This is a genomic window from Ammonifex thiophilus, from assembly GCF_003368535.1.
In the GTDB taxonomy this organism is placed as follows: domain Bacteria; phylum Bacillota; class Desulfotomaculia; order Desulfotomaculales; family Ammonificaceae; genus Ammonifex; species Ammonifex thiophilus.
This window is the reverse complement of sequence record NZ_QSLN01000001.1, coordinates 277,116-333,713: the sequence shown is the minus strand read 5'-3', so window position 1 is coordinate 333,713 and position 56,598 is coordinate 277,116. Positions and strand designations below refer to the sequence as shown.

The window sequence follows — 56,598 nt, the reverse complement described above, 5'->3', positions numbered from 1 at the left end:
GCTCCTTCTCCACGTCGATAAGGCCTTCCAGAGGCAGGTAGATCTCTATCCCGGCCGCTACAGCGTGGGCAGCGTTGACCGGCTTCTCCAGTAAAATCTCCTTCAGCACCAACTCCCCTGCCACCAGGGACTCCACTATCTTCCGGTGTTCCTCCAAAAGCCTCATCTTGTCGACCTCACGGGTCACCAGGATGACCGTAGCCCGCTTTCCCGGCGGTACCCGCATCTCCGCCCGCAAGTGCCGCACCGCCCGCACCACTTCCTGCAGCATCCCCACCGCAGCCTCAGCTGCCGCGTCCTTCCTCTTCTCCTCCACCGCCGGCCAAGACTGAACTATCAAAGGGGCGCTTCCGGGTTCCAGCCGGTGCCAAATCTCCTCAGTGACGAAGGGAATGAAGGGGTGCAGAAGCTTGAGGCAGGTGCCGAGCACCGACTTCAACACCACTTGAGCCGTCCGCCGGGCCTCCGGGTCGGCACCGTAGAGGCGCAGCTTGGCCATCTCGATGTACCAGTCGCAGAACTCGTCCCACATGAACTCGTAAAGGAGGCGGGCCGCCTCGCCCAGCTCGTACTCCTCCAGGTAAGCGGTCACCCGCTCCACTACGTCTTGTAGGCGGCTTATTATCCAGCGATCGACGAGTTCCAGGCGCACCTCGTCAAGCTGGGGAAGCGCTTCCTCCTCGTCCAGGTTCATGAGCACGAAGCGGGAAGCGTTCCATAGCTTGTTTATAAAGTTGCGCGCCCCGTCCAGCCGCTCGAAGTGGAAGCGCAGGTCGTTACCCGGGGTGCTGCCCGTGACCAGCATGAAACGCAAACTGTCCGCCCCGTGGCTCTCGATAACCTCCAGGGGGTCAACACCGTTGCCCAGGGACTTGGACATCTTCCGGCCAAGCGCATCCAGCACCAGCCCGTGAATAAAGACCTCCCGGAAAGGAACGTCCCCCATGAACTTGAGCCCCATGAAGATCATGCGAGCCACCCAGAAGAAGATGATATCGCGGCCGGTGACCAGCACCGAGGTGGGATAGAAGAACTTAAGTTCGGGGGTTACTTCGGGCCAACCCAGAGTGGAGAAAGGCCAAAGGGCGGAGGAAAACCAGGTGTCAAGCACGTCCGGATCCTGTTCCACCCGACTGGAGCCGCAGTGCGGACACCTGTCCAGACCGTTGCGGGCGGCAGTGCTCCGGCCGCAGTCGGCACAATGCCACACCGGTATGCGGTGGCCCCACCAGAGCTGCCGCGAGATGCACCAGTCTTTTATGTTTTTCACCCAGTTCAAGTAAATTTTAGTAAAGCGCTCCGGTATAAAGCGGATGCGCCCTTCCTCCACCGCTGCGACGGCCGGCTCAGCTAGGGGTTTCATGCGCACAAACCACTGCTTGGAGATCATGGGCTCCACTACCTCGCCGCAGCGGTAACAGTGCCCCACCGCGTGGACGATATCCTCCTCCTTCTCTAGCAGCCCCTGAGCCCTCAGGTCCTCCACCACCCGCCGACGAGCCTCCCACCGGTCCAAGCCCCGGTAGCGTTCCCCGGCCTCCTCCGTCATCCGGGCGTCGAACCCTATGACCTGCACCGCAGGCAGGTGGTGGCGCTGTCCGATCTCGAAGTCGTGAGGGTCGTGCGCCGGCGTCACCTTGAGCGCCCCGGTACCAAACTCCATGTCCACGTACTCGTCGGCGATGATGGGGAGCTCCCGCCCCACTAGAGGAAGGATGGCTTTCTTGCCAATAAGCTCCCGGTAGCGGGGATCTTCGGGGTTGACCGCCACCGCCGTGTCCCCCAGCATGGTCTCCGGGCGGGTGGTAGCGATAGTGATGAAGCCCCCTTCCGCCAGGGGATAGCGGATGTAGTAAAGCTTGCCGGGCGTCTCCTTGTGCTCCACCTCGATATCGGAGATCACCGTCTGGCAGCGGGGGCACCAGTTGACGATGTAGTCTCCCCGGTAGATCAGCCCCTCCTCGTAGAGGCGAATGAAGACCTCTTTGACCGCCCTGGAGCAGCCCTCATCCATGGTGAAGCGCTCCCGGTCCCAGTCGCAGGAGGCCCCTAAGCGCCTGAGCTGCATGGTGATGGTGTTGCCGTACTTCTCCTTCCACTGCCAGACCCGCTCCAGGAACTTCTCCCGCCCCAGGTCGTGGCGGGTGAGCCCTTCCTTGGCCAGCTCCGCCTCCACCCGAGCCTGAGTGGCAATGCCTGCGTGGTCGGTGCCGGGCACCCAAAGGGTGGCGTAACCCTGCATGCGCCGCCAACGGATGAGCACGTCTTGCAGGGTGTTATCCAGGGCGTGCCCCATGTGCAGTTCTCCCGTCACGTTGGGCGGGGGCATGACTATACAAAAGGGGCGCCGGGAAGGATCGACCTCTCCCCGGAAAAATTTCCCTTCCTCCCAGAAGCGATACCATTTAGCTTCCACTTCTTTCGGCTCGTAAACCGGTGGCAAAATCCTTTTGCTCAAGACGAATCTCGACCTCCAGCCTCCGTTTGCAAAAATCTTATGACACCTGCAAAACGCCTGTCAACGGCCCCGCCACGGACGCGAAGGACAGTGACGCGCCCAAAAGTAAAGGAGGGGGCTTTGGAAGATACCCCCTCCTTTGGAGTATACCCGCTGTTTTAGCCTACGACGGTGTAGCTAGTATGCGCCTCCGACGGCTTGCCTGCCGGTACGTGCTCCTCCGCTGGCAAGATGGCGAAGTTCTCTACCAGGAAGCAGTAAGCTAGTACTGCGAGGGCGATGAGTCCCGCCGTGACCATGAACTCCGTCCACTTGGGGAAGTAATGGCCTCCCATGGCCGCCGCCATCCCGGTGAAGACCACGTTCATGCGGTTGAGGATTACTCCACCCACGGTGAGGACGGAAGCGGTGATGAGTCCCCCAGCAGAGTTGCGCACGCTCGGGATAGCGAACATGATCATGGGAACAATGACCCCGCCCACTATCTCCAGCAGGAACAGGTTGCTTTCCAGGGAGCCGTCGAAGAGGTGACCGAACTGGTTGCGGTAGCCGAGATCGATGAGCTTAAGCACCAGGTAAATGAACATCACCCAGGCACCCACTTTAACCAGCCGGGAAAGGACCGGGATCTCCATCTGCCGGCCGTAGGCCTTGGCCGCCAGAGAACCTTCCAGGGTTACCATGGCCGGGCCCACGAAGAAAGAGGACAGCAGGAAGAAGATAGGGAGGGCAATGGACCACCACAGGGGATCGAGCCGATCAACGGTCACCACGTAGAGCGAGCCCAGCGAAGACTGGTGCAGCGTGGGTAGAACCACGCCTAGGATGAAGAGAGGGGGAAGCATGGCGTCGAAAACGCGCTTGAGCCAGTCCGACTTGACCCGCTCGAAGACGATGCTCCCAAACTCCAGAACCTGCACCATGGTGTAAAGGGAGATGCACCAGAACACTTCGAAGAGCACCGAGTGCCAGCTTCCCGGGTAGACCAGGAAGGGCCGCCAGAAGTTATACCAGCGTCCGATATCCATGAAGAGGCCGATCAGCACCAGGATATAGCCCAGCATAGAGGTGAGTAGCGCCGCCCGCGCCACTGGCGCAAACTGCTTCCGGTGCAGGATATGAACCAGAAAAGCCGTGGAGTATCCACCGCCGGCCAAAGCCACGCCGATCAGAACGTCGACCGCGATCCACCAACCCCAGGGCCACTGGTCGTTGAGGTGGGTGGCCGCACCCAGCCCGTAGACCAGACGGTAGATCATCACGCCGACCGCCACCAGGAAGACCAGGATGAAGAACTTGCGCCAACCCGTCATGCGGAAGCGCCAGCCTTCCGGAAATTCATAAGCCATCCATTTCACCCGCCCCGTGAAGGTTTATAGCTTCCCTTACACTTAGTGGCTCTTTTCCGCCCCACCGGAACCTTTGGTGGCCAAGTAGAGGGCCGTCAGCACGGCCGCCCAGCCCCCGGCCACCGGCAGCGTCCACTTGGTCACCCGCTCGCTCACATGAGGGATGGACTCGGTGGACACATGGGTGCGGAAGCCCAGCTGCTCAAAGGGCACATCGCTCAGGTAGAGCCAGCAAGTACCGCCGTACTCCTTCTCGCCGTACACGTGGTTGACATAGCGCCCGGGGTTTTGAGCTATACGCTCCTTGGCCTCTTTCAAAAGCGCGTCCCGATCGCCGAACTTCAAGGCCCCGGCAGGGCACACGCTCACGCAGGCCGGCATCTCGCCGTCCTTCACCCGGTAAAAGCACATCTGACATTTCTGCACCCGGGGGAAGCGAGCCTGCCACTCGTACTTGGGTATGCTAAAGGGACAGGCGATCATGCAGTAGCGGCAGCCCACGCAGACCCGCTCGTTGTAGATGACCGGCCCCTCCGGCGTCTTGCGGAAGGCCGCGGCAAAGCAGGCGGAAGCACAGGCCGGCTCCAGGCAGTGAAAGCACTGCTCTTTGACGAACCGCCAGACCGACTCCTTGCCTTTGGAGACATCGAATTCCTTTACTACCGTCCAGTTGTCGGCCGTCAAAACCGCGTCCTTCCCCAAGTGCGGCGCGTTGGACCACGGGAGGTTATTGTAAAGCTTGCAGGCCACCACGCAGCTGCCGCAGCCCACGCAACGAGTTATATCCACCAGAACACCCTTCATGGTCTCGCCTCCATCCGCTTAAATCTCGGGCGTCAACCGGGCCGGGTAGTACTGCTCCCACGGCTTCTCCTTCTCAGAAGGCTGTATGGCCTTGAGCTTGTCGGCGCGCGAGGTGTAGTGCGTGTGCAAAAGCTCTTCCGCCAGCTCGCTCATGGGGTGGCCGTAGAAGTCCTGGTACACTTTCAGGATATCCGGATTCTCGTGGCTCTCGCGCCAGACCCAGCGAGCATCAGCGGCGTACAGGCTGGCAGTGCGCTTGGCCCGCACCTCGTTGGCCTGGGGCACCGAGCTGCGCGGCTGGCCGCCACCACTCTCGCAGCCGCCAGGACAGGCCATGAACTCCACAAAATGCCAGGGAGCTTTGCCCGCCCGCACGATGTCCAAGACCTGCCGGCTGGCCGCCATTCCCTGGCAGACCGCCACCCGGATGGTTCCTGCTCCGGGGATGTCCACCGCCGCCTCTTTAACGCTGGCCAAGCCCCGAATGGGCTTCAAATCCAGCAGCTGTGGCGGCGGCTCCTTGCCGGTGATGAAGAAGTAGGCCGTGCGGATGGCCGCCTCCATCACGCCGCCCGAAGCACCAAAGATGATCGCCCCGCCCGTGCACTTACCCATGAGGGGATCGAAATCCTCGTCCGGCAGGCGCGGGAAGTCGATCTTGGCCTGCTTTATAAGCTTGGCCAGCTCGCGGGTGGTGAGCACGATGTCCACGTCGCGGGTGACATCCTTGGCGAAGTCAGGTCCCTTCTTCTTCTCCCAGTACTTCCGGGCCGAAATCATCTCCGGCCGCTGGGCCTCAAACTTCTTGGCCGTACAGGGCATGATGGAAACCGAGACTATCTTGCGCGGATCGATACCCCGCTTCTCGGCATAGTAGGTCTTCACCGTAGCTCCGAACATCTGCTGGGGCGACTTGCAGCTGGATACATGAGGCAACAGGTCGGGATAGAAATACTCGCAGAACTTAACCCAACCCGGGCTGCAGGAAGTAAACTGGGGCAGCGGCCGTCCCGGTAGCTCCCCTTTGATGCGCTTGATGAGCTCGGTGGCCTCCTCCATAATGGTGAGGTCGGCGGCAAAGTTGGTGTCCAGCACCGCGTGGAAGCCCAGGCGCCGCAAAGCGGCCACCATCTTGCCCGTCACCCAGGTGCCCGGAGGCATGCCGAACTCCTCGCCCAGCGCCACCCGAATAGAGGGAGCGGTCTGGACCACTACAAACTTGTTGGGGTCCTTTAGGGCTTTGAGCACTTTCTCCGTGTCGTCCCGCTCCTGAATGGCACCGGTAGGACAGGCCAGGGAGCACTGACCGCAGTTGATGCACACGATGTCGTCACGGATGGGTAGCTCGTAGTAGCCGTAAACCGATTGCACCCGGTGGCAGATCTCCAGACACTGGCCGCAAAGGATGCACTTGCGGTCGTCGCGCATGATGGAGGGGTTGCTGGGATCGATAGGTACCCTCCCGCGCACGTGGGCCGGCCAGGTTCCGGCCACATCGTACTGGTAGGGTAGCCAACCCTCTCCACCGGCAGCAACCTCGTGCTGCCTGAGACAGCCACCCACCGAACCGGCCAAGCCCGCCAAGCCCAGCCCCGCCATCATCTTGAGGAAGGTCCGGCGGGTTACTTCCTTCTGCTTGAGCGCCTCTTCCAGCAGTTTTTCTACCTCCATCGTTCCTCCCTCCTCAGCTAGCTGCTCCCTAATTGACTAACCTTTTAGCCCAGACCGATCTATCTTGCCTTGTCACCTCCCTTGCTCAAATCCTATGGCCGAATCTCCCGAAACAATAACTCCGCAAGGGAACCACCACCGAGGACTTCGGCGGCAGAAATCCCCGCTCTTCCAGGTCTCTGTGGATCAAGCGCAAAAGCCGACGGAGAGCTCTTTGTACGGGGAGAGAAAGCCCCATACCGGGAGAGAGATCTTTCGGCTCCACTCCCACCAGAGAAACCCTTCCCCTCACGATTCCCAGCCGGTACATGGTGCGCAGGTAGGCGAGGGTGTCCTGGAAAAGCGAGAAAGGGGAAAAGCAGAAAGAGGCGAACCTTATCTCTTTTCCTGCAAGCAGGCGCGCCACCCCTTCGGGTCCGAGCCTGCATATTCTACCGGGAGAATTTCCTTTTGGCCACGCCTGAACCAGCAGCAGGTATTTGTGTCGGTGAAGATAGGTGTCCAGATTGCCTATTCCGGTGCCCAGATCGACGAGCTCCACGTGGGCCGACAGTTCCTCCTGACTTAAAAAGTCTACCGCCCACGAGCCCAGACCAGCATCGCGTCGGAAAAGGTCACCGATACCTATCACGGCGGCCTCTTTGGCCAAACCCCTCGCCCCCTACAGAAAAGAAAGGCCACAGCTCCGGCCTTTCGCTACCGGTCCTGTGGCCTTCCATTTTCTGCCCTTTCCGCCTTATGCTCGCTTTTCAGCTAGAAGCAGCTGTTTCGCGTTGCAGGCTTCGGCCTACGTCCCATTTGTGCTTTTCTTAACTTTCCGTTTTCAACTATACTACACGTCTTTTTCTATGTCAAGAGGAACAGGGCTTTGCGCGAAGACCCCGGAAAAACCAGACAATTATTTTAGGCCCCTTATCCGGGCGAGGTCGCCGAGGCTTCTTGCAAAAGCCGAGAAAGAGGATAATTTAATTTTTTAGTAGAAAAAATGGGGGAGCGCGAGGGGAAAGTCCACCCCCTCAATTTATGAGGGGATACACGGACCCCCTCGCGGTATAATGGCATAAAGGCCCAGGGGAAGGAGGCGAACCGCGAGTGCTCCTCGTCACCGTCAAAGCCCAGGTGCACGCCGACCCCAAGACCCTGGCCGTCCTCAAAGACGCCATGTTTTGCGCCACCAAGGTCTACAACGGCCTCCTCTGGCACCTCCGGAAGGAGTACGAAGAGACCGGAAAAGCAAATGTTTCCCGCAAGAACCTCAACCGCATCTTAAAAGAACTCCCCCGGGCGAAGGGCTACTACTCGATGTCCGTACAGCTCACCCGGGACGAAGTGAGGGAAGCATACAGGTCCTTCTTCGCCCTCAAGGAAAAAGGGCTCATGCGGCACAGCGCCCCCGGATTTCGTAAGGTCAAAGCTACCTCTCCCCGCTCAAGTACGTTCAGAGCGGCTTCAAGGTGGAAGGAGATAAGGTCACGGTTTCTCTGGGCACCGGACGGGAAGACGGGGTGAGGGAAGTCTCCTTCCGCGTCTCCCACCGTCCCGGCGTGGAGTACGAGCGGGTGCGGGAGCTCTCCATCACCTACGACAAGGTGTCCGGGCGGATAGAGGCCCGTCTGGTGGTGGAGGTGAAGGCGAACCCGCGCCCCGGGACGAAGAAAGTCGCCCTGGACCCGGGGGAGACCGTCCTCATGGCGGCCGCCTTCGAGGACGGGACCGTGCTGCTCTACTCCGGCAGGTTCATTAAGTCAGTGAGACGGTACTGGCAGAAGGTGCGGGCGAGTCTCAGGCCAAACTCCCGCAGGTGGAGGGAGGTGGCCCATCGGGAAAAGCTTCAAGTGGAGCACCTGCTCCACGTTGCCACGTCCCACTTCATAGAGGAGTGCGTGAGGCGGGGTGTGGGGGAGGTAGCCATCGGAGACCTCTGCAGCATCCGCGAGGGCATCGACTACGGAGACAAACTCAACCAGAGGCTGCACGCCTGGCCGTAGCGGAAGCTTATTAACATGCTCAAGTACAAGGGCCAGCTTGCCGGGATCGCGGTCCGGGACGATGTGGATGAGAGGAACACTTCTGTGCGCTGTCACGCCTGCGGGCGCGTCTTGCCCTCCAACCGAAAGAACAGGGGTTTATACACGTGTTCCTGCGGCTGGAGGGCGCAGGCGGACGTGAACGGCGCCTTAAACATCTTCGAGAGGGCGTACCAGGTATCTCCCGTCAAGGGGAGTAGTGGCCGGGTGGCGCGGCCTGTGGTCCTGTCACTCCGCCTGGGGTGGCACGGAGTCCACGAACCGAAGCGCAGGAACAAAAGCCTGCGTGCATCCTGAAAGGGATGCCCCTCAATTCATTGAGGGGAGGACGTCACGTCTGTCCAGCATCATCCAAAGACGGCATTCTACGCTGGGGAAAGCCAAAGGAGAGCAAGGCCTCATGGAAGAACGGCGACCCTTAGAAGGAAAAGTGGCTCTGGTAACCGGGGCCAGCCGAGGGATCGGGGCGGCGGTGGCCCTGGCTTTGGCTCAAAGCGGGGCGGCGGTGGCCGTGAACTTTTGCCGCTCGGCCGCCCAGGCGGAAGAGGTGGCCCGCCGCTGCCGCGAGTGGGGAGTAAAGGCGCAAGCTTTCCGCGCCGACGTCACCGACCCGGAGGAGGTGCGCCGCCTGTTCGCTGCCGTGTCCGCAGAGCTGGGGCCGGTGTCCATCCTGGTGAACAACGCCGGCATGGGGCTGCGTCGCCTCTTAATGGATACCTCCGATGAAGAATGGGAAAAGCTCCTCCGGGTTAACCTCTCCGGGCCCTTTTACTGCTGCCGGGAAGCCCTCCCCTCCATGATAAGGCAGCGCTGGGGAAGGATCATAAACATAGCCTCCGTCTGGGGCATCACCGGGGCTTCTTGCGAGGCCGCCTACGCCGCCACCAAAGGGGGGCTCATCGCCCTTACTAAGTCCTTGGCCCGCGAGGTGGGAAGTGCGGGAATAACGGTGAACGCCCTGGCGCCCGGTCCTATCGAGACCGACCTTCTGCGGGAGGAACTCACCCCGGAAGAGCTGGCCGCCCTGGCCGAAGCCGTACCCCCCGGGCGCCTAGGCAGGCCGGAAGAAGTGGCGGCGGCCTGCGTCTTCCTGGCCTCACCGGCCGCCGCCTTTATCAACGGTCAGGTTCTGGGGCTGGACGGGGGTTGGATTCTCTTCTAGCTCATCGCGTCTGAGGAGAACCAGTGAAGTGCATATGGCAAGAAGCACAGGGGGTCACGCTCACCGAGTAGGTGTGACAACCAGCGCAAGGCGTTCCCTTGAGGTTCACCGGCTGCTGAGAAACGGCAACGGTCTGGTGGCAGCTAAAACAGTCGTGCATGGTGGGGCGGGAATAGGGAAGCGTGGCCACAGTCCTCACCAGCTCCGGACGCCATTGACTCGGGTTGCTGAAGTCCGGGAGCCTAAAAACGTCGCGCTGGACAATCTTGAAGTGCGTCACCCCGTAGTGGCAGGCTGTGCATCCGATCCCCGCCTTGAAGTGTATCGGGTGCGGGTCTCTCAGGTCTCCCGGCATGGAGGGTGCCCGCTGGCCGCTGTGGCATCCCAGGCAGACTCCCCGATCCATAGGAGCCTTAAGCGCTATGGGCTGCCGGTAGCTCCCTGCAGCGTGGGCCTTCTCCATGGCCGCCAGGTCGATATTGGCGTGGCAGCGTTCACAGCTAACCTTATTGTGGGCGGAAAGCATCCAGGTGGAAATGTAGGGCCACATCTCGTGACACTCGGCGCACTTGAAGCTGGCAAGCCGGTATTCCCCTGCCGCAGCTTCTCTGGCCTGAACCTTGGCTCCCTCCCGGTAGGCGCTTATTACCGCGTTTAGACCCATACCAAGTATAAAAAGGAGCGCCACTATGATGTAGGGCGCCGCGTTTTTAAAATTGGACTCCCCCATTCTTTTCTTACCTCCTCTCGCGAAGCCCTCTTTCGAAGGTGAAAGCGGGGAAAAGGCTTAAGGCGGCAGGGGAAAAGCCCTCGCGCCAGGCGGTCAGGTCCAGCGGCAGGGTTTCCCCTTCCACCTTTACCGGATCAAAGGGATGGTCAACCGCCCCCGTCTCCACCACCGCCTTGAGGTAACTCCCGCAGCAAGAATACAAATAAACGCGGTAGGGAGTTCCCTCCCAGGCCAGCAGCTCTTCTCCTTCGGGAGAGGAGTGTCCGCAGAAAGGGCAGCCCAGGCGGGGGTAGGGCCAGGCTGCCTCGCAAAGGCTGCAGTATAAAAGCCTCCCTTTCTTTAATCGGGCTAGATGCGGGTAACGTCCGCAGACCGGGCAGCTCCCATGCTGCCAGTACTCGAAGTCCTGGGGGCGGAAAGAAGAGGCGCAGCCGCGCAGGCAGAGTTTTAAAGCGTGGTGGAAGATAAATCCGGCCACTTCCTTGTCCAGCCGGTGGCGGCCGAGGAAGTTTAAAAAGCGCAGGTAAGCCTTTTCCTCCTGCCGCAGGAGAGCAGGGAGGAATTCTTCCCAGGAAAGGCGTGAGCGCTCAATATGAAGCTTTACCCGCTCCGCTTCCTCCCGCCACTCGGGGCAGTACTCCTTCACCGCCGCCACCACCAGGCTCACCCTCTCTAGCCACTCCGATCGCGTCCAGGGCAGCGGATAAAGATAGAGAAGGGGTATCCCCGGTTCCCCACCAGAGGGTACCCCTTCCCGCTTAAGGATAGGGAGGGAAGCCAGGGTTCGGTAGAGTTCCTTCATCCGCCCCCAGTCCAAAACTTAAGCCTCCTTCGCCGCCAGCCAGAGGCCGGCCGCCAGCGGCGTCCAGGTGAGCAGCGACAGCATCGCCGGCCGGGCCGCGCTGGGGAAGCCGAGTTCCTCGAAGGGCACGTCGCTTAGGTAGAGCCAGGAAGTGCCGCCGAACTCGCTCTCGCCGTAGACCTGGTTCACGTACCGGCCGGGGTTTTGCGCTATGCGCTCCTTGGCTTCCTTGATGAGTGCCTCCCGCTCGCCGAACTTCAGGGCGCCACCCGGACAGGCCCTGACGCAGGCCGGCGCCTGCCCCTGCCCCACACGGTCGTAGATGCCGCCGGGGTCAAAACAGAAGCGGCACTTCTGCATGATCACCGGACCCTCACCGCCCGTGCGGTAGCGCGGCACCTGGAAGGGGCAAGCGTTGAAGCAGTAAAGGCAGGCGATGCAACGGCTGGGGTCCTGGATGACCGGCCCCTCCGGGGTTTTGCGGAGAGCTCCGGCAAAACAGGCCTTCACACAGGCGGGATCCACGCAGTGCATGCACTGCCGCTTGACAAAGCGCCACACGACCCGGCCGCCCTTGTCCTCGATGTAGTACTTGACCACCGTCCAAGTCTCCGCCGTGGTGTCGCGCGGCGTGGCCCAGTCGTTGACAAAGCCCTGCCTTTCGGCCGGCAGGTCGTTCCACTGCTTGCAGGCCACCATGCAGCTCCGGCAGCCGATGCATTTGGTGAGATCCACCAGAACAGCCTTGGGCATAGGCGTTCAAGCCCCCTTTCTTAAGCCTTCCGGACGTCGCACAGGAGCGCCTTATACTCCGGTATGAAGGTGTTGGGATCGCCGAAGAGGGCTGTGACTACGTTGGCCGAGTCGCCCGGCGCCATCCCCTGGTAGCCCCAGTGCCAGGGCAGGGCCACCACCTCCACCTCTTTGCCGTCCACTTTTAAGGGCTGCAGGGTGGGGAGTACCGAGGCGCGCCCGTAAACCTTCCCGCGGGCCGTGAGCACCACCACCCGGTCCCCGGGCTTAATGCCCAGCTTGGCCGCCAGCCGGGGAGAGATCCCCACGAACATCTCCGGCATGAGTTCGGTAAGCCAAGGAGAGTTGCGCGTCACCGCGCCGCTTTGGTAGTGCTCCACCAGCCGGTGGGTGGTGAGGATATAGGGGTACTTTTCCGGCTTGCCCCGCGCCGCGCCTTCCCCCTGGTAAATCTTGGCCAAGGGGTTGTTCTGCTGCTTGGACATGAGGTTGCGCACCGGGCTCTCGATGGGCTCGTAGTGTTCGGGCAGGGGACCGTCCTTGAGCGCCGCCGCCCGGGGGCCGTACTGAGCGCCGAAGAGCCGCCCTACCCCTTCGGGCACCATGATGAAGGGGTTCTGGGCCGACTTCTCCGGTGGGATTTCTGCTCCGGTGGCCAGATCCTTGGCCCCGAAGTCGGGCACGTCGAAAGTCACCCACTTGCTGCCGTCCCAGTACACCAGCGCCCGCGCGGGGTCCCATGGACGCCCGGAAGGATCGCAGGAGCAGCGGTTGTACACGATGCGGCGGTTGGCCGGCCAGGCGAAGCTCCACTTGGGATAAAGCCCTAATCCGGTTTTATCGGTACGGTCGCGCCGCTTGGCCGCCACCACCCCGAGGTCCGGATCGGGGTACCAGTAGCCGGCGTAGATCCAGCAGCCGCAGGCGGTGGAACCGGTGTTGGTGAGCTTGGCGAAACCGGGCAGGGGCTTGCCCGTGTCCACCTCGTATCCGTTAATCTCCAGGGCCACCTTGTTGATGTCCGGCTCTTCGGAACCGGGAGCATCGTAGTCCCACACCATGTTCAGGATGGGCTCGGGGAACCTGCCTCCCTTGCGGTACTCCTCCCTCACCGCCTTGAAGAGCCGGTCGACTATCCAAAGGTCGGACTTGGCGTCTCCTGGTGGGTCCACCGCCTTCCAGCGGTACTGGATCCAGCGACCGCTGTTGGACACCGTACCCTCCTTCTCGTAGGAAAAAGCTGCCGGCAGGAAGAAGACCTCGGTCTTGATCTTGCGCGGATCGGCTCCCGGGCGCCTCCAGAAGGCCGCCGTCTCGGTCTCAAAGAGGTCGACCACTACCAGCCAGTCGAGCTTCTCCATGGCCTTCCGTGTGGGTTCGGCCGCCGGTCCTCCCACCGCCGGGTTCTGGCCCCAGGCGAAGAACCCCTTTATCTTTCCCTCCGCCATGCTCTGGAAAATGGCCATATGCGAGTGCTCCTTGCCGTCGAGCTTGGGCAACCACTGGTAGCAGAACTCGTTCTCCGGCGTGGCCTTGGCCCCGAACCAGGCTTTGAGCTGGCTTATCAGGAACTTTGGCGTATTGGACCAGAAGCTGGTCTTCGGGGTCTCCTTTTCCAGATAGTCCTTTAGGGTAGGATGCCTGGTGGCATCGGGGCAGCTGAGGTAGCCCGGCAGAAGGTGGTAGAGCATGGCCATGTCGGTCGAGCCCTGGACGTTGGACTCACCCCGCTGGGCGTTGATCCCGCCCCCGGCTATACCTATGTTCCCCAGGAGAAGCTGGAGGATAGCCACCGCCCGCACGTTCTGACTGCCGTAGGTGTGCTGGGTGATGCCCATGGCGTAGACGATGTTGCCCGCTTTATCCGGCCTGCCGGTGGAGCAGTAGAGCTCGCAGACCTGCCGGTAAACGTCCTCCGGCGTGCCGGTTACGCGGCAGACCGTCTTGATGTCGTAGCGGGAAACGAAGCGCTTCAAAACCTGGAAGACGCAGTTGGGGTCCTGCAAGGTGGGATCACGCTTTATCTTGCCGTCCTTGTCCTTCTGGTACTGCCAGGTGGTGGGGTCATAGACGAACTGGCCGTCTTTAGTGGTAGCTCCGGAGAAAAGGCCGTCCTCGAACTTGAAGTTGGGATCCACCAGGAAGGAAGCGTTGGTGTAGTTGACCACGTAGTCGTGGAAGTAAAGGTTGTGCTCCAGGGCGTAGTTGATTATCCCCAGAAGGAAGGCGATGTCCGTGCCCGGGCGGATGGGAGCGTAAATGTCCGCGTGCGCTGCCGTCTTGGTGAAACGGGGATCCACCACAATGAGCTTGGTGCCCCGCTCCGCCTTCCCCCGCAAGATCCACTTCATCGCCTGCGGATGGTTCTCCGCTGGGTTGGCCCCTATTACCATCACCACATCGGAGTTCTTGTAGTCGATGAAGTGGTTGGTCATGACACCCCTGCCGAACGTATTGGCCAGACCGGCCACGGTGGTGGAGTGTCAGAGGCGGGCGTGGTGGTCTATATTGATTACTCCCAGGCTGCGCAAAAACTTGTGAATGAGGTAGTTCTCCTCGTTATCAAGCGAGGCACTCCCCAGGTGGGCTATGGCCTGGGTGCGGTTGACCGTTACCCCTTTCTCGTCCTTTTCTTCGAAGGTGGCATCGCGCGTGGCCTTTATCCTCTTGGCTATTTCCTTTAAAGCCCAGTCCCAGTCCTTCTCTTCCCAGCAAGTGGAACCGGGCGCGCGGTAGAGTACCTTGGTTATCCGACGCGGGTTGAGCTGCCGCCGATGCTGCCAGTTGACTATGGTGTTGGCGTCCGAGAGGGCAATGCCCTTGGGACACATAGAGCCTTCATTTATGGGGTGGTCCGGATCCCCCTCCACGTAGACGACCCGGTTATCCTCACTGTAGACGATCAGCCCACAACCGCAACCGCAGTAAGCACAGATAGAGCGCGTTTCCTTAGCCCGCCTGAGCTTGGGCAAGGCACCAACCGTCCCCTGGGAAAAGACCGGGCCTCCCCTTCCCACGCTTCCCAGGAGGCTCAGAGCGGCCACTCCCAGGCCGGCGTACTTGATGAACTCGCGGCGGCTGATCTTGCGCATGCGCTTCCCCCCTCGCCGCGCTCACTTTTTGTAAAAGTTTCGACACAAAAGACCCTTTTCCTCCCCGTGGCAGAAAAATTTCAAGCGGAGGCGAAGAGGTTTTCTAGCATCTGCAAAAGCGCGGTCAGACCCGCCGCCCGCCTTCCCGAGGGGAACCCCTCCGAGCGCAAGGAAAAGAGAGGTTTTCCGGCGTCAGCCGCCCATTTCAGCAGAGTGCGGTTCCCCTCGGTCGCCGGTACCAAAGGGAAACCGGTATCCACAACCGCCTGAGCTTCTTTCAGGTAAGGCCGGGCCAGCTCTAAAGCCTCTTTCCCCACCGGGGCAAAGGCGGGAACGGTTATGAGCTCCGCCCCCACACCCCGGGCTACAAAGACGTCCACGTCGTTCTCCGGCAGCACCCCGCAGGCCAGCCGGTACCCCCGCTTAGCCAAGGCCCGGATTACTTTAGCCCCCTTGCCCCCTCCAGCCACCACAAAGACAAGGGGGCCTTCGGCCGGGAGCCGGAGCTCCACCGCGCCGGTCACCGGGTCGAACTCCCCGACACCGGAACCATAGAGCCGGGAAACGGCCTCCGCCGTCAAGAGCTCCTCCGGCAGCCCCATCCCCAGCACCCTTCCCTCGTGCACCAGTACCACATAGGCCGTGCCCTTAAGGGCCAGGTCCACCTCGTGCAGGCTGAGGAAAACCGTAATCCCCTTCTCCCGGCAAAGGCGGAGGAGCAGGGACATGATCCCGGCCCGGTGCTGCAAATCGAGGTGCACCGTGGGCTCGTCTAGGATCATGATCTCCGGCTCCTGGGCCAGGGCCCGAGCGATGAGCACCTTCTGCTTTTCCCCGTCACTCAGGTCGCCGTAGAAGCGGGAGGCCAGTTCCTCCGCCCCCACCAGCCGCAGGCTCTCCCAGACCACCCGCTCGTCCCGCCGAGAGAGCTTCCCCAGCAGACCGGTGTGGGGGTGGCGCCCCAGGGCCACCGCCTCGAAAACGGTCAAAAGCCCCGGCAGGCACCGGTCGGTGAGCACCACCGCTAAGGCGCTGGCCCTTTCTTTAAGCGAAACCTTCTCCAGCCTCTCCCCCTTGAGGTAGACTGCTCCCCCCAGAGGGGCCAAAAGTCCGGCCACCGTCTTGAGCAAGGTGGACTTGCCGGCCCCGTTAGGCCCCAGGAAGCAGATGAGCTCCCCCTTATGGGCCTTCAATTCCTCCACCAGCACCACCGTGCGGTGGCCGTAGCCCGCCGCCAACTCCCAACACTCCAAAATTTCCAAAACTCTCACCTTCAGCTAGAAAAGAAAGATTAGCGGGTTATTTCCCCGGTCCCGGCTACATCCTCACCTTCCCCTTCAGAAGAAACCCTATGACCAAAGGGGCTCCGAAGAGGGAAGTGACAGCGGTGATGGGGAGCTCCACCGGGCAGAAAAGCTGCCGGGCCAGAAGGTCGCAGAGTCCCGTAACCGCCGCCCCCAGGAGGATCACTGCCGGTATGAGCACCCGGTTGTCGGCCGTGCGCAAAACGAGCCGGGCCAGGTGGGGTACGGCCAGGCCGATAAAAGCCACCGGGCCGGCAAAGGCGGTCACCAGCCCGGCTAGGGCGCTAGAAAGCACCACCACCGCCACCCTAAAGCGCCGCACGTCAAGTCCCACGCTCAGAGCGTACTCCTCTCCCCCCTGGTAGGCGTTGAGCGCCTTGCCCAAAAGAAAGGAAGAGAACAGAAGGGGAAGGCCGGCTGCCGCCAGCACCGTCACCTTGCCCCAGTCCATAGGAGCGAAGCTGCCGAAGGTCCAGAGGTAAAAGCCGTGCACCCGCTCCTTCTCGGCGAAGGCCAGGAGGATACTGGTACAGGCTGAGGCCAGGTAGCCAAACATGAGACCGATAACCAGCAGGGTCACCACCGAGCGAGTGCGGGGAGCTAGCGCCGCCACCGCCGCCGTGACCACAAAGGCTCCGGCAAAGGCCGCCAGCGCTAGAAGGGAGGGAGTCAGGGAAAGGCCGGCGGTGAGGGCGCTTAACGCCAGGATGCCCACCGCCAGAGAAGCCCCCGAAGAAATCCCCAGGACGTAAGGGCTGACGATGGGGTTGCGGAAGAAGACCTGCAGCAAAAGCCCGCTCACCCCCAAGGCCGCCCCGCCCAGCAGCGCCCCCAGGGCCCGGGGGAGGCGGATTTTGACCACCACCGCCTCCGCCAACCCGGGGCGTCCGGGATGCAGCAGCACCGCCAGCACCTTCCCCGGCGGCACTTTAACCGAACCCCAGCCAAGGCTCGCCACCAGCACCCCAAATACCAGGATCACAAAGCCCAGGAAGAAAGCCCAGTGAAAGCGGCGCATCGCTACTCCTTAGGCAGCTTCAAAAACTGCTTGCTCTCGTGCCCCGGAAACATATCTGGGTGGAAGATGGCCGCTAGATCCTGAAGCTGCTGCGTGAGTTCATCCAGGCTCTGCCAGTAATCCGGTGCCAGGCAGTAAACCCTGCCCTGCTGGATAACCGGAAGATCCTTCCATAGAGGGGCTTGCTTGAGGACATCCTTAACCGACTTTGTGCCGTAGTTGGGGCTGGAGGCGTAGATCATGACCTCCGCCTCCCGCGCCTGCCGGTAAAATTCTTCCGGGGTTATTTGCGCCGAGCCCACCCCTTCCAGGTTTTTCATCAGATAGTCCCCGCCGGCCATGGCTATGAGCTGCGCGGTGTAGGAGTTACCGCGGGGAACGTAGACCTTCCCGCCCCAGACGCTCACCCACACCACCTTGGTTCTAGGCACGTTTTTAAGCTTGTCCGCCAGCTCCTGCACCTTCTTCTCCGTCTGGGCGAAGAAGCTCTCCGCCTCCTTCTCCTTGTCGTAAAAGGCGGCCAGAAACTTGACCCACTCCAGCCTCCCCAGAGGGTTTTCCTCCAGCCACTCGTTGTCCACCGCCACCGGCACCCCGAGCTCCCTGAGCCTAGCCGCCGCTTGGTCGCCCCCCATGGCCTTGGTGAAGGTGAAGACCACGTCAGGCTTCAAAGCCAGGATCTTCTCGTAGTCGAGCGCCTCCAGCTTGCCCAGGTAAGCGATCCGCCCCTCCTCTATCCCCCGCTTCACCTCGGGGATGTACCAGTCCTTGGCCGGGGTGCTTACCCCCACGATGCTCCCCAGCTCCCCCAGGGGCTTGAGCAGGGCCGCCTGGGTGGTGGAGAGCACCACCACCCGCTTGACCGGCGTGTAGACTACCGGGAGGTTTTCATACCCGGCCGGGGGCTTTCCTCCCCGGGGGCAGAGCAGGAGCTTCTTCCCGTCCCCGTCGGTGACCAGCTTGCACCCCTTCTCAAGGTACTCGATCTGGAAACCCTTGGCATAAGCCAGCTTGAGCTCCCTGGCAGGAGCCTTCTCCGCCGTAGAAGTGCTCGTCCGGCAACCGGCCAGAAGCGCGAGGAGCAAGACCACCACCAGCACCGAAAGATACCGCCGCAAACTCCCTCCCCCTTTGCCAAAATTTAAAGTCCCGGCCCTGCGCCGGGACGAAAAAACCTTTCGCCCCGGCCTTAACCCCGCAAGGCCGCGGATTTCTCCCTCCCGACGGGCAGGTCTCCTGGCTTCCGTTCCTCGCCCCCCGCCCGGCCTTCCCAGGCGTGAAGCCCAGTGGCTTGAACAGTGGGCGGCGAGCTCCCGGTCACAGTGGGCGGGACCGCGCGGGACTTGCACCCGCTTCCCTTACACCCGCCGGAGGAAGCTATGCTTTTACCACACTTTTAGCATAGAGAAGGAGGAAGAGCAAGGAGAAAGAAGGACGAGCGGCCGAAATTCTGGGTTGACTCCCTCCCCGGGGCTTTATGCCCGGGGATTCCTTCAGGCGGCTTTAAGCCGCCATCCGGCTACCGCTCGCCGCTTTAAGCGTACCGGCGGCAGGTTCGAAGCGGCCTACCCACCGGTGGCGGTTCCACCGGAGGGCAAGCGGCTTCTGGGGCGTGGCCTCCGCCCCGTGCTCCTTCGAGGAGCCCTGAAGGAGTATGTTTAACGCCGCGTTGGCGTCTGCGTGCCACACGCGGCCGCACTCCTCGCACACAGCTTTATGCCGGACGGGCCGCCTGACAGGATGCCCGCAGACGGCGCACCTGGAGGAAGTCCCTTCCGGCTCGACAGGCTCGACTCTTATCCCGACCCGGATGCAGGCGGCCTCGATGAGGTTCCTTAACATGCGGAAGGCCCAGAAGTTGTGCACCGGCCAGTTCTTCGGCCCGAAGTCCATGTCCTCCCGGATGCCCGTCAGGTCCTCAAGAAACAGCACGGTCACCCGGTGCTGCTTCAAGACACGGGCAATCTCTGCGGCCAGGGCTACAAAGGCGTGTTTGAGCCTGCGGGCGCGGAGCTGATAAAGCCTCCTTAACTTCCTGGAGGTTTTCCTTCCCGCCCGGTTGAGCCTCGACTGCTCCCTTGCAATTTGCCTGGTCCAGTAGAGGAAGTCCTTGATGACCTCCCGGGCGGAGAAGAGGATCTGGCGGTCGAGCCCTTCGACGGCCAGGGCGACCAGGACCCTCGCACCCAAATCGCAGGCGGCGTACTTTTCAGGCCAGGCTGGCCTTCTCGGTTCTGGCACCTCCACCACCTGGTGGGCGTACCAGCGCTTCTTTACGGGGTCGTACTTGAGTTCCAGGGTCTTAGGTTGGCCGTGGAAGCGCAAGAACCCTTCGTGCGCAGGACCAAGCGATCTCCCTGCCTCTTCCGGAGGTCCTGCGGCAGTGTGAGGGAGAGGCAACGAGCATCCAGGGAGTAGGAGGTGGGTGCCTTGACGGGGATGACGCGGAATATACGCTTTCCCGTCCGGCGGTCCTTCCAGTAGCGGGGTATGTGCGGCAGCTTCTCCAGCTTGCCTTTCCGGTACAATCTCAGGCAGGCGAAGTAGGAGTTCCACGCCTTCCTTGCTTTCTTGATGACCTCCTGCCCTATGTGGGCGGGCAGGGCTTTGTACGCCGGGTGCTCCTTGAACTCGGAGCACAGGGCCTCGTAGGAGGGCACGGGTTCTCCTTTGAAGAACGCCTGCCTGCACCTGTACGTCACGGCGTTGTAGAGGGCGGCGCAGCGATCCCCGATGATCTCCAGGACTCGCTCCTGCTGTTTATCCGGAAGGATCCGGACGACGTTGGTGCGTTTCATGCTTCCATTGTAGCACAATCTGAGGGCACGATCTGAGGCCGCTTTCATCCCCAGGCTTAAAAGCCGGGGCCTTCAGCGGCGGACTTTCTGGTAAGTAGCGTCCGGTATAGTGTGTAAAAAGGGTGGTTAGAAGCAGGAAGGGCCACCCCCTTTGGTAGATTGAAGAAGTGACACAACCAACACTAACAGGAGGGATTTAAGATGGCCCATTACCAGGTTACCGTAGATGGCGAGGTTCTGCAACAGTTGTTTTCCCGGGACGATGGTCTGGCCCGGTTGGTGGAGCAAGTCTCAAACCAGATTCTCGAGGCTCAGGTTACAGAGCAGCTCAAAGCTAAACCATACGAGCGCACAGAGGAAAGACAAGCGTACCGCAACGGCCACCGGGAAAAGCCGCTTGTAACCCGGATCGGACGGCTTGTCCTGGAAGTGCCCCGGGTAAGGTCCGGCAAATTTTCTACGGAAATGTTTGAGCGTTACCAGCGGAGCGAGCAGGCATTGTTGCTGGCCCTGATGGAGATGGTGGTCAATGGAAGCTATGCGGCACGGAATTTTCCAAGTCGACGGTATCCGAGCTCTGCAAACGGCTTGACCTTTTGGTGAAGGCCTGGAATGAGCGAGATTTAAGCGAAAAGGAGTATCCCTTTATTCTGGTTGATGCTTTGGTCATAAAGGTGCGGAAAGGCGGGCGGGTGAGATCCCAGAGTGTGCTTATGGCTTGCGGGGTTAACCGGGATGGTTACCGGGAAGTTCTAGGGCTGATGATTGGGGACGGCGAATCCGAGGCTACCCGGTCTGAATTCTTCGACTGGTTAAAGAAGCGAGGGCTTAAGGGCGTTGACCTGGTGGTTTCGGATGACCATAGGTGGCTGGTAAACGCCATTATGATCCACTTTCAGGGGGCGAGTTGGCAGCGGTGCCAGACGCATTTTACCCGCAACATTCTGGAAGCGTGTCCCAAGTCCTGGCAGAAGCAACTTCATGCTCGCCTTAGGCACATTTTTGAAGCGCCGGATATAGATACGGCAAGACTACTCCTGGAGGAGGTGGTACAAGAGTTTGAGGCCGTAGCGCCCAGGGCAACAGAGAGGCTCGAGGCTGGTTTTGAGGATGCCATGGCGGTTATGGCTTTGCCGGAGCCGGTTAGGCGGCGCTTGCGTACGACCAATGCCATGGAACGCCTGAACCGCGAAATTCGCCAGCGGGAGAGGGTAGTAGGGATTTTCCCCAATGAAGAAGCGGCGTTGAGACTGATCAGGTAGCAGTGCTCATGGAGATAGACGGGGAAGGGTCTACCGGCCACCGCTACCTGGACATGACGGAGTACTGGATATGGAGGCAGGAGCAAGAACGAACAGTTAAAGCCGAAACCAATAAGATCGGGAAAGGGGTAGCTTAACAAGGCTCTAATAAGCCTCAAAGGCTACCAGAGGGATTTTTACACACAAAATTGGACTTGACCGCAGTATGCCGACGTTCAGCTTATGTCCTGTTCAAGATCTAAGATCTAGCTTAGCTAAGTAAATGTTCCAACCATACGTTGGTGTCAACCAGGTACACGCTTTGATCCCCCGTCACTCCAGAGCTTTTTTGCAGTTCAAGCGCGGTATACTGATCCTGGAAGTCGCTGAGGGCACCGGCCCAGTCCTGGCGTAGCTTTTTGGATACCTCTGAGGTTCGGCGCAATCCGAAGACATACAGCGTATTGACAGGAGCAATATAAAGTTCTTAAAATGGAAACAGGTGTGGTAGATGAGGATAACCCGGTTTGAGTGGGATTTCCGGAACACCGGACACATCGAGAAAAAGCATGGCGTAAGGCCAGAAGAAGTGGAAAGCGTTCTTCGAAGTAGCCCGCTACTTCGGCGCACGAAAAAGGGACGGATGATTGCACTGGGCCGCACCAACACGGGACGCTATCTCTTCGTGGTGTTCATGGTAAAACCGGGCGGCGTTGCCCGGGTGATTACTGCACGCGACATGACAGCTGCCGAGAAACGGTATTACCGCCGGGAGAAGAGAGGTGGTGGGGAATGGTGAAGAAGAAAGGGCTACCAGAGTTCAAGGGTGAACAGATACCCGAATTTGCCTCCGAAGAGGAGGAGCGGGAGTTCTGGAACAGTTACAGTTTCGCTGAAGCAATGGAGCGAGGCTTACTGGAGCCCCTGGAAGAGCCGCTGGAACTTGCCCCAGAGCTCGCCGAAAAAATGAAGACCAAACGGGTCACACTACGGCTGCGGGTGTCGCAGATAGAGGCAGCAAAGCGTATAGCGAAGGAGAAGGACATCCCCTATCAGACTCTCTTGAGGTCCTGGATAGCTGAGGGCATCCGCCGGGAACTGGAGCGCAGATCGCAAGGTTAAAAGAGCTCCTTTCCTCGTATGTGGTCTCATCCGCCAGCTCGCCCAGAGAGGTGGGGACATAACTGCCCGTGGGCGAACGTTTCTCTACCCATCTCATAGATGCTGTTCTGGAAAGGAAGCGAAAAGAAAGGGAAGAAGTCCGCAAGAAGCTGCTCGAGCAAACCTTTAAAGCACTGGAGCGGCTGGCACAGATCTACAGCTTCGAGGAAGCGTATATTTTCGGTTCGCTGGTGAAGCCCGGGCGCTTTCTCCCAGGCGTATCAGATATCGACATAGCCATAGCGGGTCTCGATGATAAAGACTTCTTCCCGACAGCAGCTTTTCTCTCCTCCGAGCTGGGAACCGATGTCGATCTTGTCCAGCTCGAGTGCCACCCCCTCGCAGAAACCATAAAAGAGAGGGTCTGAAATGGAAAAAGCCCGCCTGAGCATCCTTGTCGCCAGAATCAAGAGCCAGGTGGAAACCATAGAAAAACTCTTTGCCAAAGTGGAAGAGCGCAAGGAGCCTAAATCTTCCGCCGAGTGGGAAAGCTTGGCCTTCCGGCTGTACAACCTGTACTGCGGTTTCGAAGACCTCTTTAAGAAAAACGAGGGAGCGCGAGGGGGCTGTAATCCCCCTCAATTCATTGAGGGGATACACGGACCCCCTCGCGGTATAATGGCATAAAGGCCTAGGGAAAGGAGGCGAACCGTGAGTGCCCCTTGTCACTATTAAAGCCCAGGTCCACGCCGATCCACAAACCGAAGCCGTTCTCAAGTGCGCGTCAAGAGTTAGTAGGTGGTTCGGGAGAAAACTTCTCTTCATGGAAACCTCGCCGCCAGGATAGTCCCGGTACCTGCGCCATTAAGGGATCAAACTACTGAGGCTAGGCCGGCTTAGTTCCCGCAGCACATGCTTCACCCATGGAGCTCCTCTAGACTGTCCTCTCAATGCCGGCAACCCAGCTTTATGCCAACTCTCCGCCTCCTCTATCTTCCGCTTTACCTCCAACCGCACCGCCTGAGCCAAATGTTCTTGCCTGGCCAGCAGTACCGGCCAACGAGAAGTGTGCCTCCCGAGCACCCCGTTGGCTCGAGCAGCCAAAACCCGCGCCATCCTGTCTGCTCCTGCCTCCGTCCAGCTGGCTCCCAACCGCTTCATCCGCCGCGCCACGTTGTGCTGTACCTGCCCCTCTATGGCCCCCAGATGCTCCGCAACAGAAGAGGTAACTATCCCCGACCAGTTCTCCTTGAGATACTGCCAGAGCTTCTCTCTTCTCCTCCTCTTAGCCCCGCGAACTCTCCTTGCTGCTCCTCTCAAAATCTCTTCTACCTTCTCCCAGTCCCCCAGATAAATGGCCTGCCTGATCCCACTATAGGCCTCCTCATCGTGCCAAAAAGCCTCTATAAGCCGCCGGTCCAACCGGGTTCCCAAAAACGGCTTCTCTCCTGGACTCCCCCTCCTGCCTGAGTGCTTCTCCTACTTCCTGCACGGCCTGCCACACCGCCATGGGGCTGATTCCCGGAACAAGATAGCCTAGAATTTCTGCCGCCCGCCTGAAGGGTACTTCGCTCCCAAGCTTCACCGCCATCTCTTTCAAGCGCGGCGTGCATCTAGACCTCTCCGGCCAGCCCAGAACCTCGTCAAGAAGAAACCTGGCTTCTCCCGTCTTTTTGTTCCTGTAAAGCCGCCTTTTTACTTTGAATTCCCCAAAGCTGCTAACTACGGTTCTTTCCCGGAAGCCTATCACTTTCCAGGTGCGCTTGTCCCGGGCGTTCACGAGCCAGGTGTCTATTTCCTCGAGGGCCCAGGCGAAGATCTTCACGCAAGCTTCTTGAGAGAGCTTGTACACTTCTTCTTCGAGCTTGTAGAAGTCGCGGCATTCGGTAATTAGTTTGCTAACTTTCTCCCCCAGAAGAAGGATTATGTCCGCAAGAGGTTGAATGTCTGAAATAGGTTGACTGTGCATGAGACCTCGCTCCTCCTTTCAGTCCATGAAAATTGTCTGTGAGGGGCGAGGTCTCCTCCTTCATGAGTCTCCTCCGTCACTTACTGAAATTGTACGCTTTCCTTAAAAAGCCGGGGCCTTCAGCGGCGGACTTTTTGGTAACCTCATAAGATCGCCCTGACCCGTTCTTCACTCAAAACCGCGGCCGCATATCGGAGGGCGGCGAAAATCTGCTCCCGCGTCAAATCGTACTCCTGCATCATCTCTTCGTATGTGGCTCCGCCTGCCAGCTTGCCCAAAAGGACATCTACGGGAACTCGCATTCCCTTTATGACTGGCTTGCCGCCTCTGATTTCCGGATCCACGATTATCCCGGGCAGGATTTCTCTCACTTTCGATTCCCCCTTTTATCACCCCAACCAAACTCCTCCCTCGTCTACAATTATACTCCAGGGCAAGATCACTCCGAGCTCCGGAACTGCCGGCCGGAGTAAATAAGATTCAGCGTATGTCTGAGCAGGTTCTCCAGACGCAGGTACTCGTCCAGTCTAAGCAGGCGGCAGGTTCCAGCGAAGACCGCTATGCCGGCCAGCGCGTCCAGGGCCAGCCGCAGGGCCAGAGAAAGCGCACCGCCTGCCAGTACGCCGGCCAGGTATCCGTCCACCAAAACGGCTCCGCCGCCGGCCAGGAGAGAAGCCAAAATTGCACCGGCGGCTAAGAAGAGAACGCTCCTCGTTCCCAGGCCAGGTATCCGCCGGGCTAAAAGGTAAAAGAGCACCAGCACGTTAAACGTGGCCGCCAGGGAGGCCAGCAGCTCGGGGCGGCGGCAGAGCTCGGCGTTCCTCTCCGGGTGGGCGAGGATAGGGGTGACGCCTTGTAGCTGCAGTTCGTAGAGCACGCGCTCCGCGTAAGGCGGCACGAAGGTGGAGGGTAGCTCCACCAGGAGGTAGCGGCCCGCGTCGTTGAGGGGGACGAGCTCCCCTTTAGCCAAGCGCTCCGGCAGGTCGGGCTCGAGACGGTACTCGGCGCCGGGCAGGACCCGCAACGGTAGCCCCTGCTCGGCTAGCCGCTCGTTAAGAAGAGACACCGTCTCCAGTATCTCCTGGCGCGACGGGAAGAAACTCCCCCTTATTACGTGCGGCGTGGCAACCAGGGCGGTTACGCCGTCCGCCAGCGCCAGCCGCGCCATGGAGAGGGCTTCCTCGAGGTCCTCCGCCCCGTCGTCAAGCCCGGGCAGGATATGGGTGTGGATGTCGATCACCCTTCAGCCGCTCCTTTAAAGGCCTCCACCACCACTCGTTTTCCACGTACCACTTTACCGTGCAGCGCAGGGCCTCAGCAAAGGTGTGCTTTCTTTCAAAGCCCAGCTCCCGCTCGATCTTGGTCGAGTCCAAAGCGTAGCGCCAGTCGTGCCCCGGCCGGTCGGGCACAAAAACCAGATACTCCTCCCCCTTGCCCAGAAGCCGCAGTACCTCCCTCAAAAGATCCAGGTTGCGCATTTCCTGGCCTCCGCCGATGTTGTAGATCTCCCCCGGCCGGCCCTTGAGGAGCACCAACTCCAGCGCCCGGCAGTGGTCCTCCACGTAGATCCAGTCCCTGATGTTCCTCCCGTCCCCGTAAACGGGCACGGGCTTCCCCTCCAGAAGGTTGGTCACGGCCAGCGGGATGAGCTTCTCCGGAAACTGGTAGGGACCAAAGTTGTTGGAGCAGCGGGTAATGATCACCGGTAGGCCGTAAGTCCGGTGATAAGCCCGGCACAACAGATCAGCCGCCGCCTTGCTGGCCGCGTAGGGGCTGTTGGGAAGAAGAGGAGAACTTTCGGTGAAGGGAGGGTCTTCCTCCCGCAAGGAGCCGTATACCTCATCGGTAGAAACCTGGAGGAAGAGGGGGATCTTGTGCCTGCGGGCGGCCTCTAAAAGGACCCTCACCCCTTCCACGTTGGTGCGCACGAAGGGAGAGGAGTCGGCGATGCTGCGGTCCACGTGGGTCTCGGCCGCAAAGTTGACCACCGCGTCCCAGCCCCCGGCCATGAGCTCTTCCACCAGCCCGGGGTCGGCGATATCCCCTTGGACGAAGCGGTAGCCGGGAAGGCTTTCCACGTCCCGGAGGTTGTCAAGGTTGCCCGCGTAGGTGAGCTTGTCGAGGTTGAGCACTTCCCAGTCGGGGTGCTTCTGCAGGATGTAGCGGACGAAGTTGGAGCCTATAAAACCGGCCCCTCCCGTTACCAGCAGACGCACTCTATCCACCTACCCGTGCTTTACTTCCCAGGAGAAGGGGATGGAAGGGTCGTTGTAGGGGACGCGGTACTCGTCCGGCTCCTCGTAGTTGTAAAGCTCGGTGGGGATGTTGAGGATGAGGGCAAGCTGTCCTCCCTCGCTGGTGAAGCCGTGGTAGACCCGCGGCGGTATCTTTATGAGGCAGGGGTTTAAAAGCCCGATGTGAAATACGTTGACCATGCCCCTGGTGGGGCTGTCTTCGCGCGGGTCGTAAAGCGCTACCTTGGCCATGCCGTAGATGCAGACGAAGTGGTCCCACTGCACCTTGTGGTAGTGCCAGGCTTTTATCACCCCCGGGTAGCAGGCGGTGACGTAGGCCTGGCCGAACTTCGTGAACTCCGGCCAGTCGGAACGCAGGCACTCCATCAAGAAGCCCCGGTCGTCAGGAATGAGCCTGAGCTTCTTTATCTGCACCCCGTGTATGAGCTCCATTTCTCTTCCCCTTCCCCTTAAAGAGTTACTTCGCACTCGTCCCCGATGAAGAAGCGCAGGGCGCTGCGCCTGTTCTCCCCGGCCCTCTTTATCCTGGCCCGGTAGCCTATGAGGCTGTCTTCCACCGGCCCCACGTTCTCCAGGTGGCAGCCCTCCAGCACCACGGAGTGCTCAATGTCCACTCCTCGCAGCACCACCCCGTCCCCGATGGCGGTGAAGGGGCCGATGAAGGAGTCTTCAACCAGGACGTTTCTCCCTATGACTGCCGGGCCGCGTATGGTGCTGCGCACGATTTTGCTCCCCGGCCCTATTGCTACCCGCCCGACTATCGCGCTTTCCCGGTCCACTTCCCCTTGCAGATCCCGCTCGGCGTACTCGTCCAGCACTATCCGGTTGGCCTCCAAGATGTCGTCCTTTTTGCCGGTGTCAAGCCACCAGCCCTCAAGCTTCAAAGCCTTCACCTTTCCGCCCAGGTGGATGAGTTCCTGGATGGCGTCGGTTATCTCCAGCTCCCCCCGCCAGGAAGGCTTGATGCGGGAGATGGCCTCGTGGATGGCCGGGGTGAAGGCGTAGACCCCCACCAGGGCCAGGTTGCTGGGAGGCTCCTTGGGCTTTTCAATAAGCTTCACTACCTTCCCCTCGCCGTCGAGCACGGCCACACCGAAAGCGCGGGGATCGGGAACTTCTTTAAGCAGGATGACGGCCTCGCTTTCTCCCCGCTCAAGCTCACTGACCAGCTGGTGCGCCCCGCCCTGGATGAGGTTGTCCCCCAGGAACATGAGGAAGGAATCCTGGCCCAGGAAGCCCTGCGCCGTTTTGACGGCGTGCGCCAAGCCCAGGGGCTCCTCCTGCAGGATAAAGGTGAGACGGGCACGGCCGGAGAAGGCCCCTTCTACCGCCTCCCTTACCTTGCCTCCCGTCTCCGGGGAGATGATGATGCCGATGTCTTCGATCCCCGCCTCCAGGATCTGCTGGAGGACGTAGTGGATGATGGGACGGTTGGCCACCGGCAAAAGCTGCTTGGCCGTGGTGAAAGTTAAGGGTCTCAGCCGGGTCCCTTTGCCGCCCGAGAGGATTAGGGCCTTCAAGCTTTCCACCTCTTAAGCCGCTGAAGGGCTTCCTCCAGCTCCAGAATTTCCAGACCGCAAGCCCGCGCTTCGCGCAGGGTAGCCGCCTGCCGCACCCCAGGGAGGGAAACAAAGTGGGTCGCCGCCCGGTAGACGCGGCCGCGTTGGCAGGAGGGGAGCCGCCGGGCCTCGATCACTATGTCCGCCTGAGCCTTTTCCAGGTCGATACCCTCCCGCCGCGCCAGGTACTGCAGCCGGGAGAGAACCTCCACCAGCCAGCTCTTGAGCGGAGGCTCGACCCATATGATGAGACTAGCCTCCCTGGAAGCAACAGGACTTGTTAGGAACTCTTTCGCCAACTTTAGCCAGGAATCCTCCTTGTCGGAAGGATCGGGAATACAAAGGAAACGGAAAGGCTTATTTTCCCCTCCCAGATCCAAAGGCTCGACCTGAGGGGAAAAGATAGCCGAAAAATCGAGAGGGACGAAGAGCTCTTCCCGGCCCCAGGCTCGCTTCAGCACTTCCTCAGGATTATAGCTCCCGCCTTTGAACTCGACCTCCCACTTGCCCTGGAAAAGCAGGCGGTTGGTCTTGAGGAGCCGCATATAACTTTCGGGCTGTTTGCGGAAGGAGTGGCTGCCGTAGTGGTGCACAAAAACGTCCTCTGCCACGGCTAACCGATAGCCCGCCAGCTGCGCCCGCAGGCAGTAATCGTCGTCCTCAAAATTGCCTGTACCAAAGAGGGGGTCGAAACCGCCGATTTCCTCCAGCAACTCGCGCTTCATCATCCATAGGAAGCCTATCAAGCGGTTAACCACCGTCAGTTTTCCCGCTCTCTCCCGATGCCAGCGGGCTGCCCAGTCAGGAAAAGAAGCAAGGTCAGGAGGTGAAAGGTTTGTCCCCTGAAAACCAGCGGCGTAGTTGGTGCATGGCCCCACAATACCTAAGCGGGGATTAGCAGCGAAAGCTGCCAGCAGATAGCTAGCCCAGTAAGGAGATACCACCACATCGTTGTTCATCACCACGAGGTAATTCCCTTCCGCTACAGCTAGGCCCAAATTGCAACCTAAAGGATAACCCAAATTATCTCCTGGCTTTATAACCTTCACCTTCTCCCGGTGCTTCGCAACTACATCTTCCAGAAACTCTGCCATCTCTCGGCTACCACTATTATCTACCAAGATAAGCTCTATAGGATAATTAGTGAACTTAAAAAGTGCATCTACCGATACGCGGGTAGGCCCTATGTCGCCATAAACAGGCATTACAACACTTATTAGCTCCTTCTCGGAAGAAAAGCAGTAAACCCCTCTATCCACTTTGTCTTCACGAGCCCGGTTAACACGCTGTTGTAGAAGATAGGTATTCCCTTCCACATTTTTGCCTGGCTTGGGCGAAACCTGCAGGGCCTGAAGCAAGGCTTTCCGCAAATCGAACCTGACTTTGTCGAAAGAGTAACGGGTCTGAATACAAGCCCTTCCATTTTGGGAGAGCTTCTCCCACAAAGCCTTATCTTGATAAAGGCGCTGGACGGCCGCGGCAAATGCTTCAGCAGTATCGGCTATCAAGACGTGAACTCCATCTTCCAAATCCATCCCCTCTGCTCCCACCGGAGTGGTCACTACCGGTAGACCAGCCGCGAGCGCCTCACCGATTTTCCCCTTCATTCCCGCGCCGTATCGTAGTGGTACTACAGCCACACGGGCGCTTCGCAGGTAAGGCTCCATCTCCGGAACGTAACCGGTCACGACCACGTTCCCCGGCGCAGTCTGCGCCCTGCTCTTCAGAGAAGGAGGGGGAGCGTTACCTACCACCGTGAAGGTAAGGGAGGGGTCGGAAGTTACTAGTAGGGGCCATATTTCGTCTAAGAACCAATGTATGGCATCCACATTCGGAGTATGGAAGAAATTACCTACAAAGAGGAGGCCGTTGCGTTCGACAAAGTCAGGGGTTTGCGGCCACGGTTCGTGGATGTTGGGGATAACGACCACCGGGGTGGTTTTTACCAGCGTATCAAGGAGTTCCTTTTCCTTTCCAGTTATAGCCACCACTACGTCTGACTTAGCATACACAGCCAGTTCTCGCCTTTGCGTATCTTGCCACCCGGATTTAGAAGATGAGATGCCATTTATCTCGGCCATGCGCTTTTCCCGGAGAAAGTGAAGGTCGCAGCTATCAGTCACCATCCTAGCTTCTGGGAAAAGGGCACGGAGGGGTTCCATAAAAGCTTCTGCCGTCTGGTAGGTGTGGAACCACACGACATCCGGCCTAAAATCCAACGCGAAACCAAGAAGCTTTCTCTTGATTTCTTCTTGCTCACCTGCATTGTTTACGGGCCATTCTGCCCCGTAGGCCACATCAACTCCCATCCTCTGCAACATATCCAGGTACTCGTCCATTCTCCAGGAACAGTAGCAGAAAAAGCCTAAGGTGTGTCCTTCTTCGAGCATAAGCTGGATGAGCTGCAGAAGTCGCTGGCTACCCGAGGCGCGATCGTAAACTGGCGGAACATGCTCCACAATCAGAATACGTAGCGGAGGCACGCGCCGCACAGCCAGCGGGACTACCTCAAGCAAAGGAGGCCACTGCCGGGAGAGCTCCTGCCGCCACTTCTGATAAAATTTCTCGCGGTTGATAACCTGATAGCGCTTGAAGCCTGAACTGAGATCCCGGCCCGCAGTAGCTCCTTCCAGATGGATCACTCTGGCCTTGGGTTCAAAAACCACTCGCCAGCCCCTGGCCCTCAGGGAAAAACAGAGGTCGGTGTCCTCATAATAAGCAGGAGCATAAAGAGGATCGAAAGCACCAGCAGCCCAAAAAGCTTCGGCTTTCACCAAAAGAGCAGCAGCGCTACAGTAATCAACGTCCCGGCGCTCGTTGAATTCCGGTAAATCTGGTGCGTGGCCTCTGCCGTAGTTCCACGCCGACCCATCCTGAAAGACAATGCCGCCTGCTTCCTGCAACCGACCGTCAGGGTAAAGAAGCATGGCGCCTACCGCACCCACTTGGGGCGGGTCAGCCGCTTCTAGTAGTGCTTCGAGCCACCCCGGTTGCGGTTCGGTGTCATTGTTGAGAAAAACCAGGTATCTCCCCCGCGCCATTTCTGCTCCTAAGTTAGCCGCCGGCCCGAACCCTAGGTTGCGCTCAAGGGGCAAAAGACGAACCCAGGAAAGCTCCTGCAAAAATTCCCGCGAACCGTCGGTAGAGCCGTTGTCTACTACAATCACTTCATAGCTGATCCTATCGCCGGAGTTGGCCCTTATGCTGTTTAAGCATCGCTCGAGGCACGCAAGCCCGTTCCAATTAACTATTACTATTGACACCTCCGGTTCATCAGGGCTCTTGTCCCAAACCGCTCTTCTGGCAACCAAGATGATTTGCAGGGCGGAAAGCTCCATCAGCTCCCGGTCGCTAACGTGCTGCATAGCCAGCCGCCCCAACTTTATATTTCGGGGCAAACGAGAGGGATTAGGCGGGAATGCAAACCGGACATCAGGCACAAAAGCGGTTTCACAAATTTTTAAACCTGCTTCTTCCAGCATCTTTCTGGCAGTAGCTGCAGTAAAGAAGCGAAGGTGATCTCGGTCGAAAATACCCTCGGATCTGTACTGCCATGAACCATCGGAGATACTTTTTATTTCCATAAAATTGCGCAGATTAGGCAGGCTGACCACCATCAGCCCGCGCTTGCTAAGCAGAGACGCCAGCTTCTCAACAACCCCCCAAGGATCGGTTAAGTGCTCCAGCACATCGGCCAGGACGATAACATCGAAGCCGCCGGGCGGGGGTTCGAGGGAGAGCTTTTCAATGTTCCCTACAATCACTTTATCTAATATCTGTTCTGCCTCTGCTGCTACCTGGGGAAGTATCTCTACACCGTGGACTACAACCTCCGGATTCCTCTCCTTAAGAGCCTTACCCAACATGCCTGCTCCGCAGCCCACGTCCAGTACCGTTCGCGCCCAATGAGGAATCCGGGTGAGGATCTCCGGGCGAATCTTGTGATAATAACCCTCGCATAGGCGGCTATTGGAAATCAACTTTCCCCTCTCCCCCTTACTGTGAAATACAGGTTTTTCGCCCACTCCCGCCAGCGGTCAAGCATATCAATTTCTTGGCGGACTTCCTTCTTCCACTCAAGCAATTGAAGCCTAGCTTCCTCCTCGGTAGCCAGAATCTCTCTAACCAGAGAAACTGCTGGCTCGCCGGAGGGAAGCGAACCCTCCTTCTCCAAGAGACGGCGCAGGCACTCTTTAGCTGCTAGTATATGCTCTAAACGCTCCTTTTGCCTGTTGGTGATAGCTTCTCTCTGAAGCCGGGCCAGTTGCAACCATGTCTCAAGTATCCTTTCGGACAAAAGTTACACCTCCGGGCCCTTAAAAGAAGGCGGAAAACTGACGCCTGCTCTCTGGGAAACGATTCCGGCCCAAGCTTCGCGCAGTTCGCGCAGGTGCTGTTGCACTTCTCGTAAAACCTCCGTGTCTTTGGCTACATTGGCCGCAAAAAGGCGGGACAAGAAGAAGTCATAAACCCTTTCGAGATGCTGGCTTATTTCGTACTGGTGGTTCAGTGAGTTCTTAAGCTCGGTCACTATCTCTTCCACCCGGATGATTAGCCTATTGGCCTCGGCGAAATCCCGTGCCTCAATAGCTCCTATGGCCCGGGAAAGAAAGTTTATGGCGCCATCGTAAAGCATAAGGAGCAAGCGCTCCGGCGGCGCGGTGTTGACCGCCATCTCCAGGTACTTGTTAACTGCCTCCATAGCTTTCCCCTCCTGAATTTACTACTTATTCAGCTGAGCAAACTTCTGGGCCAGCCAACTGCTCTGGGCGTTGAGTTGGGCCAAAAATTCTTCCATAGCAGTAAATTGTTGCCACAAGACTCTCTCCCTCACCTTCAGCCGCTCCTCCATAGAGCGAATTTGGTCCTCAATACTACGTATTTCCTGGGAGAAGTAGTTGTCTTTAGCCTGAAGGAATCCCACCCCAGTAGTTCCGGTGCCCGTAAGCCAGAGATTGAGAATTTTACTTAAGCGCACAGCCACGCCATCGGCCTGACTAGGAGAAGCGCTACCCGAATTTTGCGAGAATAGTTGGGCCACCTTATCAGGAGCTTGGCTCAAAGTCTGGGAAAGTTTAGTATCGTCTATGCTCAAGGTAGGGGCTTCGCCCGAAGTGGTTACTCCTATACCGCTCAGGCTATTGTAGGGATAAGGGAGATTGCTCACGAAGTCCGAGATCCAGCGCCGTAGGCTACTCTGGAGTTGGTAAAGGGAAGCATCGCCCATGAGAACACCGGCCGTTTTGGTGTTGGGGTCGTACTTGGTGTATTCGGAGATATCCTGCATAAGGGCATTGTATTTGTCAACAAAGTTTTTAATCTTGTCTTTTATAGCTTGTACATCAGTGGTGATATTGAGGGTAACCGAGCCAGCTCCTTGCAGCTGAAGGGTAACCCCAGGAATAGCATCAGTGACCGTGTTGCTGTTGCGGGTAAGTTGGAGGCCATTAACGGTGAAAACCGCATCCTGAGCCGGTGTTAGCTGGTTGGCCACGGCACCGGTAGAAGTGAGGATGCCAAGGCTCTGTAGTACTTTGGTGGTGGCATCGTCCACAAAACTAATGGCGCCAGCACTACCGGTAGTTTGGCTGGTAATGACCAGGCGGTAGCTGCCAGTCTGCTGCAGTACCACCGTGGCTGTGACCCCCGCCCCAGCGGCATTTATTTTATCGCGTATAGAGTACAAAGAGTCGGTGGTTGCTACAGTTATCGATTTTCCATTGATTTGGAAGGTACCGCTAAGATTTAAAGCTGCCGTAGGATCGGCATAAGCATTAGAAGCCACACTCTGAGCCTGCGCCAGTTGCGTTACGGTTATATTATAGGTACCTAACTGAGCCGTACTGAAAGCCTGCGCCGTTAGTATGGATGCGTTAGAGGAAACAGCCGCTTTGGCCGCGAAGGTAGAGGAAAGGGTCAGATCGAAAAGGGCGGCGTTCAGAGCATTAAGGTCCTGTCCTATCTTCTGCCAGGCTGCTTTCTGCTGCTCCAACCTGGCTTCCTTCTGCTGGAGAAGCTCTATAGGCTTTCTTTCCAGGGCCATGAGCTTATCGATAATGCTCTGGGTGTCCAGCCCCGAAAAGATGCCCACTATTCTCATATCGGCCATACACATCACACCCTTTCTTCAAAAAGAATCCCTACCAGGCGCATCATCTCCGCCACCATGTCCAGGATGCGCTTGGGCGGTATTTCACGCACCACCTCGCCCGTCTCGCGGTTCACCACCTGAACGATTATGTCGTGGGTGGCCTCATGGATCCGGAAGCGAAGGTCATAATAGGTGACTTCCAGCAGGAGGTTAAGCCGGTGTACCACTCCTTCTATCGCCTGCCGATCTCCTTCTTCCAGACGAAGCTTCAGCTGTTTCCCTTCCTCCTTGGAAGCTCCGGCTCCTGTCTCCTCTACAGGACGGAGGGTTACGTCAGCTAAGCCTTCTATCCTCTCCACGTGCACCTTCTTTCACCTCAGCAAAAGATTCCATCTTTTGCAAAAGGGAGAGAAGACTCTGTAAAAGCTCGTTCCGTGGAAAAGCTTTTAGCCCTTCTCTGGCTACTTCTGCAGCCTCCTCGTACCGTCCAAGAAAAGTGAGCTCCTTTATGAGTGCGGTATACCACGAGAAATCTCCCTTCCCTCCTTCCAGTGCCTGCTGGTAAAAGACCACCGCCTCCTCGTGAAATCCCTTATCTGCCGCCACCTTCCCCAGAACTACGAAGCCCTCGGCGTCCCTGGCCCCTCCCTGCACCGCTGCGATGATCTCCTCTGCCGCTAGCTCGGCAAAACCGTGGCGGTAAAGAAGCTTGCCGAGCTCCATCCTCCGCCTAGGTTCGGGCAGGAAGTCAAGCAAAGGCAAAGTTTTTTCGAACTCGTCGAAGGCCTCCAGCTCTAGGAGCGTGCTCAGGAGTTCCAAAACTGTCCGCAGGACTTCTTCCTCTTCATCCGGCAAGGGAAGGGGAGCCTCTGCCTTTCCTGCCAAGCAGGCGATGAAGCTAGAGTAGATGCGGCAGCAAAGAGCATAGCTTTCCGGAAGCGACTCTATAAGCTTGCGCGCCTCCCTCACCTTGCCCTGAAGAGCAAGGATAAAGGATCGGCGGAGCCGAACCTCTGGATGCTGGAAGCCGGAAAGAACTTCGGCCGCTTCGGTGTAACGCTTAAGGCGGAGAAGCGCCCACGCCATAGCCAGAGCAAGCCGGGAGGAAGAAGGATTGTGAGCCAACGCGCCTTTTAAGAATTCGACGGCCTCCACATGGCAATCGGCATCGGCCAGAGCCCGCGCCACCACGAGGCAAGCTTCCTCATCTTTAGGGTCGACTTCGTTAAGCAGGGTCCGGCTCGCTTCCCCCGGCCCGCGGGTGAGGGTGAGCCTAACCAGCCGATCGAGGGCGGGGTAGAATTTGCGTTGGCAGGACCAGGCACGGCGGTAGGCTGAAATGGCCTGATCCCGGTTGCCTTCCCGCTCTTCCACTTGGCCGAGTAAGTGCCAGGCCAGGTAGCTCCCCACCCCCCGCTGGGTGATGAAGTGGACGGCTGATTCTCCTCGGGCCAAGCACTCTTTAAAGGAAGCCCTGGCTCGGGCAAGATCCCCTCGGTCTAAGTGAACACAGCCTTCAAGGAACCAGAGGTCGGTGTAGTCAGGATAGACCTCTTTAGCATCGGCCAGGACTTTGAGTGCTTCTTCGTACCGGCCGAGAACCTCTAAGCAAAGAGCTATATTGCGTACCAGGATAGAGGCGTGGCTCACCGCTAGATCGGGCAGATACTTGAAGGCAGTCTGAAACTCCCTCAACGCTTTGAGAAAGTCTCGTCGACGCAAATATTCTACTCCCAAGTTAAAACGGTTAAAGGAATCTTCGGGATTTTCCCGCACCGCCTTTTCTAACAGGGCCAGGTTACGGGCCACCTTTCGCTTTCCCCTCACCGAGTTGGAAAGATAACCGTAGTGATTTATCTTGATGTTGGTGTACTCGATCTTTCCGCCGTGCTCCTGAATGACAGGACCGATCTGCTCGTGGATACTGCCGCGAAAGCGGTATTCTGGCCGGTTGCGGAAGATTCGGACCGATGGGTTGAGTACTGCATCTACCCCTTCCCGCTCACCTACGAAGTTAACCACAATAACCGAATAGGCATCGGCCGTGCCTGCGTTCAGGATTTGCCTGAGCTTCTCCCCTTCCCCCTCGGCCAACTCCTCGTCGGCGTCAAGGAATATAATCCAGTCCCCCGTAGCCTGGTCGAGAGAAAAGTTGCGAGCCTCACTAAAGTCCCCCGTCCATGGGAAGAAGCAAACCTTGGCCCCGAACCCCCGGGCAATTTCCACCGTGCGGTCGGTGGAGCCAGTATCGACCAAGATGATTTCATCCACTACTCCTCTAACACTGGAAAGAAGGCGAGGAAGGTCCTCCTCCTCGTCCTTGGCAATGACGCAGAGGGAAAGCAAACTCACACTATTCACCTCCTCATTCTAAGTAATCGACCTCACTTCCTCTACCTTTAGCTGTTAAAGGCAAAAAGGCAGGCATTTGGTGCCTGCCTTTTTCAGATCCCGCGCTTCGGCGGGTCTTAACGCAGAAGCTGCAGCACAGCCTGAGGAGCCATATTGGCTTGAGCGAGAACCGCCACACCCGCCTGCTGCAGTATCTGAAGCCGCGTAAAGTTCATCATCTCCTGAGCCATGTCTACATCGCGGATGCGGGACTCGGAAGCCTGCAGGTTCTCTGCTGCCACGCTCAAGTTGGCAATGGTGTGCTCCAGCCGGTTCTGGACAGCACCCAGATTGGCACGCATCATGGAAACATAGCTTATGGCTGCATCAATAGAAGCAATAGCATTGTTGGCAGCCAAGCTGGTGCTTACATCGAGAGCATTAACCTGGAGGGCGGCGCTGTTAGCAGCACTTATACTTATCTGGATACCTTGACCGGTATTAGCGCCGATCTGGAACCACTTATTAACAAACGAACCATCAAGTAGCTTCTGAGTATTAAACTCCGTCGTAGTGGCAATGCGGTCGATTTCCTGAACTAGCTGGTTAATCTCGGCCTGGATAGCCTGCCGGTCTTGAGTCGTCAAGGTATCGTTAGACGCCTGTACCGCTAGCTCCCGCAGGCGCTGTAAAATGGCGTGGGTTTCGTTAAGCGCTCCTTCCGCCGTCTGGATGAGGGATATGCCATCCTGGGCGTTGCGGATGGCCTGGTTGAGGCCCCGGACCTGGCTGCGCAACTTTTCGGAGATGGCCAGGCCCGCCGCGTCGTCGCCGGCACGGTTGATCCTCAAGCCCGAAGAGAGCTTCTCCATGGACTTGGCCAAGAGGCTTGCCGTCTGGTTGAGGTTGCGCCAGGCGTTTAGGGCCTCAAGGTTGTGGTTAATCCGCAGGCTCATGCGTTATCCTCCTCCCTACTCGAAGGATTTGTTCACTTTTCGCCACCGCGCGGAACCCACCCCTGCCGGTCGGCCGCCCCGTAGGGGTGCAAAGCCCTGCGGCTTTTCACTCCTGTTAATCGTCAACTGGGATCTTAAACTTTAGACCCTAGCTATAAAAATCGACGGCTTAGGAATAAAGTAAATATTTGGGCGTGTATGCGGCAAAAGATCCAGGATAAGCTCGGGAGGTTTAGGGAGCTCGGCCGCCAGGTCGGCCACCGAGCTCCCCTTCTCTATAGCCGCCAGGTAGTCTCCTTCCTCGGCCCAGCGGCCGATGGCCTCTAAAGCCGCCTTTTTGCCTTCCTCCGCCCCTTTAGCCCCAATGTCCCAGGGAGAGAGAAGACCGATTTCCCGCCAGCACCGGCTCTGATCTATGGACACGTAGAGAAGCTGCAAGGGTTACAAGCCCCCTTTAGCGTAAAAAGTCCACCAGCGAGGGTTGGAGCAGGCGAGCACCCACCGCCAGGGCGGCCCGGTAGACGTTCTCCTGGGTCTTCAGGTCCACGATGGTGCGGGCCATATCGGCGTCCTCGGTCTGGGAAAGCAAGCGGGTGAGGTCGGCTTCATTGGTCTCCAGCCGTTCCATCCCCATCTCCAGCCGTTTCACCTTGGCGCCTACTTTAGAAATAATCCCTAGAAGACTATCTATATGCTGATCAAGTTCTTGGAGACACTTAGAGGAAACAGTTGTGACTTGTCCGCTTTGTAGGCCGTTGCGAAGTTCAGTTAAGCTATTAATTATAGCGGGGAAAATATCTATGCCCGGGACACTTACCTGGACTGTAGTACCAGGTGCGATTTCATAAGAGATAGTGTTAGAATTACCCTGCCAGATATAAACAGGATTGCCCTGCGAGTCGTTGCCGGATTGGTAACATGGAGGCTTATCAGTCTGGGTTCCTGCGAATACATAACGTCCTGCATAGTTGGTGTTAGCCACATCAACTAAGTGCTGCCGCAACTGTTCCACTTCTTGAGCTAAAGCTTGTAACGCTCCAGGAGGAAGATCAGAATTGGCTCCGGCCACGGCAAGCTCCCTGGCCCGCTGGACGGTCGCCAGGGCGTCGCGCAGAGCCGCCTCGGTGGTGTTGAGCCAGTCCACCGCGTCCGCCATGTTCTTGTGGTACTGCTGGTTCTCCGCCAGCTGGGCCCGGAGCCTTAAAGCGCTCATTACGCCCAGAGGATCGTCAGAAGGGCGGTTGAGCCTCCGGCCAGAAGAGAGTTCCTCTTGACGCTTGGCGATTTGCTCGAGGCGGCTGTTAAGGTCGCGCAGGAAGGTGGTGACCAGCATGTTGGTAGTTACGCGCACGACTCTACGCCTCCTTTAGCGGCCCACCAGGCCGGTGCGGTTGATAAGGATGTCCAGGGCCTCGTCGAGTATGGTCATGGCCCGCGCCGCCGCCGCATAAGCGTGGCTGAACTTCATGAAGTTAGCCATCTCCTCATCGAGCGAGACGCCCATCACCGCCTGGCGGCGGTTCTCCAGCTGATCGACGAGAAGCTTCTCGTTCTCGGTCATGCGCACCGCCTGGACGGTCTGGATGCCCACCCCGGCCACCAGGCCGCGATAGAAGTCTCCGAAGGTACCGGTCGGAGAAGAAGGAGGCATGGTTTTATCGTTTGCCAACCGAGCTAGGGCCAAAGCATTGGAGCCGTCGCCAGGTAGCAAAAGAATGCCCAGCTGTTGCAACACATGGGTTGTAGGGTCATCGGCAAATTGAATAGTAGCTGCCTGGCTATTGCTGGTGATTACCAGCTGGTACTGGTTTCCACTTGCCTGTACAGTAGCTGTTACACCAGCTCCAGTGCTGTTTATCTTAGTCGCTATCGAGTTTAGTGAGTCGGAGGGCACTAAAGCTACTGAACTCCAACTTACTGAATTTGATAGCTTGATTTGAAAAGTACCATTGAGGTTAAGGGGCGTCGCGGGATCAGGATAAGTATTAGAAGCTATAGTGAAAGGGTTGGCGTTAATTACATTAGCAGTAGCGGCGGCTAATGCAGCAGGAGTATTAAGTACATCATTGCTTAGCGTTATATCAGCTGCCCCGTTGCCTGCGAAAAAGCTCCTACCTGTTTGTCCATCGAGCCCGTATCCTTGCTGATGTATTTGATTAAATTCGGTAATAAGAGTGCTTGCCAGGCTATTCAAATCCACCATGACTTGACCTACATAATTCTTAACCTCTAATAACCCTTTGAGCTGACCCGTCTGGAAATTCACACGAGTGGTAGTGCTAGTAGGAGAGGCGGGAGTCCATACAACCTGGCCATTAACCACTTGCCAAGAGTTGTAGCTAGATCCATTTACCAATTGTTGACCTCCGACCAATACTGTTACCTGCCCATCCGGCTGCTCCTGAACGGTGAAATCGGTCCACCTGCTCAGCTTATCCAGCAAGAGATCCCGTTGGTCTAAGAGGTCGTTGGGGTTGTCTCCCACCGCCAGCGAGCGGGCTATCTGCTGATTTAGATCGGCTATTTGCTGGGCCAGCGTATTGACCTCGTCCACCCCCACTTTTAGCCTGTAGTCGAGGTCCTCCTGCAGAGCCTGGAGCTCCCCGTAAAGGTGCCTAATGGTCTCGCACAGGGTCTTGCCCTCTTCTATCACGGCCGTGCGGACGGCCAGGCTTTCCGGGTTCTTGCTGAGCTCCTGCCAGGCGTTGAAGAAGGAGGTCAGCGCCGCGCCCAGGCCGTTGGGGCTGGGCTCGTTTAAGATGAGCTCCACCTTTTGCAAGGCGTCGCGCCGGGCCTCCCAGAAGCCCAGGCGGCTGTTCTCCTCCCGCCACTGCCGGTCCAAGAACTCCTCCCGCACCCGTTTAATTCCCCTTATGTCCACGCCGGTGCCCAGCTGCCCCGGCATTCCCGGACGCATGACGGAAGGAATGGTGTAGGCGGAGGAAGCCGCCAGTTCCACCCGCTGCCGGCTGTAGCCGGGAGTGGAGGCGTTGGCTATATTATGGGAAGCGGTTTCCATGGACCGCTGCATGGCCATGAGCGCCCTCAAAGTGGTCTCCAGCCCCAGGAAAGTGCTGATCAAGGCTTTAAAACCTCCTTTTTAGGCCCGCGCGTCAAGCCCTTCTCCTTTGGGTTGAAGCTTTTCCTTTAGCGCTTTCGCCTCTTCCGGCGTTATCTCTTCAGCTTCTTCCTTACCTTCACGGTAGCGGAAGATTCCTATCCTGCCGCTTCTATCCCTCTCGACGCGGAAGCGGTAGGGGTAGTTGAAGAGGGCCGCCGCCAGGTTCAGCTCTTCCACCAGGCGCACCAGTTCCTCTTCCGGCCAGGTGCGGTTGCGGGCTAAAGAGAGCTCTTTCTCCGCCACCACGTCCGGGCGCAAGACAGCCAGGCCCTCGTATAAGATCTGCGATTGCAAGCCACCCGCTCCTACTTTCACCCTTCCACCTTCTCAAACCGAGCAGTCGAGCGCCTTTACGCCCAACCGCTGCCACAACCTCACCGTCTCCAGGTCAAGCGCCACGGCCCGGGTAAGCAGAAGGCGCAGCCTTTCCCTGGCCTCCCGCAAGGCCGCCACCGCCTCCCCTAGCCCCGGTGTTGCAACCGGCCCTTCCAGGCCCACCTGGAAAAGGGAGCGCAAGATTTCTTCCGCCTCCGCCGTGGCCGCTAACAGTTCGTCCGGTGAGTTGCTTTTCAACGCCTCCACCTGGCGGTTCACGGCCTCGGCCAGGTCCCAAATTAGCTTCAAGAGATCTTCCTGCTTGCCCGGCATTTACCTACACCCGGCGGTCGAGCCGGTGCTCCTGAAGCATCCCTTCGGCGATCTTGCGCAGGTCGGGGCGGTACTCGCCGCGCTCGATCTTCTCCTTCAGCTCCCGCACTTTTTCCTCCCGCACCTCGGGAAGCTGCCGCAGCTCTTCCCGCAGCCGGTTGAGGCTCAAAGCCTCCGGCGAGAGGGAAAGGGTTACTCCCTCCTCCGGGGCCTTGGCCTTGTCCCGCTTGGCCTCTTCCCGACGTACCTGCTCCGCTCCGTAAATCTGCAGGAGCTTCTGCAGCTCGGTCCGGTCTATCTTCATGCTCCGACTCTCCCTTTCGTCACCGGTTCTCTGTGAGAGTAATCGTCAACCGGTGGGCAATTCTTTAGCCCACCGCCGCCAACTCTTCCTCCAGGCATTTGGCCTCCAGGCGGCAGGACTTGGGTTGCACCAGACCTCTCACGTCCAGGATCAGAGCCACTCTGCCGTCTCCCAGGATGGTGGCCCCCGCTATGCCCGGTATGCGCCCCAGGTACTCGCCCAGCGACTTGATGACGATCTCCTGCTCCCCCAAAAGCTCGTCCACCACCAGGCCTGCCCTTTTGCCCCCGCCCAGGTTAACCACGACCACATAAAGGTGCGGGATCGATCTGGGCTGGCCGCCGAAGAGCTCGGCCAGGGAGAAAAGGGGAAGCACACTTCCCCGCACGGGCACCACTTCCATGTCCTTCACCCGGCGCACTTCCTCCCGCGATACCTTGAGGGTCTCCAGCACGGAGGTCAAGGGAAAAGCATAGGTCTGCCCCTCCACGCTCACCATGAGGGCGCGGATGATGGCTAAGGTGAGGGGAAGCTTGATGGAGAACTTGGTTCCCTGGCCCGGACGGGAGCTCACCTCCACCGTCCCGTTTATCTGCTCGATCTGCTTGCGCACCACGTCCATGCCCACGCCCCGCCCAGAAAGGTCAGTCACCTGCGAGGCGGTGGAAAAACCGGGCTGGAAGATGAAGTTGTAAAGCTCTTCCTCCGTGAGACGGGAGGCGGTTTCCGGGTCCACCAGCCCCAGAGACACGGCCTTTTGCCTCACCCTCTCCGCGTCTATCCCCCGCCCGTCGTCTTCCACCTCGATGACGATGTGGTTCTCCTGGTGATAGGCCTTGAGCCTGATGGTGCCCACGCGCGGCTTCCCCAGGGCTTCCCTCTCCTCCGGTGGCTCGATGCCGTGGTCCACCGCGTTGCGCAGCAGGTGAATGAGCGGGTCGCCGATGACCTCGATGACGTTGCGGTCGAGCTCCGTCTCTTTCCCTTCCACCACGAAGTTGATCTCCTTGCCCAGCTTGTGCGCCAGATCCCGCACCATGCGGGGGAAGCGGTTGAAGAGCTGCCCCACCGGCAGCATCCGGGCCTTCATGATCTGCTCCTGGAGTTCATTGGTGAGCTGCCCCAGGTGGTTGGAAACCTCCTCCAGTACCTCCACCAGATCGTCGGAGCCGTAGCGCTGCTCGAAGATCTCCACGATGCGGTCGAGCCGCGTGCGGTTGATCACCAACTCCCCCACCAGGTTCATGAGCTCGTCCAGCTTCTGAACGTCCACCCGCACCGTCTTGGTAGGGGCCAGACCGGTAGGAGAAGCGGCGGCCGGCCTCTTTTCCTCGCGGGTAGCGGCAACCTCGCGATGCTCGGCCGGGCGCTGTTCTAAAGTTACGGGGGTGACCTCCACTTCCACGATCTCGGAGACAGTAAGCAGCAGGTGGCGCAGGCGTCCAGGGTCCTCCTTGGTGAGAAAGATAAGCTCAAAGGAGCGCTCGTATTCCCCTTCCTCCAGCTCTTCCACCGGCGGGGTGGCCTTTATTATCTCCCCCAGAGGCTCCAAGGTGCGGAAGACGAGGAAGGCTCGCACCCCCTTCATCTGGCAGTCCTCTGCCACCGTCACTTTTATGTGGTAGGCCTGGAAGCCCCGGATCTGGGCCTCGTAGATGGTGGCCTCCTCCGCCTCGGTAAGCCCCGCTTTGGTCCCCCCGGCGGGCCGGGAAGCAGGTGAGGTTAGAGGCCTGGCCTCGCGGAAGCCCCTGAGCTTGGCCACCACCGGACCTATCTCCGGTGCTTCCCTGCTGGGATCGAGGATGCAGTCGCGCAGGGCCTTAAGCACATCTAAGGCCTCGAAGAGGGTGTCCACCACCTGCGGGGTGACCTCCAGCTCCCCCCGGCGCAAAAGATCGAGCAGGTTCTCCATCTCGTGGGTGAGGTTGGACATGTCCTCGAAGCCCATGATGGCCGAGGAGCCCTTGACGGTGTGGGCCGCGCGGAAGATCTCCTGCAGAGCTTGTGCGTCTCCTCCTTCCCGCTCCAGCACCAGCAAGTTGTCGCTTATGACCTGGATCTTCTCCTCCAGCTCGTCCAGGAAAACGCTTAGCGTCTCTTGGTCGAACACGCCTTACACCGCCCTTCCTTCCAGGGAAGAGATGTCGGCTTCGGCCAGGGCCTCCTTCTCGTGCTCGTAAAGGACCTTTTCCAGGTCGAGCAGTATGATCATGTCCTCCTGCCAGAGGGCGATCCCCCGCAGGTAGGCCACATCGATGCCGCTAACCACGGCAGGGGGAGGCTCTATCTTGTCCGTGGGAATCCTCAGCACTTCCAGCACGGCGTCCACGATCATACCCACCGTCATGCCCCCCATCTCCACGATCACTATGCGGGTCGAGCGGTCGGGCTCTTTGAGAGGGAGGCCGAAACGGCGGCGCAAATCGATCACCGGAATTATCCTTCCTCTGAGGTTTATGACTCCCTCCACGAACTCGGGAGCGCGGGGGACCTTGGTGACACTCTCCATGCGGATGATCTCCACCACCGAGCCCACGTCCACCCCGTAGGTCTGGTCGGCCAGGCGGAAAACTACCAGCTGCTCCTCGTGCTTTTCCTCGGGCATGCAAACTTCCCCCTTTTAACCTGCCTTGCGCAAAGCTTTCTCTTGCTCTTTAATCGGTCACTATCTGCCGACCCTTTAACACTCTTCCTGGTTCCACCTGCCACCCGGGGATTTGAGGTGAAATGGCGAAGCGCCCTGAGGCTGTGGGCTTTCCTGCGGAGGAAGCGACTGCGGTCAGGTGCAGGCCGAAGCGGGCATCTCTCCCGGTTTCTACGGAGTCACCTTGGGCGACTGAGGCTGCAGGTACTGCTCGGGCAGCACTCCCGGCTCGGCTTTCTGGTAGGTAGAGCGCAGGACCACAAAGTCCACGCGGCGGTTCATCTGCCGATGCTCCTCAGAGTCGTTGGGGACAAGGGGGCGGTACTCGGCGTAGCCGCAGGCGCAAAGCCGCTGCGGCGGGAAGTTTACCGTGTGGATGAGCTCCTCCACTACGCTGGTAGCCCGGGCCACCGAAAGCTCCCAGTTAGAGGGGTAGCGGGGCGTGTGGATAGGAAGGTCGCAGGTGTGCCCCTCTATGCGCACACAGTTGGGCATCTTGAGCAGAATTTTCCCCACTTCCCGGACGATTTCTTTGGCCTGGGGGGTAAGTTCGGCGGAGCCTATGGGAAAGAGCACCGTGTCGAGCACGCTCACCACCAAACCTCGTTCCTCTATCCGGGCGGTTATCTTGGCCTGCAGCCCCTTCTCCCGGGCGTACTTTTCTATCTCCGCTTTGATTTTTTCTAGTTGCAGGCTTTCTTCTCCCCCGCCGGAGAGGGCGAACCTAGTGTCCTTGCCCGGCTCGAACTCGGGGGCGCCGGACACCACCGCCGGGCCCTGCCCTTCAAGGATCATGCCGGCCCCTCCCCCCAGGGCGCGGGAGAGGGCTTCGGCTATGCCAGCAAACTTCTCAGCATCGATTTTGCTGAAAGTGTAGAGCACGATGAAAAAGATGAGCAGGAGGGTGATGAGGTCGGCGTAGGTAATGAGCCAGCGCTCCCGGCTGGCCTCGGCAAGCTCCCGCCTAGGAAGCTTCATAGGCTTCCTCTCCTTCCTCTGCCGCGGCCTGCTTGCGGTACCTGGGGCTCAGAAAAGCGGTCAGGCGCTCGCGAATGAGAATGGGGTTATTACCCGCTTGGAGGGCTAAAAGACCCTCCAGCATGATGCGGTGGGCCAGCTCTTCTTTAGCGCTCAGGTTCTTGAGCCGGGCGGCTATGGGGTAGAAAATGAGGTTGGCGCTGGAGACGCCGTAAAGGGTGGCGGTGAAAGCCATGGCGATGGCCGGCCCCAGCGCCTCCGGCGAGGAGAGGTGGCTCAGCACGTGTATAAGCCCCATCACCGTGCCGATGATGCCCATGGTGGGCGCGTAGCCGCCGGCCTGGTTGAAGATCTCCTGGGCTATGCGATGCCTTTCCTGCATGGCGAAAAGCTCGGTCTCCATAATCGACTTGACCAGCTCCGGCTCGGTGCCGTCCACCACCAGCTGAATCCCTTTGCGCAAAAAGGGAGACTCGATTTCCTTAAGGTAATTTTCCAGGTACAGCAGGCCCTCCCGCCGAGCCTTCTCGGCCAAGCTCACCAGTTGCTCGATCAAGGCCCGCTCATCTATGGGCCGGTGGAAGAAGATCACGCGCAGCGCTTTAGGCACCACGGCCACCTCGTGAAGGGAAAAGCCAGCCATGGTGGCTCCCAGCGTGCCGCCGAAGATGATGATGAAGGAGGAAGGAGCTACCAGCTGGGCCACCGTTCCCCCTTCCAGCATGAAGCCCAGCAAAAGGCAGGCAATTCCCACCGTGATGCCTATCAGTGTGGCTATGTCCACCTTCCACGCCTCCTTCGACTTCAATTAACAGAATTCGTCTTAATCCGTCAATTTCCTTCTTCGGCACAGAAAGTCAATTTCCTTTGGCTTCCCGGAAAATTTTCGCTTCACAGGCGGAGGAGAAAGAAGAGGAGGAAGGAAAGCAAAGAGGCGGCGAGGAGCAAGGGGTGCATGGGCAAGAGGTCCCAGAGCCTGGCCTCTCTGCCCCAGAGCCAGAAATAGAAGCCCAGACAAGCGAAACCCATGAAGAGGAAGAAAATCCGGGTGAGCAGCCGGTCGAGGCTGTCGACGAAGCGCCTGAGGTCCGGGTTCTCCTGCCGCACCTTTATCTCTCCTCGGGAGAGCTGGTTCAGGATCAGGGAGAGCTGTTCCGGCAGCTTCATCCAGGCCTCGAGCAAGGCGGGAAGCTCGGAAGAGAGGAAGCGCTTGAGCCTTCTGGTGCTCAGCCTCTCCTTGGCCAGTTCCTTGGCGACAAGGGAGGCCAGGGTGGCGATGCTCACATTGGGAGCGAGCTGGCGCACCAGCCCATCGGCGTTCCCCAGGGCGCGGGCCAAAAGAGCCAACTCGGCCGGCACCCGCACGCGATGCCGGTAGGCTACCCGAAGCATGTCCGCAAAAGCCTCACCCAAAGGTACCTGGGAGAGGGGGACTTCATAGTACTTTTGCTCCAGGTACTCCACGTCGCGCCGGAGGGCGGTGAGGTTGACTTCCCCTTGTAGAATTCCCATCTGTAAAACGGTGCGCACGATGGCCTGGCTTGACTTGCGGCTGAGCCCAAGCACTAGGTTGCCTATCTGCTCCCGCAAAGAGGAGCTTAGCCGCCCCACTATCCCGAAGTCTATCCATGCCACCCGATTGCCGGGGAGGGCGAAGAGGTTGCCCGGGTGAGGGTCGCCGTGAAAGAAGCCGTCTATCAGCACCTGGTGCAGAAAGACTTCGGCGAAGCGCCGGGCCAACTCTTCTCGGTCTAGGCCCGCCTTTTCCAGAGCCTCAAGGTCGCTGAGCTTGATCCCCTTTACCTCCTCCATGGTGAGCACTGCCGGCCGGGTGTACTCGGGAAAGACGCGGGGAATGACGGTGTACTCGTAGCGGGAAAGGTTGCGGCGGAAAGTTTCGGCGTGCAGAGCCTCCACCGTGAAGTCGCATTCTTCCCGCAAGGCCTGCCCGAACTCCTCCACCATTTCGGCAAAGGGGTATATTTTCCCCCAAGGGGTGTGCTTTTCGGCCCAGCGGGCCACCCGTTTGAGGATGGCCAAGTCGGTCTCGATCACCTCCAGGACCCCCGGCCGGCGCACCTTCACCACCACCTCTTCCCCGGAGAGGAGCCGAGCCCGGTGCACCTGAGCGATAGAGGCGGAGCCCAGAGGCTCAGGCTCGAAGTAAGAAAAGAGAGAATCCAGAGGGCAGCCGAACTCCTGTTCGATCACCCGGACCATCTCTTCCGCCGCCAGAGGGGGTACGGTGTCCTGAAGGAGCGAGAGCTCTTTGATGTATTCCTCGGGCAGGAGGTCGGCGCGGGTGGAGAGGAACTGCCCCAACTTGACGAAAGTGGGGCCTAGCTCTATGAGGGCCAGGCGCAGCCGGCGAGCAGAAGAGGAGGGAGAAGGGGGAGGCTGGTGAGAACGCCGGGGCCAGAGAGGAAGGTAGTCTCCCAGGTAGCCCAGCCCGTGCTTCAAAAGCACCTGCCCTATTTCCCGGTAGCGCCTCGCCTCCCGGTAGTAACGCTGCAAAAAACTTAGCATTAAATCCTACCTCACCGTTCTGCCCTGCTTTAAGTAGTACTTCGCGCGTCTGCCCCAAAAAGAATTTGTCTAAGTCGGCTTTGAACTTTCAATCGTAAAAAAGCTGGTTGCCCAGCGGTCGGTTCCGGAGTATAATTAAGATTGAAGCTGAATTAAGATTGAAGCTGAGCGCCCGTAGCTCAGTGGATAGAGCGCTGGCCTCCGGAGCCAGGTCTTTGCGCAGGTTCGACTCCTGCCGGGCGCACCAAGGAAGCTCACAAGGTCCGCGTCCCCCAGTGCGGACCTTTAATGTTTTGGCGGCGGAAAATACACTTCTTTTACCCGCCAAAACATTATCCCCCGGCAAAAGCAGCGCTCCCAGCGGTAAGCGCCCTCAGAAGAGCGCTCCCGTACGTATCGCTCGATGGTCTCCCTCACTTCTGGCGTTATGTCCATGTACTGCCAGAAGAATCGCTCCAACTCCTCAACCGCCTGCTCTACCGGCACCGCTCCCCTCTGGACTTCGGTGCTGAAGCGCAAGGTAGGGCGGTAGCCGGAGGTGTAGAGGTAGAGAAAGGGGAAAATGATATCGGAGGGACTCCCGCCGATATCCTCTTTAAAGAAGTGTCGCCACAGTTCTTCATGCGCTCGATCCCACCGGGGACCGGCAAAGGCGCAGTAAAGGCAGCACTCGCGCGAAGCCTCTATGAATTTCAAAAAAGTGGTCGGGTCGTTTACTCCCGGCGTCATGGAAGCCAAAACCAAATCGAAGTGCCCCCGCCAGCCCTCCCGGTCGAGGTCCACTTCCTGCCAGGTGCTCCTGATGCAGGTTACAGGCAAATTCTCCCGCCGGGCCTGTTCCTCCAGGAACTTCAGCATCTCTCTGGAGGGCTCGAGGGCGGTGACCTCCATCCCCTCCCGCGCCAGCACCAGAGCGAACGTCCCGGGTCCGGCACCTATGTCCAGGACCCGCATGCCCGGCCGCAGAGCTCCTTCCTGGCGGAGTATGTCTAAGATCTCCTGCTGCCTTTTCCTTCCTTTTTCCCCCGTCACGTGGCGGGCAAAAGAGGGGGCTCTTTGGTCCCAAAAAGCTATCAGCTCTTCCTCGCTCCGCTTTCGCCGTCGGCTAAGCGGGCTTTCCCTGCGCGTCTCCTCCCAGAGGTTAAGCCAGAACTCCGGCCTGGCCAACTCCCCCATCAACCGCACGGGCTAACTCCCCTTTCCCTCGGTCTCCTGCGCTTCCCCAGCCTTTTCCGGCGAAGAGGCAGCCTTTACTTGGGAGATTTGGCGCGAGAGGTGGAGATTCTGGGCTCTGAGCTCCCTTATCTCCCGGCTCCGCCGCCACTCCCTCCCCACCCCCAGGATGAAAACCACCAGAGCCCCAGCTACCGCCGCCCCCAGGATTACCAGCACCAGAGAAACGTTGGAGAAACGCCAGCCGAGGAAGCGGATATCTACCGGCACCGCGTTCTGCACCGCAAAGACGGCCACCAACAGAGCGAAGACCAGGGCCAAAAGGAAGACTAGTTGCATTACTCTCTCTCCCTTCACCAGAAGCATCTCACCGGCTTAAAATAAAAGCATGGCGAGTAAAGTTTGCGCGGCCATCTGCCAGCTTAGAGTAACCGCCGACAAGAAGGCTAACCTGGCCCGAGCCCGGGAATTCATCCGCCTGGCCCGCTACCGGGGGGCTGAGTTGATAGTCCTGCCGGAGATGTTCGTTTGCCCTTACGCCAACCACCTCTTTCCTCTCTACGCCGAAAGCTTTCCCGCCGGGGAAGCCCTCTCCTTCCTGAGCTCGGTCGCCCGGGAGGAGAGGATTTTTCTGGTCGGAGGAAGTTTACCCGAAAAAGAAGGAGATCACCTTTATAATGCCTCTTTTGTCTTCGACCCGGAAGGGAAGCTCATAGCCCGCTACCGGAAGATGCACCTCTTCGACGTGGATCTGCCCCACCTCCGCTACCGGGAGTCGGAGATTTTCCAGCCAGGCAAGGAGGTCGTGGTCTTTCCCACTCCCTGGGGAGAAGTGGGCCTGGCCATCTGCTTCGACCTGCGCTTCCCCTCCCTCTTCCGGAAGTTGGTGCGCCGGGGAGCGAAGATCATAGCCGTGCCCGCCGCCTACAACCTAATTACCGGCCCGGCTCACTGGGAGCTTCTGGTCCGCTCCCGGGCCCTGGACAATCAGATTTACCTTTTAGGCGCCGCTCCCGCCCGCGACTACTCGGCTCCCTATGTCGCCTTCGGCCACTCCCTCATCGTGAGCCCCTGGGCGGAAGTGCTGGCCCGCGCCGGCGCCGGGGAGGAAGTGCTGACCGCCACCCTCGATCTCGAATACCTGGAGCGCGTCCGTCGGGAGCTGCCCATCCTGGGAAAGGATTAGCTCTTTCTTTCCCGCAGGTATCTTTCAGCGCTCATGGCGGCTACAGCGCCGTCGGCAACGGCGGTGACGATCTGGCGTAGGGGTTTTTGCCGCACGTCCCCGGCGGCGAAGAGACCGGGAGTGCGCGTGGCCATCTTCTCGTCGGTGATTATATAGCCGTGCCGGTCAAGGTCTACCAGGTCCTGCACCAGGTGAGAAGCGGGCTTCACCCCGACATAGATGAAGACGCCGCTTACCGGGAGAAAGCTCTGCTTGCCCGTGGTGACCTCCTCCAGTTCGAGCCCGGTCACCCCCTCCTCCCCCTTGATTTCCTTCACTACCGTGTTCACGATCTTCTCTATCTTGGAATTGGCCTCCAGCTGCTCCAACAGGATGGGGGTAGCCCGAAAGGTGTCCCGTCGGTGTATGAGGTAAACCTTTTTCACGAAGCGGGTGAGGTAAAGCGCTTCCTGAACCGCCGAATCTCCCCCTCCCACCACCGCTACTTCCTGGTCGCGGAAGAAGAAGCCGTCGCAGATGGCGCAGTAAGACACACCTCTGCCCCGCAGCCGATCCTCTCCCGGCACCCCCAGGGGGCTGGGGCCGCTCCCCGTAGCCCAGATGACCGTCCTCGCCGTTATCTCCTCGTCCCGCGTCCGCAAAACGAATCCGTCAGGCGAAACTTTGACTTCGGCTACGTCCGCATTCTTTATCGGAACTCCCAGGCGTCTGACCTGCTCTTCCATGCGGGAGGAAAGTTCCGCGCCGCTTATAGGTTCGGGAAAGCCGGGATAGTTCTCGATGAGGTCCACGCTGGTAAGCTTTCCCCCCGCCAGGGCCCGCTCTATGATGAGCGCTTTGACCCTGGCCCGAGCAGCGTAGATGCCCGCGGTGAGCCCCGCCGGGCCCCCTCCCACGATCACCAGATCGTACGTCATTAAGGCTTCCCCTCCTCTTCCATCAAAGCCTTGGCTGCCTCCAGGATACCCAAAAGGGCATGCTCCTTAGTCAATCCTCCCTGGAGGTAAACCGCGTAGGGTTCTCGTAGGGGAGCATCGGCGGTCAGCTCCAACGAAGCGCCCTGCACGAAGGTCCCGGCTGCCATCACCACCTCGTCCGCGTATCCCGGCAAAGGAGCTCCGGTGGGCGCCGCGTGGGCATCTACCGGCGAGGCTGCCTGCAGAGCCCGGCAGAAGCGCAGAACCTTTTCTGCCGAGCCCAACGCTATCCCCTGGACGATATCGCTGCGGGGCTCATCGTAACGGGGAAGCACCGGGTAACCCAAACGCTCGAAGAGGCAAGCAGCAAACACCGCTCCTTTGAGGGCCTGAGCGGTGAAGTGGGGAGCTAAGAAGAAGCCCTGGCACATGAAGCGCAGGTAGCCGAAGGTGGGCCCCACTTCCCTGCCTAATCCCGGCGCCGTAAGGCGATGGGCCACCAGCTCCACCAGCTCTTCTTTCCCAGCTACATAGCCCCCGCTGGGCGCCAGACCCCCTCCCGGGTTCTTGATGAGCGACCCGGCACAGAGATCCACCCCCACCGCCGGCGGTTCGGCCGTATCCACAAACTCTCCGTAGCAGTTGTCCACCACCACCCAGGTGTCGGGGCAGAGGGCCTTAATCCGCCGCGTGACTTCCGCCAGCAGGTCGAGGGTGAGGCCTCGGCGCCAGGCGTAGCCGCCGGAGCGCTGCAACAAGACCACCCGCGGGCGCGACTCCCGCAAGACCGCCTCTATCTTCCCCCAGTCTGGAACCCCATCGGCAAAAGCATCTACCTCATTATACCTTACCCCCCAATCTAGAAGCGACCCTACCCCTTTGCCGGAAATAACTTCCTGCAGGGTATCGTACGGCCGCCCTTGGAGAAAGAGCAAAAGGTCGCCGGGCCGAAGGAGGGCGAAAAGGCAGAGGGCCACAGCCTGGGTTCCCGAAACTATCTGGGGGCGCACCAGAGCTGCCTCCGCACCGAACACCTGGGCGTAGGCCGCCTCTAGCGCCTCCCTTCCCGCATCGCTGTAACCGTAACCGGTGGAGCCACAGAGGTGAAAGGAGCTCAATCTCACTGCCCGGAAGGCCCGCAACACCCGCTCCTGGTTGGCCAGGGCTAGAGCATCGAAGCGGCGCCAAACCGGCTCTACTTCTGTCCTCACTTCCTCGGCCAGAAGGGAAAGCTTCTTTGCCCCGCCGTTCACCTCTAGTTTCGCCCCGCTAAGCCTTGTTCTCTTGGGCCTTTTCCTGCGGAGGAGCGAAGGTACTCACTGGCCTAACCGGGCTTATGGTGGAAATGGCGTGCTTGTATATCATCATCTGGCGTCCTTCGCTTTCCAGGATCACCGTGAAGCTGTCAAAACCCCGAATGGTTCCTTTCAGCTGAAAGCCATTGATCAAAAAGAGGGTGACCGGCACCGCTTCTTTGCGCACTTGGTTGAGAAAAGCGTCTTGTAGGTTGATCTGGGTTTTGCTCATAACGGCGACAACCCTCCGGCTTTTTTCTTTTAGAATTTTCGCTCGAAGCCAAAATAATCCTGCACCCGGCGTACTATTTCCTCCGCCAGGTCTTCTACCCCTTTGTACTGAGCCACGTCGAGCCAGCATATGCGGGGGTCGTGCCGGAACCAGGTGAGCTGCCTTTTGGCAAAACGGCGGGTGTTGCGCTTGATGAGGTAAACCGCCTGCTCGAAGCTTATTTCCCCTCGGAGATAAGCGGCTATCTCCTTGTAGCCCAGGCCCTGCATAGAGGTGGCTTGAGGGGGAACCCCTTGCTCCAGGAGCCGGCGCACCTCTTCCACCAGCCCCGCCGCCAGCATGGCGTCCACCCGCTGCTCGATCCGCCGGTAAAGCTCTTCCCGGGGCAGATTAAGACCGAACATCAGAACGTCATAAGGGGGAGGTTCTTTCTTCATAACCTCCGAAGGGGGTTTGCCCGTCTGATAGTATATCTCCAGCGCCCGGACGATGCGCTTGCGGTCGTGTGGATGGATCTTGCCTGCTGCCCGCGGGTCTATGGCCTGGAGCTGGGCGTGCAGGTGAGCCGTGCCTTTCTCCTGGGCCTCCTTTAAAAGCCTCTGACGCAGCTCCTTGTCCGCCTTTACGGGGAAAGTGTACCCGTCGATCACCGCCCGGATGTAAAGGGCTGTGCCCCCCACCAGCAGGGGCAATCTCCCCCGGGAGTGTATTTCCTCGATGAGCTTCCGGGCCAGGGCCTGGAAGGCGCCCACGCTGAAGTGCTCGTGGGGCTCCACCACGTCGATGAGATGGTGGGGCACGCCCTTACGTTCCTCCAGGGAAGGCTTGGCCGTGCCGATATCCATCCCCTTGTAGACCATCATGGAATCGGCCGAGATGATCTCCCCGCCAAGCCGCAGGGCCACTTCTATTCCCACCGCCGTCTTACCCGTGGCGGTGGGGCCGGTAATCACTACCAGCGGCCAAAGCTTTTTCATCGCTTGACTATCACCCCGTAGGCCACCCGGGCTCGTCTTCCCGCTATTATCTCCCTGAATCCCAGGCGGGCAAACTCCGCGCTCCCCTTCCTCTCCTTCAGTACCACGCGGCGTCGCGCCACCCGCAAGGCTTCCCTTACGGCCTCCGGGCGCAGGGCCTCCCGGGATCCGAAACGGCGTAGAGGGGCGAGGTTCACCGCCGCCTTCACCGGTTGCTGGAAGAAGGGGTCGAAGTAGACCACGTCAAAGCTCTCCTCCGGCAGAGTTCTGAGGTAGTCGAGGTGGTCGGCCACCACCACCTCGATCCGGGAAGCTGCTTCCGCCAGAGGGGAGGAAGAAGAAGCCAGTACCTTAAGCCCTTCCCGCACCAGTAAAGCGATAACCGGCACCTTCTCCACCCCCACTACCCGTCCGGAAGGCCCCAGGAAAAAGCTCACCACCAGGGCTTCCGTCCCCAACCCCAAAGTGCAGTCTAGGACGCTCTCCCCCGGGGCCAAAGCCATAGCCTCTATCAAGGGATCCCCTTTACCCTGCCAGAGGTTCCTCAGGCGCAAGAGAGCCGTCCCAGGGTGGAAGAAGAGCTCTTCTCCCCCTTCACCCACCAGCACCGGCCCCTCCTGCCTCACTACCAGCACTCCCCTTGCCCCGCAGGCGGCCGCTATTTTACTGAGGCTTTCCCGACGGCGGGGCACATACTCAACCCCCAGCCACCGGGCCCAGTCACGTGCCTTCTCCTCCTGGTCCGGCGTCGGCTGGTAAGAGGTGGTCACCACCAACTCCATCTCATCTTCGCCCCAAGCGTTTCTCCAGTTCTTGATAGGAGAGGGAGAAGAAGGTGGGGCGTCCGTGGGGGCAAACCGTGGGTTCGTGGCAGGCCGCCAACTGGTTTAGGAGCTCCTGAGCTAGGGGAGGGGAAAGGACTTCTCCGGCCCGCACTGCGCCATGGCAGGCCATGAGCGCCAGAACCTCGCGCTCCCGGCGGGGAACTGGAATTTCCTCCCAGGAAGTAAGGAACTCTTCGAGCAAGAGGCAGGCTGCCGCCACCTCCAGGTCCGCCGGTATGGCTCGCAGGAGGGCCGTACCCCGGCCAAAGGGCTCCAGTACAAAGCCGAAGCGCATGATGTACGGCCCTATTTCTTCCCATTCCCTCCCCTTAAGGCTTACCGGTATGGGTTCTAGAAGGCCTTGGCTCGGTACCCCTTGATTTTCCGCCGCCTTGGCGTACTTCTCAAAGAGTATACGCTCATGGGCCGCGTGCTGGTCCACCACATAAAGCCCTTCCGGTCCCTGGGCCAGGATGTAAACCGGGGGAAGAAAGCCTAGGTAGGTAAGCGGGGGCAGGAAAGAAAAAAGGTAAGTGGGGGGACTCTCGGCCACCCGTTCGGCCATGCTGGCCACCTCTTTCACCGAGAAGCGCAACTCGCGCAAAGCCTCGTCCCAGGAGCGGGGAGGAGGGGAAGGGGGTGTTTTAACCATCGGCCGCCTTTCCCCGAAAAGGGCTCTTTTTACCGCCTCCCGGCAGAGCGCCAGCACTTCCCTCTCGTCGGCGAAACGTACCACCGTCTTCTGGGGATGCACATTGACGTCCACTAGCCGGGGAGGGAGCTCTAAGAAGAGGACGAAGAAAGGATGTTTCCCGGCCGGCAGCAAGCTACCGAAGGCCTCGGCGATGGCCTGCGCTATCCCGTAGTGCCTCACCAGCCGGCGGTTCACCACAACCACCTGATGCCGGCGGTGGCCGCGGGCTAGCTCCGGCCTCCCCAGAAAGCCTCTGATCTTGAGCTCCCCTTCTTCCGCCTCTAAAGGAAGAAGGGTAGAGGCGACCTCTGCGCCGTAAATGGCGGTGATAGCCGGCAAAAGCCCCGTCCCGGGTGTGTGAAAGACCTCGCGCCCCGCCAGCCAGAAGCTGAAAGAGACCTCCGGCCAGGCCAGGGCTAGGTGCTCCAAGAGGTCCACTATGTGGCTGCTTTCCGCCCGCCAGGAACTCAAGAATTTGCGGCGGGCCGGGACATTATAAAAGAGGTCGCGCACTATCACCTGGGTGCCAGGAGGGGCGCCTACCGTCTCCTTCCTCAAGACTTCTCCGCCGGCTATTTCCACCAGCATTCCCTCTTCTGCCCCCGGCTCCCGCGTTTTCATGGTCAGGCGGGAAACCGCCGCGATGCTGGGCAGGGCCTCTCCCCGGAAGCCCAAAGTGGTGATGTTCTCCAGATCCCTGGCAGTGCTTATCTTGCTGGTGGCGTGGCGGGAGAAGGCCAGCAGAACTTCGTCCGCCGGTATGCCGCAGCCGTTGTCCACCACCGTGATGGGGCCAAAGTCCTTCTCCACCCGCACGGTTATGCGGCGGGCCTGGGCGTCGAGCGCGTTCTCCACCAACTCTTTTACCACCGAGGCTGGGCGCTCCACCACCTCTCCAGCAGCTACCAGGCTCACCGTGTCCGGGTCAAGCACTTTTATCTTACCCACGCCGCCCCCCTCCTCGCCGCTTCCCCTCGGCTTTGAGCCGCCCTTGCCACTCGGCCAGCAGGTTCAAAGCCTGCAGAGGAGTGATCTGGTCGAGATCGAGGCGGGTAAGCTCTGCCAGGAGCGGATGCTCTACGCCGCAGGAAAACATGTCGAGCTGCACTACCCGGCAGGGCCTTTCAGGCTTTTCCTCCCGCCGCCTCTCCAGCTCCTCCAGAATCTCTCTGGCGCGCTCTATAACCTCTTTCGGCAGGCCGGCCAGAGCCGCTACGTGCAGCCCGTAGCTCTTGTCGGCTTTGCCCGGCAGTACCCGGTAGAGGAAGCTGACCTTCCCCTCCTCCTCGCGCACCGCCACCGTCAGGTTGAAAACACCGGGAAGCTGAGCCAGATCGGTGAGTTCGTGGTAGTGGGTGGAGAAAAGGGTCTTGGCCTTTATCCGCTGGACGAGATACTCCACAATGGCGCGGGCGATGCTCATGCCGTCGTAGGTGCTGGTCCCTCGCCCCACCTCGTCCATGACCACCAGGCTCCGGGAGGTGGCCTGGGTCAGGATGGTGCGGCACTCGCCCATCTCCACCATGAAGGTGCTCTGCCCGCCGTAGAGGTTATCCGCTGCCCCCACGCGAGTGAAGATGCGGTCCACCACCCCGATCTCCGCTTCCG

General features: G+C 59.4%; 58 protein-coding genes, 1 tRNA gene, 1 pseudogene and 1 riboswitch (2 of these 61 running past the window's edge). Of the genes and pseudogenes, 11 read left to right on the top strand and 49 right to left on the bottom strand.

Annotation, left to right across the window (positions count from 1 at the left end; translation table 11 throughout):
• The 5 genes from DXX99_RS01875 to DXX99_RS01855 form a co-directional block, all read right to left on the bottom strand.
• Nucleotides 1-2,458, bottom strand: the 5' portion of a protein-coding gene (locus DXX99_RS01875) for a valine--tRNA ligase (RefSeq protein WP_115791807.1). It extends 191 nt beyond the left edge of the window; the window shows 2,458 of its 2,649 coding nt (coding positions 1-2,458); it begins with the start codon at nt 2,456-2,458; the stop codon falls past the left edge of the window.
• A 158-nt stretch (nt 2,459-2,616) separates the two neighbouring features.
• Nucleotides 2,617-3,807, bottom strand: coding sequence for an NrfD/PsrC family molybdoenzyme membrane anchor subunit (gene nrfD, locus DXX99_RS01870; protein WP_115791806.1), 1,191 nt, complete (start codon nt 3,805-3,807; stop codon nt 2,617-2,619).
• A 42-nt stretch (nt 3,808-3,849) separates the two neighbouring features.
• The gene (locus tag DXX99_RS01865; protein ID WP_115791805.1) at nt 3,850-4,611 is read right to left on the bottom strand and encodes a 4Fe-4S dicluster domain-containing protein; all 762 of its coding nucleotides are present in this window, start codon (nt 4,609-4,611) and stop codon (nt 3,850-3,852) included.
• Between the two features lie 18 nt (nt 4,612-4,629).
• Nucleotides 4,630-6,282 carry a [FeFe] hydrogenase, group A gene (locus DXX99_RS01860; RefSeq protein ID WP_115791804.1) on the bottom strand — a complete coding sequence of 551 codons (1,653 nt, stop codon included), beginning with the start codon at nt 6,280-6,282 and terminating at the stop codon, nt 4,630-4,632.
• 85 nt (nt 6,283-6,367) lie between these two features.
• Nucleotides 6,368-6,931, bottom strand: coding sequence for a hydrogenase maturation protease (locus DXX99_RS01855; RefSeq protein WP_115791803.1), 564 nt, complete (start codon nt 6,929-6,931; stop codon nt 6,368-6,370).
• A 443-nt stretch (nt 6,932-7,374) separates the two neighbouring features.
• Between DXX99_RS01855 and DXX99_RS11820 the strand changes: the two genes are divergently transcribed.
• The 4 genes from DXX99_RS11820 to ymfI all read left to right on the top strand — a co-directional run bounded on the left by DXX99_RS11820 (nt 7,375) and on the right by ymfI (nt 9,471).
• The gene (locus tag DXX99_RS11820; RefSeq protein WP_240610769.1) at nt 7,375-7,791 is read left to right on the top strand and encodes a hypothetical protein; all 417 of its coding nucleotides are present in this window, start codon (nt 7,375-7,377) and stop codon (nt 7,789-7,791) included.
• Complete coding sequence (locus DXX99_RS11815; RefSeq protein WP_240610768.1) at nt 7,737-8,270, top strand: transposase; 534 nt, start codon at nt 7,737-7,739, stop codon at nt 8,268-8,270. The genes DXX99_RS11820 and DXX99_RS11815 overlap by 55 nt, the downstream gene beginning before the upstream one ends.
• Nucleotides 8,271-8,285: 15 nt before the next feature.
• On the top strand, nt 8,286-8,606 hold the full coding sequence (locus tag DXX99_RS11810) for a transposase (RefSeq protein ID WP_240610767.1): 321 nt from the start codon (nt 8,286-8,288) through the stop codon (nt 8,604-8,606).
• A gap of 103 nt (nt 8,607-8,709) precedes the next feature.
• Complete coding sequence (ymfI, locus tag DXX99_RS01845; protein ID WP_115791802.1) at nt 8,710-9,471, top strand: elongation factor P 5-aminopentanone reductase; 762 nt, start codon at nt 8,710-8,712, stop codon at nt 9,469-9,471.
• Between the two features lies 1 nt (nt 9,472).
• Here the strand turns inward: ymfI and DXX99_RS01840 are convergent, their stop codons facing one another.
• The 10 genes from DXX99_RS01840 to DXX99_RS12205 all read right to left on the bottom strand — a co-directional run bounded on the left by DXX99_RS01840 (nt 9,473) and on the right by DXX99_RS12205 (nt 19,968).
• A complete protein-coding gene (locus DXX99_RS01840) occupies nt 9,473-10,201 on the bottom strand; it encodes a hypothetical protein (RefSeq protein WP_115791801.1) in 729 nt (242 codons plus the stop codon).
• Nucleotides 10,202-10,208: 7 nt separating this feature from the next.
• Nucleotides 10,209-11,018 (bottom strand): formate dehydrogenase accessory protein FdhE, encoded by an 810-nt coding sequence (locus DXX99_RS01835; protein WP_115791800.1) that lies wholly within the window; start codon nt 11,016-11,018, stop codon nt 10,209-10,211.
• Between the two features lie 3 nt (nt 11,019-11,021).
• Entirely contained in the window at nt 11,022-11,756 is a 735-nt protein-coding gene (locus DXX99_RS01830) for a 4Fe-4S dicluster domain-containing protein (protein ID WP_115791799.1), read from the bottom strand.
• A 20-nt stretch (nt 11,757-11,776) separates the two neighbouring features.
• Nucleotides 11,777-14,227, bottom strand: coding sequence for a formate dehydrogenase-N subunit alpha (gene fdnG, locus DXX99_RS01825; RefSeq protein ID WP_205664600.1), 2,451 nt, complete (start codon nt 14,225-14,227; stop codon nt 11,777-11,779).
• Between the two features lie 12 nt (nt 14,228-14,239).
• Complete coding sequence (locus DXX99_RS12215; protein ID WP_115791797.1) at nt 14,240-14,848, bottom strand: twin-arginine translocation signal domain-containing protein; 609 nt, start codon at nt 14,846-14,848, stop codon at nt 14,240-14,242.
• Between the two features lie 80 nt (nt 14,849-14,928).
• On the bottom strand, nt 14,929-16,101 hold the full coding sequence (locus tag DXX99_RS01815; RefSeq protein ID WP_205664599.1) for an ABC transporter ATP-binding protein: 1,173 nt from the start codon (nt 16,099-16,101) through the stop codon (nt 14,929-14,931).
• Nucleotides 16,102-16,165: 64 nt separating this feature from the next.
• Entirely contained in the window at nt 16,166-17,170 is a 1,005-nt protein-coding gene (locus tag DXX99_RS01810) for a FecCD family ABC transporter permease (RefSeq protein ID WP_115791795.1), read from the bottom strand.
• 2 nt (nt 17,171-17,172) lie between these two features.
• The gene (locus tag DXX99_RS01805; protein ID WP_115791794.1) at nt 17,173-18,288 is read right to left on the bottom strand and encodes an ABC transporter substrate-binding protein; all 1,116 of its coding nucleotides are present in this window, start codon (nt 18,286-18,288) and stop codon (nt 17,173-17,175) included.
• Nucleotides 18,289-18,379: 91 nt separating this feature from the next.
• Nucleotides 18,380-18,553: riboswitch (cobalamin riboswitch) on the bottom strand.
• 120 nt (nt 18,554-18,673) lie between these two features.
• Nucleotides 18,674-19,495: an RNA-guided endonuclease InsQ/TnpB family protein gene (locus tag DXX99_RS12210; protein WP_240610766.1), complete on the bottom strand. Its 822-nt coding sequence runs from the start codon at nt 19,493-19,495 to the stop codon at nt 18,674-18,676.
• Nucleotides 19,444-19,968, bottom strand: a complete 525-nt coding sequence (locus DXX99_RS12205; RefSeq protein WP_240610765.1) for a hypothetical protein — start codon at nt 19,966-19,968, stop codon at nt 19,444-19,446. Before DXX99_RS12205 ends, DXX99_RS12210 begins: the two co-directional genes overlap by 52 nt.
• A gap of 201 nt (nt 19,969-20,169) precedes the next feature.
• Here DXX99_RS12205 and DXX99_RS01795 point away from each other — a divergent pair.
• From DXX99_RS01795 to DXX99_RS01775, 5 genes and pseudogenes are all read left to right on the top strand, one after another.
• A pseudogene (locus tag DXX99_RS01795) lies at nt 20,170-21,367 on the top strand (IS256 family transposase).
• A 353-nt stretch (nt 21,368-21,720) separates the two neighbouring features.
• The gene (locus tag DXX99_RS01790; protein ID WP_115791793.1) at nt 21,721-22,008 is read left to right on the top strand and encodes a BrnT family toxin; all 288 of its coding nucleotides are present in this window, start codon (nt 21,721-21,723) and stop codon (nt 22,006-22,008) included.
• Nucleotides 22,002-22,331 carry a CopG family antitoxin gene (locus DXX99_RS01785; protein WP_115791792.1) on the top strand — a complete coding sequence of 110 codons (330 nt, stop codon included), beginning with the start codon at nt 22,002-22,004 and terminating at the stop codon, nt 22,329-22,331. The genes DXX99_RS01790 and DXX99_RS01785 overlap by 7 nt, the downstream gene beginning before the upstream one ends.
• Before the next feature lie 68 nt (nt 22,332-22,399).
• On the top strand, nt 22,400-22,738 hold the full coding sequence (locus tag DXX99_RS01780; RefSeq protein ID WP_165847648.1) for a nucleotidyltransferase family protein: 339 nt from the start codon (nt 22,400-22,402) through the stop codon (nt 22,736-22,738).
• Between the two features lies 1 nt (nt 22,739).
• Nucleotides 22,740-22,997: a hypothetical protein gene (locus DXX99_RS01775; protein WP_115791790.1), complete on the top strand. Its 258-nt coding sequence runs from the start codon at nt 22,740-22,742 to the stop codon at nt 22,995-22,997.
• Between the two features lie 177 nt (nt 22,998-23,174).
• Here the strand turns inward: DXX99_RS01775 and DXX99_RS12065 are convergent, their stop codons facing one another.
• The 25 genes from DXX99_RS12065 to DXX99_RS01655 form a co-directional block, all read right to left on the bottom strand.
• Nucleotides 23,175-23,744, bottom strand: a complete 570-nt coding sequence (locus tag DXX99_RS12065) for a UPF0236 family transposase-like protein (protein ID WP_420809002.1) — start codon at nt 23,742-23,744, stop codon at nt 23,175-23,177.
• Nucleotides 23,695-24,279 carry a UPF0236 family transposase-like protein gene (locus DXX99_RS12060; RefSeq protein ID WP_420809001.1) on the bottom strand — a complete coding sequence of 195 codons (585 nt, stop codon included), beginning with the start codon at nt 24,277-24,279 and terminating at the stop codon, nt 23,695-23,697. The genes DXX99_RS12065 and DXX99_RS12060 overlap by 50 nt, the downstream gene beginning before the upstream one ends.
• Nucleotides 24,280-24,422: 143 nt before the next feature.
• Nucleotides 24,423-24,650 carry a DUF433 domain-containing protein gene (locus tag DXX99_RS01765; protein ID WP_115791789.1) on the bottom strand — a complete coding sequence of 76 codons (228 nt, stop codon included), beginning with the start codon at nt 24,648-24,650 and terminating at the stop codon, nt 24,423-24,425.
• A 68-nt stretch (nt 24,651-24,718) separates the two neighbouring features.
• The gene (locus DXX99_RS11650; RefSeq protein WP_115791788.1) at nt 24,719-25,519 is read right to left on the bottom strand and encodes a tyrosine-protein phosphatase; all 801 of its coding nucleotides are present in this window, start codon (nt 25,517-25,519) and stop codon (nt 24,719-24,721) included.
• Nucleotides 25,482-26,495 carry a dTDP-glucose 4,6-dehydratase gene (gene rfbB, locus DXX99_RS01755; protein ID WP_115791907.1) on the bottom strand — a complete coding sequence of 338 codons (1,014 nt, stop codon included), beginning with the start codon at nt 26,493-26,495 and terminating at the stop codon, nt 25,482-25,484. The genes DXX99_RS11650 and rfbB overlap by 38 nt, the downstream gene beginning before the upstream one ends.
• Nucleotides 26,496-26,504: 9 nt before the next feature.
• Nucleotides 26,505-26,966 (bottom strand): dTDP-4-dehydrorhamnose 3,5-epimerase family protein, encoded by a 462-nt coding sequence (locus DXX99_RS01750; RefSeq protein WP_115791787.1) that lies wholly within the window; start codon nt 26,964-26,966, stop codon nt 26,505-26,507.
• Nucleotides 26,967-26,983: 17 nt separating this feature from the next.
• Entirely contained in the window at nt 26,984-28,063 is a 1,080-nt protein-coding gene (locus DXX99_RS01745) for a glucose-1-phosphate thymidylyltransferase (RefSeq protein WP_240610764.1), read from the bottom strand.
• Entirely contained in the window at nt 28,051-32,073 is a 4,023-nt protein-coding gene (locus DXX99_RS01740) for a glycosyltransferase (RefSeq protein WP_115791785.1), read from the bottom strand. Before DXX99_RS01740 ends, DXX99_RS01745 begins: the two co-directional genes overlap by 13 nt.
• On the bottom strand, nt 32,070-32,390 hold the full coding sequence (locus tag DXX99_RS01735; protein WP_115791784.1) for a hypothetical protein: 321 nt from the start codon (nt 32,388-32,390) through the stop codon (nt 32,070-32,072). The genes DXX99_RS01740 and DXX99_RS01735 overlap by 4 nt, the downstream gene beginning before the upstream one ends.
• A gap of 3 nt (nt 32,391-32,393) precedes the next feature.
• Nucleotides 32,394-32,795, bottom strand: coding sequence for a flagellar export chaperone FliS (gene fliS, locus DXX99_RS01730; protein WP_115791783.1), 402 nt, complete (start codon nt 32,793-32,795; stop codon nt 32,394-32,396).
• 21 nt (nt 32,796-32,816) lie between these two features.
• Nucleotides 32,817-34,202 (bottom strand): flagellar filament capping protein FliD, encoded by a 1,386-nt coding sequence (gene fliD / locus DXX99_RS01725; protein WP_165847647.1) that lies wholly within the window; start codon nt 34,200-34,202, stop codon nt 32,817-32,819.
• 5 nt (nt 34,203-34,207) lie between these two features.
• Entirely contained in the window at nt 34,208-34,543 is a 336-nt protein-coding gene (locus tag DXX99_RS01720) for a flagellar protein FlaG (RefSeq protein WP_165847646.1), read from the bottom strand.
• Nucleotides 34,518-36,536 (bottom strand): TPR domain-containing glycosyltransferase, encoded by a 2,019-nt coding sequence (locus tag DXX99_RS01715; protein ID WP_165847645.1) that lies wholly within the window; start codon nt 36,534-36,536, stop codon nt 34,518-34,520. The genes DXX99_RS01720 and DXX99_RS01715 overlap by 26 nt, the downstream gene beginning before the upstream one ends.
• A gap of 116 nt (nt 36,537-36,652) precedes the next feature.
• Nucleotides 36,653-37,465 (bottom strand): flagellin N-terminal helical domain-containing protein, encoded by an 813-nt coding sequence (locus tag DXX99_RS01710; protein WP_115791906.1) that lies wholly within the window; start codon nt 37,463-37,465, stop codon nt 36,653-36,655.
• 147 nt (nt 37,466-37,612) lie between these two features.
• Nucleotides 37,613-37,909 (bottom strand): DUF6470 family protein, encoded by a 297-nt coding sequence (locus DXX99_RS01705; protein ID WP_115791779.1) that lies wholly within the window; start codon nt 37,907-37,909, stop codon nt 37,613-37,615.
• A gap of 16 nt (nt 37,910-37,925) precedes the next feature.
• A complete protein-coding gene (gene flgL, locus DXX99_RS01700) occupies nt 37,926-38,822 on the bottom strand; it encodes a flagellar hook-associated protein FlgL (RefSeq protein ID WP_115791778.1) in 897 nt (298 codons plus the stop codon).
• A 15-nt stretch (nt 38,823-38,837) separates the two neighbouring features.
• Complete coding sequence (gene flgK, locus DXX99_RS01695; RefSeq protein ID WP_115791777.1) at nt 38,838-40,553, bottom strand: flagellar hook-associated protein FlgK; 1,716 nt, start codon at nt 40,551-40,553, stop codon at nt 38,838-38,840.
• Between the two features lie 18 nt (nt 40,554-40,571).
• Nucleotides 40,572-40,907, bottom strand: a complete 336-nt coding sequence (locus DXX99_RS01690) for a hypothetical protein (protein ID WP_115791776.1) — start codon at nt 40,905-40,907, stop codon at nt 40,572-40,574.
• A gap of 12 nt (nt 40,908-40,919) precedes the next feature.
• Nucleotides 40,920-41,216, bottom strand: coding sequence for a hypothetical protein (locus DXX99_RS01685; protein ID WP_134642927.1), 297 nt, complete (start codon nt 41,214-41,216; stop codon nt 40,920-40,922).
• A 28-nt stretch (nt 41,217-41,244) separates the two neighbouring features.
• Nucleotides 41,245-41,544, bottom strand: coding sequence for a flagellar biosynthesis anti-sigma factor FlgM (gene flgM, locus DXX99_RS01680; RefSeq protein ID WP_115791774.1), 300 nt, complete (start codon nt 41,542-41,544; stop codon nt 41,245-41,247).
• A 64-nt stretch (nt 41,545-41,608) separates the two neighbouring features.
• Nucleotides 41,609-43,654: a chemotaxis protein CheA gene (locus tag DXX99_RS01675; protein WP_115791773.1), complete on the bottom strand. Its 2,046-nt coding sequence runs from the start codon at nt 43,652-43,654 to the stop codon at nt 41,609-41,611.
• 3 nt (nt 43,655-43,657) lie between these two features.
• Nucleotides 43,658-44,149 carry a chemotaxis protein CheW gene (locus tag DXX99_RS01670; RefSeq protein WP_115791772.1) on the bottom strand — a complete coding sequence of 164 codons (492 nt, stop codon included), beginning with the start codon at nt 44,147-44,149 and terminating at the stop codon, nt 43,658-43,660.
• Nucleotides 44,150-44,359: 210 nt separating this feature from the next.
• Entirely contained in the window at nt 44,360-45,166 is an 807-nt protein-coding gene (locus DXX99_RS01665) for a flagellar motor protein MotB (RefSeq protein WP_115791771.1), read from the bottom strand.
• Nucleotides 45,153-45,950 (bottom strand): flagellar motor protein, encoded by a 798-nt coding sequence (locus DXX99_RS01660; RefSeq protein WP_115791770.1) that lies wholly within the window; start codon nt 45,948-45,950, stop codon nt 45,153-45,155. The genes DXX99_RS01665 and DXX99_RS01660 overlap by 14 nt, the downstream gene beginning before the upstream one ends.
• Before the next feature lie 107 nt (nt 45,951-46,057).
• The gene (locus DXX99_RS01655; protein ID WP_115791769.1) at nt 46,058-47,692 is read right to left on the bottom strand and encodes an ABC1 kinase family protein; all 1,635 of its coding nucleotides are present in this window, start codon (nt 47,690-47,692) and stop codon (nt 46,058-46,060) included.
• A 168-nt stretch (nt 47,693-47,860) separates the two neighbouring features.
• Here DXX99_RS01655 and DXX99_RS01650 point away from each other — a divergent pair.
• Nucleotides 47,861-47,939 (top strand) — tRNA-Arg (locus tag DXX99_RS01650).
• A 38-nt stretch (nt 47,940-47,977) separates the two neighbouring features.
• On the opposite strand, the gene DXX99_RS01645 is transcribed toward DXX99_RS01650, so the two are convergent.
• Nucleotides 47,978-48,868 carry a class I SAM-dependent methyltransferase gene (locus DXX99_RS01645; protein ID WP_276308322.1) on the bottom strand — a complete coding sequence of 297 codons (891 nt, stop codon included), beginning with the start codon at nt 48,866-48,868 and terminating at the stop codon, nt 47,978-47,980.
• Nucleotides 48,869-48,880: 12 nt separating this feature from the next.
• Nucleotides 48,881-49,204 carry a LapA family protein gene (locus DXX99_RS01640; RefSeq protein WP_115791767.1) on the bottom strand — a complete coding sequence of 108 codons (324 nt, stop codon included), beginning with the start codon at nt 49,202-49,204 and terminating at the stop codon, nt 48,881-48,883.
• A 49-nt stretch (nt 49,205-49,253) separates the two neighbouring features.
• On the opposite strand from DXX99_RS01640, the gene DXX99_RS01635 reads away from it, so the two are divergent.
• A complete protein-coding gene (locus tag DXX99_RS01635) occupies nt 49,254-50,051 on the top strand; it encodes a carbon-nitrogen hydrolase family protein (RefSeq protein ID WP_115791766.1) in 798 nt (265 codons plus the stop codon).
• Here the strand turns inward: DXX99_RS01635 and trxB are convergent.
• The 7 genes in view from trxB to mutS are tightly spaced (at most 29 nt apart) and all read right to left on the bottom strand, a layout consistent with a single transcriptional unit that may run on beyond the window.
• Complete coding sequence (gene trxB / locus DXX99_RS01630; RefSeq protein ID WP_115791765.1) at nt 50,048-50,968, bottom strand: thioredoxin-disulfide reductase; 921 nt, start codon at nt 50,966-50,968, stop codon at nt 50,048-50,050. The genes DXX99_RS01635 and trxB overlap by 4 nt on opposite strands.
• Nucleotides 50,968-52,221: a methionine gamma-lyase family protein gene (locus DXX99_RS01625; protein WP_115791764.1), complete on the bottom strand. Its 1,254-nt coding sequence runs from the start codon at nt 52,219-52,221 to the stop codon at nt 50,968-50,970. Before DXX99_RS01625 ends, trxB begins: the two co-directional genes overlap by 1 nt.
• Before the next feature lie 16 nt (nt 52,222-52,237).
• Nucleotides 52,238-52,495 (bottom strand): RNA chaperone Hfq, encoded by a 258-nt coding sequence (gene hfq / locus DXX99_RS01620; RefSeq protein WP_115791763.1) that lies wholly within the window; start codon nt 52,493-52,495, stop codon nt 52,238-52,240.
• Nucleotides 52,496-52,524: 29 nt separating this feature from the next.
• A complete protein-coding gene (miaA, locus tag DXX99_RS01615; RefSeq protein WP_115791762.1) occupies nt 52,525-53,472 on the bottom strand; it encodes a tRNA (adenosine(37)-N6)-dimethylallyltransferase MiaA in 948 nt (315 codons plus the stop codon).
• Nucleotides 53,469-54,254, bottom strand: coding sequence for a class I SAM-dependent methyltransferase (locus DXX99_RS01610; RefSeq protein WP_115791761.1), 786 nt, complete (start codon nt 54,252-54,254; stop codon nt 53,469-53,471). Before DXX99_RS01610 ends, miaA begins: the two co-directional genes overlap by 4 nt.
• Before the next feature lies 1 nt (nt 54,255).
• Nucleotides 54,256-55,938: a DNA mismatch repair endonuclease MutL gene (mutL, locus tag DXX99_RS01605; RefSeq protein ID WP_115791760.1), complete on the bottom strand. Its 1,683-nt coding sequence runs from the start codon at nt 55,936-55,938 to the stop codon at nt 54,256-54,258.
• On the bottom strand, nt 55,931-56,598 hold the end of the coding sequence (gene mutS, locus DXX99_RS01600; RefSeq protein ID WP_115791759.1) for a DNA mismatch repair protein MutS. 1,930 nt of this gene lie beyond the right edge of the window; 668 of the gene's 2,598 nt are visible here — the last part of the coding sequence; its start codon lies off the right edge, out of view — the gene reads right to left on this strand; its stop codon occupies nt 55,931-55,933. Before mutS ends, mutL begins: the two co-directional genes overlap by 8 nt.

Coding starts and splice junctions, on each gene's coding strand:
- DXX99_RS01610 (WP_115791761.1), bottom strand. CDS start 54,254: ATGGAGTTGGTGGTGACCACCTCTTACCAGCCGACGCCGGACCAGGAG.
- DXX99_RS01635 (WP_115791766.1), top strand. CDS start 49,254: ATGGCGAGTAAAGTTTGCGCGGCCATCTGCCAGCTTAGAGTAACCGCC.
- flgM (WP_115791774.1), bottom strand. CDS start 41,544: ATGAAGATAGACCGGACCGAGCTGCAGAAGCTCCTGCAGATTTACGGA.
- DXX99_RS01790 (WP_115791793.1), top strand. CDS start 21,721: ATGAGGATAACCCGGTTTGAGTGGGATTTCCGGAACACCGGACACATC.
- DXX99_RS12205 (WP_240610765.1), bottom strand. CDS start 19,968: ATGAAACGCACCAACGTCGTCCGGATCCTTCCGGATAAACAGCAGGAG.
- DXX99_RS01810 (WP_115791795.1), bottom strand. CDS start 17,170: ATGCGCCGCTTTCACTGGGCTTTCTTCCTGGGCTTTGTGATCCTGGTA.
- DXX99_RS01865 (WP_115791805.1), bottom strand. CDS start 4,611: ATGAAGGGTGTTCTGGTGGATATAACTCGTTGCGTGGGCTGCGGCAGC.
- DXX99_RS01640 (WP_115791767.1), bottom strand. CDS start 49,204: ATGCAACTAGTCTTCCTTTTGGCCCTGGTCTTCGCTCTGTTGGTGGCC.
- DXX99_RS01785 (WP_115791792.1), top strand. CDS start 22,002: ATGGTGAAGAAGAAAGGGCTACCAGAGTTCAAGGGTGAACAGATACCC.
- DXX99_RS01670 (WP_115791772.1), bottom strand. CDS start 44,149: ATGCCCGAGGAAAAGCACGAGGAGCAGCTGGTAGTTTTCCGCCTGGCC.
- DXX99_RS01860 (WP_115791804.1), bottom strand. CDS start 6,282: ATGGAGGTAGAAAAACTGCTGGAAGAGGCGCTCAAGCAGAAGGAAGTA.
- DXX99_RS01830 (WP_115791799.1), bottom strand. CDS start 11,756: ATGCCCAAGGCTGTTCTGGTGGATCTCACCAAATGCATCGGCTGCCGG.
- fliS (WP_115791783.1), bottom strand. CDS start 32,795: ATGGAGGCAGTTAACAAGTACCTGGAGATGGCGGTCAACACCGCGCCG.
- miaA (WP_115791762.1), bottom strand. CDS start 53,472: ATGAAAAAGCTTTGGCCGCTGGTAGTGATTACCGGCCCCACCGCCACG.
- DXX99_RS01750 (WP_115791787.1), bottom strand. CDS start 26,966: ATGGAGCTCATACACGGGGTGCAGATAAAGAAGCTCAGGCTCATTCCT.
- fliD (WP_165847647.1), bottom strand. CDS start 34,202: ATGGCCGATATGAGAATAGTGGGCATCTTTTCGGGGCTGGACACCCAG.
- DXX99_RS11810 (WP_240610767.1), top strand. CDS start 8,286: ATGCTCAAGTACAAGGGCCAGCTTGCCGGGATCGCGGTCCGGGACGAT.
- ymfI (WP_115791802.1), top strand. CDS start 8,710: ATGGAAGAACGGCGACCCTTAGAAGGAAAAGTGGCTCTGGTAACCGGG.
- DXX99_RS01665 (WP_115791771.1), bottom strand. CDS start 45,166: ATGAAGCTTCCTAGGCGGGAGCTTGCCGAGGCCAGCCGGGAGCGCTGG.
- DXX99_RS12060 (WP_420809001.1), bottom strand. CDS start 24,279: ATGCACAGTCAACCTATTTCAGACATTCAACCTCTTGCGGACATAATC.
- DXX99_RS12215 (WP_115791797.1), bottom strand. CDS start 14,848: ATGCGCAAGATCAGCCGCCGCGAGTTCATCAAGTACGCCGGCCTGGGA.
- trxB (WP_115791765.1), bottom strand. CDS start 50,968: ATGACGTACGATCTGGTGATCGTGGGAGGGGGCCCGGCGGGGCTCACC.
- DXX99_RS01775 (WP_115791790.1), top strand. CDS start 22,740: ATGGAAAAAGCCCGCCTGAGCATCCTTGTCGCCAGAATCAAGAGCCAG.
- nrfD (WP_115791806.1), bottom strand. CDS start 3,807: ATGGCTTATGAATTTCCGGAAGGCTGGCGCTTCCGCATGACGGGTTGG.
- hfq (WP_115791763.1), bottom strand. CDS start 52,495: ATGAGCAAAACCCAGATCAACCTACAAGACGCTTTTCTCAACCAAGTG.
- DXX99_RS01840 (WP_115791801.1), bottom strand. CDS start 10,201: ATGGGGGAGTCCAATTTTAAAAACGCGGCGCCCTACATCATAGTGGCG.
- DXX99_RS01655 (WP_115791769.1), bottom strand. CDS start 47,692: ATGCTAAGTTTTTTGCAGCGTTACTACCGGGAGGCGAGGCGCTACCGG.
- DXX99_RS01645 (WP_276308322.1), bottom strand. CDS start 48,868: ATGGGGGAGTTGGCCAGGCCGGAGTTCTGGCTTAACCTCTGGGAGGAG.